The sequence below is a fragment of the Sphingobacterium sp. SGG-5 genome (genome assembly GCF_011043525.1).
GTDB lineage: Bacteria > Bacteroidota > Bacteroidia > Sphingobacteriales > Sphingobacteriaceae > Sphingobacterium.
In genome coordinates this window covers 1-57671 of the sequence record NZ_JAAKGO010000004.1, presented here as the reverse complement: position 1 = coordinate 57671, position 57671 = coordinate 1, and the positions used below count along the sequence as shown (strand labels likewise).

Here is a 57671-nt window from a genome sequence, read left to right as displayed (position 1 = left end):
ACTGACGTACTGCCGCAATACGGCCATAGTTTCTGCCCGCAACAAGATCAATTCTTCCAATCTGGTAAAAACCAAGTTGGATCCAAAAACAGCGTAGTTACCATCACTACCACCATCGCGAACCACATTGATCTTTGCAAAGACCGGTATTTCATTTGTGTAGTTATAAAAAAAATTCTCCCTGTAAAGTGGCTTTTCCGGGTTCGTCCGGTCTATGCCAAACCGTCTGTCCTTCTCTTCTGTATACAGCTTATTGATGGTATCCTTAGAGACATATATGTCTGGGTTAGTCCTGTTGATAAAAGGTGATGCCAGCGTAAGCTGCTCAATATGTCCCGAGGCGGTAGCTTCGCCATAGACGTATGCCGAGCTCAGGCTAAGCACTTGTCCTCTGGTATAATTATTTGAAAATATACCATAATAACCCGTCAGGCCGGGTTCTGAGGCCGAGGAAGGTTTTATATCCGTAGTATATTGAATAGAGGATTGGGTATAGTTGTCGAAAATAAACTCCGTATAACTAGCTACATCAATATATTTGCCTTGATAAGCTGCCAAATGACTAAGAATAGCATACGCCGTTATCTTGTTGAACAAGACCTTTTGCCAGGTACCCGTCATGGATCCATAATACAGCTGGGGATCTACCCCATAGCGAAACGGAAGATCTTCCACAGCTTCGGTCAATTCGTCTTCCGCAAATTTTAATACCAAACGGTAGTCCGTACGGGAAAACTCCGGAAACTTGCCGTTGTCAAAAGAGGAAGTAATCAAAGGTACATCCCCCCATATCCGTACCATGTAGAAATACGTAAAAGCGCGTATGGCCCGGGCTTGTGCAATATCCAGTTTCAGATTTTGCTGCGTATAACGCCTGTCTTGTTGCAAAACTTCCGGTGCACGCTCTATGAAGAGAGACGTGGCATTAATGACCGCATAAAATCTGCGCCAATTGGATAGGTTCTCCAACAGCGTATACGATTTGTTCAGATCATTGTGAATCAGAGCTGTCAATTCTGGCCGGGAATATGCCGCAAAGTCACCCGACCGCAATTCTCCATACATCCAGTGGGCATTATTGTCTACCATAGCAGACCTAAGCAGACCATAAAGACCCAATAAAGCAGCCTTGGTGTCACTGATACTCTGCCAATGCCTTTCCTCCGAAGATACTTGTACGGACGCGACGTCCAGCGCCTTATTGCATGAGGAATGAAGCAAACTCAATACAGCGAAGGCTATTAAGCTATATTTTATACTTATTTTCTTTAACATCATCTCAAAAACTGCTAATATGTTATAAATCCAATTTAAGCCCCAATGTGAATGTCTTGGTCAGCGGCAGGCCGTACCCATCGTATATACCGTTGAAATTGACCAGTTCAGGATCATTGCCCGAAAATTTGGTCACGGTAAATAGATTGTTCGCGGTCAAATAAACGTATGCTCTTCTCACCGTCGGTGCCAGAGATACAATACTCGAAAGTTTAGACAGATCATACCCCATAGACAATGAGCGCAACTTAAGATAGGATGCATCTTCCAGGAATAGATCTTGATCCAATCGGTAAGGTGCCGTGCCGCTCCACACATTATAATAAGGATACTTACTGATGTCAACATCTTGTTGCCACTGAAAGATCTCTCTTATACCATGGATGGAATTCTTCGACTCGTTGTTGATAAAATCATACCGATTTGAAGCACGTTGGTTCAGTGCCTTATGACCTAGAGCATAGGTAAAGGCCAAATGAAGATCGACTCCCTTATAAGTCAATGTATTGTTGAAACCACCAAAAAACTTTGGCGTAAACCGGCCTTTGAAAACCTTATCGTCCTCACTGATCGCCTTGTCCTTGTTTTGGTCTACCCAGTTGGCATCTCCCACAGCAAATGCAACTCCATTATTGGTCAATCCGGAAGGTATCTGCGCAGAAGCAGTATATATTCCCTGATTTTCCAATAACCAAAAATTGTCTACGGCTTCGCCCACCTTCAGCTTATTGGCACCTATCTTCAGCTCTTGCAATCCCTCGGGCAAAGCTGTCACCTTATTGCTATTGACATTGAGATTCAAACCGACAGTCCATCCCAAAGCATTCTCTTTTGCAGGTGATACGATAGCATTGGCTGAAATATCGACACCTTGGTTTCTGACGGTCAGACCATTTTTATATTGCCCGACATAACCAAACTCGGACGGCACCGGAGCCAGCACGATCTGATCCTTGTCATCCGTCTGGTAGAATGCCACCACCGTGGTCAATCTGTTTTTCAAGAAAGAATTATTGATTGCCAACTCCAACTTGTCGCTATAGGCCCATTTCAGGTTGTAACCTGTCCAGCCAAAGGAATAATCACGCGATATTCCCGCAAACCCATAATAAGAAGAAACCGTAGGATCTTCTGTCCAGCCCAAATTGGCTGCATATTGTGGCCCTGTTGCATATCGACTATTGTACACCGGTTTTCCTATCCGGGAATATGCCAGCTTCACATTGAATAGGTTTGCCAAGCCAAAATTCTTATCGATATGCCAACGTGCACTCGCGCCCGGTGTAAATAGCCACCGGCTGTCACGTTGTACAGTAGAAGATCCATCCCAGCGCAACACGGCTTCAAGATCTACAAGATCTTTGATCGCGTAGTCAAATTTGCTGTACAATGAATGTAGGTGAAATTGCTCTTTGTTATTCCAGCGCAATACCCGGAGTCCACCTTTAGGCTGTAGATAATCCGCATAATCCGAATTGCCCTCGACGACATTGAGCTTGATATAATCATTGGGACCATCGTATGCCCTGGCGTAATTATAACGATAGACATCTTCAGAATAGTCCGAACCTATCGTGGCTTTAAACAAATGATCATTCTCGAGTAGTTTATTGTAAGACAATCTATTACTGAACACAAAACGTTGGGTGTATCCGTAGTAAGTAGACATATAATTAATCGTTTCCATCAAGGTACTCGGATAGAACAGGTCACGCACCCCTTCATTATAGTCTACGGAGAATGAAGTCGTAAAGTTCAATTCTTTCAGGATATCCAACGAAAGATTTAGATTTCCCTGAAAGTTTGTGTTCACATTATCGTCCACTACCTCCCGTTTATAGTGATCTATATATTTTTGGTATACTTCTTTATTCGGAGACAGCGGAGTAGACAGGTCCGGTAAATAAGCCATTTCTGCATAGCGGTCTCTCAGGTTCCTATTCCGTCCTCTATCCAATCGCCGCCCATTGAGATAGGTCGAAACTTTAAACCATTCAAAAGGCAACATATTGATATTGATCAGCACATTATAACGCTGTAAGTCCGCATCGTCAGATGAAATAGCATTACGAGTATGACTTCCAAAAAAACCAAAATTGGCTCGATCTGTCCCACCATTCAGCATCATGTCCAAGGAGTACAATGAAGAAGTAGAATAATACAGATCAGACCAATCGGCATTGCCATAATAATTTAAGTTGGTCGAATCAGCCAAGTATCCAGGATATTTCAACACATCATCTATCGTACCGTATTTACTATAGAAATTCTTTCTAAAGAGATCCTCATATTGGGCGTTATACGGAGTCACCACTGGCTTCGTATTAAAACCATAATAGCCATTTACCGAGATCTGTCTCTTTCCCGATCGACCACCGTGTGTCGTAATCCAAATCACACCATTTGAAGCCAGTGGACCTAATTCAGCCAAGCGAATAGGATCCTTTATAATCTCAATGGATTTAATAGCAGAAAGGTCAATCGAAGAGAGATAATCTGTTGCTGGTCCTATGCGGTTATAATCATAGCGCTGTATATCGTAGGCAAAGTTATTCTCTTGACCCATGGGTATCCCGTTTACATAGACAACCGCTTGATTGTTCGTAATATCACGGTTGTTGAATTGGGGCGAAGACAATCCCCTTAAAAGAATATTTTGATAGGTTCCCGGCTCGGCAGTAGGATTCTGCACATAAACACCTGCGGACTGTCCGACCAAATAATCACCAACCGAGAGATAAGGGTTATTTTTAACCGAGGTAAGATCGACGCTGTCTGCGGTAAGCAACAGTCTGTTTAGATTGTTGATTTTTGCTTTCGCTTCATCACTGATTTCCGCTGTCGTATCTTGGAAGATTATCGTTTGATCGAGCTTGGCTCTTCGGGTAAAAGTGGGTTTATTATCACCCTCTCTCGACATTTTAACTGCATAAGTTTCGGAGAACCGCGACGCGTAAGTCAAGGATGGTATGGTCAATACACACAGAACCAATACGTTCCATCCTTCCCTCATCAAACAACGATGAATTATTCGCAAAGAATTGCTCTTAATTAGATTTATAATCATGTGGCTAGATTTAAATGCCTCTATTGGTTAAATAATGTTAAATCAAACGTCAACATTAAACATCAAAACTACAAGTGATTTGAAAAAGAAATCGTTTGCGTAACTTAAATCAATCGATTGCACAACACTGATATCAAGCAACGTTTGTAACATATACAACATCAAACACGACATTTAGTTTTTCATAACACACATAATATCAAGATATTCTTTCCTTATTTTTTTCATAAAGTGGATTTTCAACTAAAAATAGATTTTTGATTATTGAGGTAATTGAGTTTCGATAATTGGTACAAAATGGGTACAGCAAAAACCTTCTTAAACAAATCCACCACCTTTCAACGATTCGGTAATATCACTTATTTTTAGTAAAGCCAAAAAACCTCCCATTTAAAAAAAATTTTTGCAGATTATAAATTAAAATAAGTAGTTTTACTCTATCGTATAGACCTTCCGTTACCGATAAGTATAAACTAAGCAAGAAAGACCATTAGAAATGTCCAGTTATACGAATTTCGAAGATCATGAACTCCTTGCCTCCATAAAGAGCGGCGATGAAGGTGCTTTTACAGAAATTTATAACCGCTATTGGGAATCTTTATACCGGTCTGCCTTCCATGTCTTGAAAGACCGCGATGTATGCATGGATGTATTACAGGAAGTTTTTATCTGGATATGGAATCATCGCACACAATTACAAGTCACCTCACTCAAAAGTTATCTATATGGCGCTGTGAAATATAAAATAGCCAATAGCATACGTGACGGTAAAACACGCGGTAATCTATATCATGCAGCCCATGCGAGCATTCCCGACACCTCCTTTGTAGATTCCTCCGTAGAAGTAGCCGAATTAAAGCTCATTATCCAACAGTTTACCGAAGGCCTACCCGATCGATGTAAAGAGGTGTTTCACTTAAGCAGAAGCCAACAATTGAATAATAAAGAAATAGCAAGTAAGCTGAATATTTCTGAAAAAACCGTGGAAAATCAACTGACAATCGCTCTAAAGCGGTTACGCTTAAAGCTCGGAAGAGATTATTAAAAAAATATTTCTAAATCCTTTGGGGGATAAGTCCTTTTGATGTGCCTCATACGTAGAACGCACAAATATGAAGGATAACGAACTCTCGATTTTAGCGCAAAAAATTAGTGATGGTCGTGCAACAGACGAAGAAATCGCCCGGTATAACCATATCATTAACACGCTAAATCATAAACAGCCCGATTGGAATGAGGAAGAGATGGGGGAAAGGAGTGCCGTAAAAGACGAGCTCTTCGCAAGGATACAGCAACAGATGCACCCGCCTATCCCATCAAGGAGCTTTAGAAAAATCTATTGGGCAGCTTCGGCTGCCGCCGTCGCATTGATGATAATGAGTGCCGTCTGGTATTTCTATCGTACTCCTTCGCTCGATAGTAGGACACCGACGGTAGCGAACACTACTGTCATCGAACCCGGTGGCAACAAAGCCATCTTAACCCTATCCGATGGTTCACGCATTGTCCTCGACAGTTTAAATACCGGGCAGATTCTCACCTATCAGGGGGTGAAATTCACAAAAACAGCCGACGGGCAGTTGATATGCGAACATCTAAACGGCGATATACCGACCGAAAACCTGGATCAGGCTCTCAACACGGTCGAGACTCCGATGGGCGGACAATATCAAGTTGTCTTGCCCGACGGGACCAAGGTTTGGCTGAATGCAGCTTCCTCCATCCGATATCCCCTGGCTTTTAGTGGAAAAGAACGGCAGGTAGAAATAACCGGAGAAGCCTATTTTGAGGTAACCAAAAACAAGCATAAACCTTTTAAAGTCATTGCCAATCGACAAGAAGTCGTCGTGTTGGGTACCCATTTTAATATCAATGCTTATCCCGATGAAACAAGCATCAAAACCACCCTTATCGAAGGCCGTGTGCGTGTAGGTCTCCGGAATAGCTCAACAACTCATATCCTTCGGCCCGGACAGCAGTCTGCCTTAAACGGTGATACGTTTCGCATTCACCCGGTCGATGTGGAAGAAGCTATTGATTGGAAGAATGGATATTTTATTTTCAATAATATGGAAGTGCGGGCGGCCATGCGGAAAATTGCGAAATGGTATAATATCGAGATCGCCTATCAAGGTAATTTTGATGAAATCTATTTTGGCGGTTCGGTATCCCGTTCCAACCCATTGCGGGAAACCTTGGAAATACTGGAAGCTACTGGAAATATGCACTTTAAAGTAGAAGGAAGGAGGATTACAGTCATGCCATAATCAACGTATTCATTGCATGTAATCCGTAAAAAACCTCAGCATGCAGCAACATACTGAGGCAGATGCGGGGATTCATAACATGCTGTCAATCTTGGAAAATTAACTGATTTGTTATTTAGCTTTTTTAGCTACTAAACCCGGCACCCAAATGTATGAAATTTTAACGTATAAATTTTATGATATACTTCGTGTACATAATAAAGTTTTACTAACCATGAAAATATCCCTCATTCTATTGTTATCATTTTTAGCACAGGTCAATGCAGGTACCTTTGCACAGGGGATAACCTTATCTGAAAAAAATGCATCGCTGGAAACGGTTTTGAAAAAAATCAAAAATCAAACCGGATACAATGTATTCTTCATCTACAAGGATATGAAAACAGCGAAGCCCGTCACCGTTGATCTCAAGGACGCTACCTTAGAAAGAGCATTGATGTATTCTTTTAAAGATCAGCCCCTCACCTACACCATTGAGTCGAAGACCATTATCGTCAAGAAAAAAGTGGTAAAGCAGGAGGCGATACGTCAAAACACCATCTCAGGCAAGGTTGTCGACTCCAAAGGTGATCCGATACCGGGAGTCTCCATTAAAGTGAGAGGGACAAACTTAGGAACCGTAACCGATGAAAACGGAGCCTACTCCATTATCATACCGGCCGATCATACCGAACTTATCTTTTCGTTTATCGGCTTTGAAACACAGGTACTGACGGCAACTAGTACCACCTTAAATGTCAAGCTGATGCCCTCGGCTGAAAGTCTGGAAGACGTCGTCGTTGTCGGCTACGGTACACAGAAGAAAATCAACGTAACAGGCTCGGTCAGTTCGGTCAACATGGCAGACATGCCCACCACCGTCCCCAATTTGTCTAATGCCCTGGCCGGAAAAGTTGCGGGTATTGTCTCGGTCCAATCCAGTGGCGAACCGGGGTATGACAACTCTGTATTTACTATCCGGGGGATTGGCACATTTACAGGGAACGTTGCTCCATTGATTATCGTAGACGGCGTACAACGCGACGATGTCAACAGTACCTACGGTGGCGCGTTCAACAACATCGATCCGGAGAATATTGCCAGCATATCTTTGTTGAAAGACGCCTCTTCCACAGCGATGTATGGCGCAAAAGGCGCCAATGGCGTATTGATTATCACGACCAAAAGAGGTATCGCGGGTAAACCCAAAATTTCACTGAAAGCGGAAAGCGGTGTGACCGGTTTTACGCAGACCCCAGAAATGTTGGACGGTGTAAAATACATGCAATTGCTCAACGAAGCACGGGAAAATATGGGTCTTACCCCAAATTATTCAGAAGAACTCATTCAGAAAACAATCAGCGGTCTGGATCCCTACCGATATCCGAATGTCAATTGGATCGACGAAGTCTACAAAGACTATTCCTCGCTGACGAATGCGAATTTGAATATCAATGGCGGTAGTGAAGCCGTACGCTACTACGTCGCCGCTTCTTTTTACAACCAAGGCGGGCCTTATAAGGTGTCCAACCAGAATGGCTTCAACCCCAACTTGAATTACAAGCGCTATGACTTTAAGAGCAACATTGATGTCAATATCACGAAAAGCACCTTGTTGCAACTGAATCTCGGTGCGATGTTGGTAGACGCCCGGTACCCAGGTATCTCTTCGTCCAAATTATGGTATCTATCCTTCGCAACGACACCGGTTGGATTTCCGACCCGATACCCCGACGGTAAATGGGCGGGACCGGTAACGGATGGTGGGAATAACCCCTTGAACGACGTCCAAAATAACGGTTATTCCGATGAATTCCGTCCGGCGGTGCAGTCGGTGTTTACCGTCAAGCAAAATCTGGACAGCTTTACGCAGGGGTTGTCTGCCTATGCCCGCTTTTCGTTCGACAGCTACGGCAACTTCAACAACCAGCGAACAGGTATAACGGACTTGTGGTTAGCGACAGGACGGGATGCGAACGGCGAACTTATCTACAACCAGACCCGATTGGGCGAACAATTTTTGGGATACAGCCAAAGTGCTACCGGCGAGCGGGTGATGTACCTGGAAGGCAATGTGAACTACGACCGTACATTCGGAGACCACCAAGTGGGTGCCATGTTTCTGTACAATATGCGGAACCGCAGAGTCAGTACAGCTGGCGATGTCATCGGATCCATCCCTTACCGCAACCAAAGTTTAGCTGGCCGACTGACATACGGATATAAGGACAAGTACCTCCTCGAAGTCAACGCCGGTTACACCGGATCGGAAAATTTCGAGATCGGCAAAAAATTCGGCCTCTTCCCTTCTGTTTCGGGCGGCTGGGTGATTTCGAATGAAGAATTTTTCAAACCCCTATCTCAGACATTTAGTCTCTTGAAAATACGGGGCTCCTACGGTGTCGTAGGTAACGACAATATCGGTGCCGGTGGGCGGTTTCCTTATCTTACCCAGATCGGCGCGGGCAACACCACCGGTTTTGGTCTAAACGGGACTTGGTACGGCGGACAACGCGAGCAAGTATTTGGTGTGGAAGACTTAACCTGGGAAAAAGCCTATAAAAGTGGTGTCGGATTAGAAATCGGCTTATTCAACAAACTCAACCTGATCATCGATGGCTTCCGCGAGCATCGGAAAGATATCCTGATCCAACGGGCCTCTATTTCTTCCATAGCGGGCTACAGTGGTTCTGCGGTGTATGCGAATATCGGCGAAATGGATAATCAAGGTATCGATGCAAGTATTGAATACAGCGACCAGATCGGACAGGTTGGCTTACGGTTATACGGCAACGTGACCTACAACAAAAATAAAATTGTCTTTCAGGACGAGCCTACACGGAAGTATGCCTATCAACGTGCTACCGGACACCGGTTTGGCGAGTTCACCGGTTATATAGCCGATGGCTTTTTTGTCGATACCGACGATATCGATGCCCGTCCAGAGCAAAAATTTGGTAATGTATTGCCCGGTGATATACGTTACATCAACTTAAATCCAGAAGATGACGATGTCATCGATGCATACGACAATACCTATCTCGGCAAATCCTGGTTTCCGACCTGGTTATTTGGTGTAGGTTTCTCCACGTCCTATAAGAAGTTCGACCTCTCGTTATTCTTTCAGGGTACGGCCGACGTCGGGCTGATGGCGAATGGCATGTCGATCGGTGATATAGGTTGGGGCGCGCTTGGTGTCGGTGTTATTCCATTTTCCGGCATCGGCCAATACCCCAACAACACGCTGGCCGCAGTGGAAGACCGTTGGACCGAAGATAACCCTCGGCAAGACGCCTATTACCCACGTCTGTCTCTGGCCAGCCTTTCCGACAACAATTACCTCGGAAGTACGCACTGGCTGAAGGACGGATCTTATGTACGGTTAAAACAAGCCTCATTGGGCTATACATTTTCGTCCGAGCGGTTAAAGACTGCGGGAGTCTCTGCGCTTTATCTTTATCTATCCGGAAATAATTTATTGACGTTCAGCAAGTTTAAGCTATGGGATCCCGAACTGGGTTCGAACGGAGCGAAGTATCCGATCACCCGGATGGCTACCCTAGGCATACGCGCACAGTTTTAATCACTTTAATCTGGAAAATAATGAAAATATTTCAAAATATAACGTATTTAAGCACGATAGCGGTATGTTGCCTGCTCTTCAGCACAAGTTGCGATTACCTGAACAAAAAGCCGGACAATCTCCTTACCTCGGAGATGCTCTGGGACACCCGGGCCAATGCCGAATCCTACCTGTATCAGATTTATGGATATGTCCAGACGCCGGCCGACGACTATACCGTATTGGGTGCCAGCGACGAAACATCCTGCAGTGTACAAGACGTCAATGTCCGGAAAATGATTTCGGGCAATTGGAATCCACAAAGTGGCTACTGGCAAGAGTATTGGAACGGGTCTTATGCCGCCATACGGCAGTCCTTTGTGTTCGAAGAGAATATCGTCAAGATGCCCGATGACATCATCAGTCAGGAACTAAAAGACCAATATGTTGCTGAGGTACGCTTTTTACGAGGCTGGTTTTACTGGAAGCTGCTGCGGCAATATGGTCCCTTCGTGAAATTGACGGGCACCTTAAGTCTCAACGACGATTACAACAATTATCCCCGCACGCCTTTCGACGAATGTGTCGCCTACATCAACGAATTGATGGATCAGGCGGCTGCCGTTCTGCCACCGATATGGAACTCTTCTGCCAATTACGGTCGACCTACCCGAGGGGCATGTTATGCCGTAAAATCACAGGTGATGCTGTTGGCGGCAAGCCCCTTATGGAATGGGAATCCTGCCTTTGCTAATTTCAAAAACCACGATGGTACCGCATTGGCTCCGTTGCAGTATAACAGCAACAAATGGCGGGATGCTGCCGATGCCGCAAAGGCCGTTATCGACCTTCCCGGCACCAATTACAAACTGTTTACGAACCTGGACGAAGGAGATGCGACATTTGATCCTTATCTATCCGTGAGAAATGTTTTTCTGACCAACTGGAACAACGAGATTATCTTCTCCACCAATATGGCGGGAACTTGGCAATGGGGACTTGAAAAACGAGCAGCACCCGGTCCAGGCGGATTCAACATGCAGAACGCGACACAAAACGTTGTGGACGCGTACTACACACGGGATGGTAAAGACATCGACGACGATCCGACGTATACCGAAATCGGATTTGCCGGTACCGATGATCCGGAAGAATATGGCAAATCCAGAGATGGTGTTAATCGCGGATATATCACCGGCAACTCCAATATGTACGTAAACCGAGAACCACGTTTTTATGCACATATACAGTATAATGGCAAGCCTGTATTGCCGGCCCCCACGTCGGACGACCGGAATCTCTTTTCATCTGCGGGAAACCAGGACGGTAGAGGCCGGGCAGAATTTTATTATTCTGGAAAATCCGGCGTAGGCGTCAATAACAATGGTGATATTACCGGCTATTGTGTGCTCAAAAACGTGAGCCCGGCGTCTAACATCTACTTCGATGATGTCCCCTACCGTCCTTATATACACATCCGGTTGGCTGAAATCTACCTCAACTATGCCGAAGCCTTGAATGAGGCCGACCCCGGCAATCCGGACATTCTAAAGTATATCAATCTCGTGCGCCAACGTGCAGGTATTCCGGATTTGGAAGATGTCTACCCTGCTGTGGTAGGCAATCAGGATGAAATGAGGAAATGGATTATTCGGGAACGACAAGTCGAACTGGCTTTTGAAGGCGATCGCTATTTTACCCTGATCCGACGGCTGATGATGGGCAACCCAGACGTCCAGACTATCTATCGGATGAATACCATTGAAGACGACGGTGGACAAGGATTTGCTTTCACGAACTTTAACAAAAGGATTTTATTGCAAAATCGGTTCTGGCACGACAAGATGTACCTGTTCCCGATTTATCAGGACGATCTGGATAAAAACACCGCACTGGTACCCAATCCAGGATGGTAATCATATCCGATGTTAGGTATATACATTTCTATTAAATTTTAGTATATGAAAAATATAAAAACATACATCTTTTCTTCCCTCCTGCTGCTTACCGGGATGGTAAGCTGTAAAGAAGAAAATACAGGTTATACCAACGATCCTTCGGCTCCTGTGGTCGTGGACGACTTTTTTCCCAAACAAGGCGGCGGCGGTACGGAGATCTTAATCAACGGAAGCAACTTTTCCAGCGACACGTCTGCCATCTCGGTGACAGTCAACGGTATTCCACTTAAAATAATCGGAGCCAGTGGCACACAGATTATGGCTGTTATTCCCAAAAAGTTGGGTGCCGGCAAACTGGAGATATCCATTGGAAACAATACCGGCGTATCCACACAATCTTTCGACTATCGGTTTACCCGGACGGTCTCCACATTAGCGGGTAACGGTACCGCCGGATTTGCCAACGGGCAGGGGGCGGACGCGATGTTCAATTTCGTCGGTGATGGCGGTTGGTACCGTAGTACAGGCATTGCCGTGGACGATGATCTCAACGTCTACGTTGCCGACCCCGGTAATTTCTGTATCCGAAAAATCGATCCTGACGGTAATGTCACTACCTTCGCCGGAAATCCGAATGCTTCGGGCAGTGCAGATGGCAATGGCGTACAGGCTCAATTCAGCTTAGTTTATGGGTTGGCCATCGATAAACAGGGAAATCTATACGTGGCAGATCCCGGCAACTGGAATATACGGAAAATTACACCCAACGGAGACGTGACAACCGTTATATCGACCTATTCCGATCCATGGAGCATAGCCTTAGATCAGGTAGGCAATATATATTATAGCTGTCCAAATGTGGGCAATATCTACAGTGTTAGCCCGCATGAGGCAATTGCAACGGGAATCGACTATCCCGGAGGAATAGCCATCGATCAGGGGGGTAATCTCTATGCTTCCAGTGTGGATCATACGATCAAAAAATATGCAGCTAACACGTGGACAGGAAGTATTATTGCCGGACAGCCATATGTGGCCGGATATGTGAATGGCACAGGCTCAGCAGCACTCTTTTCAGCGCCTTGGGGCCTTGCCACAGATAACGACGGCAATCTCTATGTCGCTGGAAACGGCACTTGGGACGGTGGTCTGAACGCCGATCAAAGTATCCGGATGATCGAAACAGCCACCGGAAAAGTAAGCACCTTCGCTGGAAGCGGAACTGCAGGTTTTGTAAATGCCATTGGCGAATCGGCCGCCTTTAGTGGCCCTGGAGGCGTCTGTGTCGACAAGAACGGAACCGTCTATGTACTGGATAAAAGAAATAATGCTATCCGCAAGATCGTCTCGGAATAGCTTGACAGACAGACTGTCTTAAGAATAATACCGTCATTGCGAGGAAGTATAGCCTGTCCCGATCCTCGGGAACGAAGTCATCTTCACTTGGTTAGCACCCCTCGTAATGACGTGTTTTACACACCAATATGACGCATTAAATGATTAGAAACAAAGGGAACACCATCATGATACACGAAACAATTCTTATGACAAAAAAGATTTTTTATACGAGCCTGGTACTTTTATTATGTTTTAACCAATCTGCTTGCGCCAAGAAAGCCAGCTCCGATCCCGAACCACCCGCTCCCCCGAAGACTGGCGCTACATTATACGTCTCTCCTTCCGGCAACGACAGCAGCAAGGGAACCAAAGAAGCTCCATTTCGTACGATCGGTTTTGCATTAACCAAAGCTAACGCCGGCGACACCGTATGGGCAAGAGGAGGTACTTATCATGAAAAAATTCGTTTCCCCAAATCCGGTCGCTTGGATAAGTTTATAACCTTAAAAGCCTTTCCCGACGAAAATCCCATCATCGACGGTACTGGACTTGTCATATCCAATGAGGCGCTGGTCACCATCAGCCAGGTCAATTATATCCGCTTCGAAGGCTTCGAGGTCAGCAATTACAAAAGCTCTGTGCCCGGAATCGATGTCAACGGTATCGTCCTCAACAGCGGTTCCAGCAACATCCAAGTTGTCAATAATAAAGTACATCATATTGAAAGCAATGTCACTCCTGAAAACGGTCGAAGTGGACACGGTATCCTGGTATTGGGAAATACCGATGTACCTATGCGTAATATTTTGATCGAAGGAAATGAAATCCACGATTGTAATACGGGTTATAGTGAAAACCTGACCATCAATGGCTATGTCGATGGTTTTATTATCCGTGGGAACAAAGTCTATAACGGCGAAAATATCGGCATTGTGGCAGCTGGGGGCTATGCCGCCAATACGGTCCCGGCCTACAATTATGCACGTAACGGACTCATTACCGAGAATGAAGTCTTTGCGATTGACGGAACGACCGGGCCTATTCCTGCTTATGCAGAATTTAATGGCGCTATTGGTATTTACGTAGATGGGGCACAGCGTATTACAGTGGAAAGGAATAAGGTCTATAATAGCGGTCGTGGGATTGGCATCGTCAGTGAAACTGACGGCTTTCCGACCCAGGATTGCATTGTGCGTAATAATCTGGTGTATAACAATGCGCTGACAGGAATTTACCTCGGTGGCTATGTCAATTATACCGGAGCAGGCACACGAAACTGTTACGTGGTCAACAACACTTTATACCAAAACAACCTTACGAATGGCTATTTCGGAGAAATCGAGGGCGAAATCCGGCTCACGGAAAATTGTATCGATAATGTCATTCAGAACAATATCATCTATGCCAGAGCCAATAGCGTCTTTGTCCATAAGTATCCGGATACCGGAGGATCGGGGAACCGTATCGACAACAACCTGTACTATAGCGATGGTACCGCCCAATGGATATGGGAGGACAATACATTTTCGGATTTTGATGACTGGAAAGCAGGCATGGATGGTGACGCTTCGTCTACCAACGGCTTAGACCCATTGTTCATGAATAAAGCGAACTATAATTTACATATAGAGGCTTCTTCGCCTGCAAAAAACACCGGCGCGGTCATCTCAGCTGATATCAATGGTACAGTAGACAAAGACGGGAATCCGCGCATCATAAGTGATAAAATAGATAAAGGGGCTTATCAACTGCAATAATCCAAAATTTTATGTAAATTTCCCTTATAAAAGAACGCTCAATGGTTGGAATAATTACGATTATCTTGTTTATTGTACTGGTACTTGTGCGGACGTTCATGCTACGGAAACAAGGTATCGAAGCCATGGAATTTGGTAAGAAAGACAAAAAGGACTTCCTTATTTTGCCCTTTGCCCTCTTTTATTTTTACCTCATTGTAGCCCACACTTTTCATTTACCGACGATTAAAGGTCAAGAGCTTTTTCAGATCGAAGGGCTCTTCTGGTGGTTAGGTGCATTAGCCTGTCTAACCGCATTCCTCTTTTTCCTGTGGACCATGATATCATTTCAAAAAAGTTTTCGCGTTGGCTTGATTGAGAACACCGACCAAGGATTAATTACAACGGGTGCTTTTGCCGTCAGCCGAAATCCTATTTATGTATCTTTTGCAATTATGCTTATTGGACAGTTTTTGATGTATCCAAGTTGGATACTACTGCTATATGTTTTCATTGCTACTTCAAGATTTCATCAACAGGTATTAAAGGAGGAAAAATTTCTGGTACAACAATACGGTGAAGAATTTAATGCGTACTGTAAGAAAGTGAGGCGATATTTTTGAGGTTAAATTTATCCTAATAAGAAAATAAAATCTTCCAAAAAGTATCAAAAATCAACTTTTCAAATTCGCTTAGGTCGTTTAGAAAAGTCGCCTAAGCGACTTTCAAAACTCGGTTAGGCGCTTTTTTATTTGGGTTAACCCGTTTAAAAATCGGGTTAACCCATTTTTAGCCTTTTTTAGGGCAAAAAAAAGCCGATGCCCAAAGGACACCGGCTAATTCAACTGTTGCTAAAGAAATTATTGATCGTTTTTCTTAAAAGTTAACAACGTCAATGCATCCTTTATCCGCTTGCCTGGACTGAAAAGAAGACGTTTGCGCTGGATATTGTAAGCAGACACTTCTTCTTCCGTATCGCTGCCTTTACTGTTGTATCCTAAGCGGAAAGACCCCATATTACCCAATCGGACGATATAGCCCAGAGCGATGTATCGAGTTATTTCACGGATCAAGCTCTGTAATACGGCATAGACATCAGATTCGTTAATGGATGAAGCGTAGGAAATATCCGACGCCAAATCTTCTAATAATACTTCACCAGTGTGCACAGGACGTGCATAAAACTTTTTAGGTCCTTCCGGATCCATTGGGTTTGCGATTTCAATCACATTGAATTTCATTGCCATGATTTTTAAATTTTAAATGTTTCAAAATGTATTTATTACTCCGTGTCAAGAGCGGTACCTTTCCCTTGACATGACAAACATAGATATGAATTTTAAATGCTCTGTCGGAATTGGCGGCTTTGGCGAATTTGTCGCTTTTGTCGGAAAATTAGCAATGATAAGAAAATTATTTACACTCAAGAGAAATAAAAATCCGACAGAAATCCCTTGTAGGAGGAGAATACAAGCATGAAACTGGAAAGGAGAAAAGAATAAAGAGCGTGCAGAAATAAAAAACCGTGACGGTTTTGGTTTACTACCGTCACGGTAAGATAAGATGTCTGGGTGTTGTTACTGACTACCCGGAGTCAGTTTTGGACAAAGTTACAACTCCATAAACCGTGTAATTTCCGCTACCGGTACCCCCATATATTCTGAGGCATGACGAACGGTAACAAGCTGTCGCTTTTCTAATCCAAACATATCACGGATCTTATTCAATAGACGTTGACACGAACGTTCACTCTGCCCTGTCATGCGTTGCAGATCCGTAGTATAAACAACCAATCGTGGTATATTTACCATAATTAGCGTCAAATATAATAATTTTTACTAAAAGACCAATTGATTAACGAAATTTATTTACATAATTAAACTTAAACAACAGGCAGTCTGCATTCCATACGTTGTATAGCACAAATTACAGCAAATCAAAGATATCTCCCACCCCTAAAATCTTGCGGGAGGTAAAACCTTCCGCAAACTGAACCTGTATATTCCGTCCAAGTTCGCGTGCGCGTGCGCGGGTGGATTCCATAAAACCGGGATTGGAAATATAGGTCTGCGGTCCATCGTCGTCGTTCGACGCATTAAACTGCGTAGTGTAAGCCAATATTGCGCGTTCTTTAACATCCCAAAAGGGAGTAATATCCATTATAATATCCGGCTGTATATATTTATCCTGAATAAGTTGCAGTTGCAGCCTCGGCCGAAAGGCCTCTTGCTCTGCCCCACTTTCGTCGTAGGTAACAATACGCCGCAAACCGGATAAGAAAACCGAATCATATACCAGCTTGCTGGCACGGCCGTGGTCGGGATGCCTATCGTCCAACGCATTGGTAATGATGATTTCCGGTCTGTATTTACGGATCGCTTGGATAACAATCCGTTGGGTGTCTTCATCGTTACGGAAGAAGCCGTCTTTAAGTCCCAGGTTTTCGCGTGCCGCTATTCCGAGGATCTCCGAAGCAGCCTGAGCTTCTGCAGCCCGCGTATCTGCGGTACCTCGTGTTCCCAATTCGCCACGCGTCAGGTCGACGACCGCGACCTTTTTACCTTCAGCTACATATTTTGCAATTGTACCTCCCGCACCCAGCTCCGAATCGTCGGGGTGCACCGTCATTACCAATAAATCAAATTGTATATCAGACATGTTTAACTTTAAAATAAAACCTATTGATACGGTTTGTTGATCGGTCGGATGACCTCATATTCCCGTATAATATTTTCGATCATAAAATCTTCCTGCGGATCGTATGTCGACTTCAGGTTATGGCCAAAGAGACGGGCAACACCTTGGTAAACGAAAGCCGTTATACCACCTTTCATATCTTTCACCAGATCGTAACTCGTATGGCCGGTCTGTCGCTCAATGAGCTTAATCAATATTTTGCCCTGCGATACCGAAAGGTTTTTCACCTCGGTATTGATCTTTTCCTTGATCTCGGCCTCACAGGCCTTGACCAACCGGCGCTCTTCCCGCCGAGACGAAGCCAGTGCGAGTTCCCTGTGCAGCTGATCGTAACGCTTCTGTGCATATATCGCATACGGCAACACACGCAATACATTTCTTTTCAGCCGAAAGTACTGCAGCCGCTCGTCTTTACTCTTCCATTCCCGTACCGCCCGGACGACAACTTCTTCAATCAGAAACCAAGGCACAATCTCCCCATCGTCCAATGTGGTCGTCGGGTAGAAAGCCACCACATCCGGTTCGCCCGCGCCGTAATGCGGCATCGTCAGCGGTGGATGTATAGCCCCCTCCTGCCCCCATCCATTCACGGAAAACAGCACCATCATCAGCAACCCCATTATCGATTTTCCACTACACATCACATTTTTTAACTTATGCCTGCTTCTGAAAAGAATTTATTTTGTGTATATTTATCTTATAAAGATAGACAAAGATCTATCATATATTCATCTAACTAGTAAAGTTAAAGAAATTTTACAAAAAAACGAAATTTAGATCGGGTTCTTATGGGAGACTATGTGATTGATATAGAGGCAGAAAGCAAGGAAATACGAAAAAGATACCGGGCATTGTTGCGGGCGTGTAAACCGACGTTGCAGCGGGGTGACAAACAGGAAATCAGGAAAGCTTTTGACCTTGCATTGGAGAGCCATAAGGATATGCGGCGGAAATCGGGCGAACCTTATATCTATCATCCGATTGCAGTAGCACAGATTGCTGCGGAAGAGATCGGTTTGGGAACAACGTCTATTGTCTGTGCGCTATTGCATGATGTGGTGGAAGATACCCAGATTACACTGGAAGAAATTGAAGCCCGCTTTGGAAAGAAAGTAACGAAGATCATCGACGGCCTGACAAAAATATCGGGTGTCTTCGACCCCAATAGTTCGCTACAGGCGGAGAATTTTCGGAAAATGTTGCTGACATTGGCGGATGACGTACGTGTAATCCTCATTAAACTAGCCGACCGCCTGCACAATATGCGGACTATGGAGTTTATGGCCCGCCATAAGCAACTTAAAATTGCGTCCGAAACGAGTTACCTCTATGCGCCGCTGGCGCACCGCTTGGGATTGTATGCGATAAAATCGGAGCTGGAGGATCTCTCCATGAAATACACAGATCCGGACACGTACAAATTCATTGCCAAGAAGCTGAACGAAAAGAAGACGGAACGGGAAAAATTCGTGGCTGATTTTATTGCGCCCGTACAGGAGATTTTGGAGGAACAGGGTATCAAAGCGTCAATTTTCGGCAGACCGAAGTCTATCCATTCGATATGGAACAAGATGCGCAAGAAGTCCATTCCGTTTGAAGAGGTCTACGACCTGTTTGCGATCCGTATCGTCATCGATACAGTGGACGAGAAAGAGAAAACGGAGTGCTGGAAGGTATATTCTATCGTAACAGACCTATACCGTCCAAATCCGGACCGTCTACGCGACTGGATATCTACGCCGAAAGCAAATGGTTACGAGTCCTTACATACGACGGTGATGGGTCCGAGGGGACAATGGGTGGAAGTGCAGATCCGGACCAAACGTATGAACGAAATTGCGGAAAAAGGGTTTGCAGCACATTGGAAGTACAAGGAATCGAATTCAGACAACGGGCTGGATCAGTGGATACAGAAAGTGCGGGACATCCTGGGCAATCCGGAGCAGAATGCGCTTGATTTTCTGGATGACTTCAAAATGAATCTCTTCTCGGATGAGATATTCATCTTCACGCCGAAAGGAACGCTTATACAGCTGCCGAACGGGGCGACAGCATTGGATTTTGCCTTTGAAATACACTCGGATATTGGGGCGACATGTATTGGCGCGAAGGTGAACCATAAGCTTGTACCGCTTAGCCATCCTTTACAGAATGGTGATCAGGTGGAGATCATTACATCGAACAAGCAGACGCCGAAGGAAGACTGGCTGAGTTTTGTCGTGACGGCAAAAGCTAAGTCGAAGATCCGCTCCTCACTGAAGGAGGAAAAACGCCGCGTGGCGGAAGAAGGGAAAGAAATCCTCGAACGTAAGCTGAAGTCACTGAAAATCACGTACAATACGGATAATATCAATAAGATCGCAAACTACTTTAAATATCCCAGTTCGCAGGAGCTCTTTTTTAATGTCGCCAAGGGTGTAATCGACATGAAGAATTTACGGGAGTATGCAGCGAGTGAGAAAGTACCGGAAAATACCAACAACAACTTTTCATCGCATGTGACGGGGCTGGTGGAAAAGCTGAACAAAAAGGATAGCGACACGATCTTGATCGGCGATGATCTTCAAAAGATCGATTACACGCTTGCACCTTGTTGTAATCCTATACCCGGTGATGATATTTTTGGTTTTCTTACGGTCAATGACGGTATAAAAATCCACCGCACCTCCTGTCCAAATGCGTCGAAACTGATGGCCAACTATGGTTACCGTATATTAAAAGCAAAATGGGCTTCGTCGCAACCGGAAACGTCATTCTTGACGGGTATACGGATTATCGGTATTGACGATGTGGGTTTGATCAACAAACTGACGACGGTCATTTCGCAGGAGTTTAAAGTGAATATCCGTTCGCTGGCGATATTCAGCAACGAGGGTATCTTCGAAGGCAATATTATGGTGCATGTGAATAATATCAAGCAACTGGAGAATCTGATCAATCACTTGAAGGTTGTACCGGGTATCACCAGTGTATCACGGTATGAGTCGGAGAATTAAGTTCCCTTAGGCCGGGAGGGCCCTTCTTTTTGCTTGACCAAAAAGAAGCAAAAAGTCAAGGCTTGGATACTGTTACGCTAAAAATAGTTCAAAGTCCGGAATGTATTTGAGCCGTTCCGCTTCGCTGCACTTCTTAAATCCATTCTTATCGGACTTCTTCTATTTTTTACGCTACAGTATCCTAGGCCGCTTTTCTTTAGACGGGTTAGTATTGAGGTTAAATAGTTACACGGTTATGGAAGTTATGAGATTCCAGAAGTTATAGGATGATAAGGATGTGAGACATGAGATTTGAGAGAAGACAAGCAGAACCCGCACAAATTCCTAAAATGTCGCCTTGTCCAGATGCGATTTGTAGGAGAAAGCATTAGCTTAGTAGCATCTGGGCACAGCGACGAGGCTTGGGCACTTGGCCGATACCAAGTGCCATGCCCGTCTGGCATAGAGGACAACCCCGTCCGGCATAGAGGACAAAAAATATGACTACGAAATAACAATAGAAATTGGTAAGTTTGCTGTAAGCAAAAGGATAACATGAATCAAGCTGAAAATTACGAAACGGTCAAAAAGATCTTCGAAGCATACTTAGAAAACAAAAATCTAAGGAAAACGCCGGAGCGCTATGCTATTCTGGAAGAGATTTATTCGAGAAATGATCACTTTGATGTGGAGTCACTCTATATCCACATGAAAAACAAAAAATACCGGGTAAGCCGTGCCACGGTCTATAATACGTTAGAGCTACTGGTATCGTGTGACTTAGTGACGAAGCATCAGTTTGGCCGGAATATGGCTCAATTCGAAAAATCGTATGGGTATAAGCAACACGACCATGTGATCTGTATTGAATGCAACAAAGTCGTCGAGTTTTGCGACCCCCGCATTCACCAGATACAGACGATGATCGGTGACCTCTTGAAATTTGACATCAAGCACCATTCCCTTAATCTATATGGAATCTGCCAACATTGCCAGATACAAAAATCCAGTGAAGAAAAAGCAAAATTGAAAAAAGAAGTAATTTCAAATTAATTCCCATTACAATATTTTAAATACTAAATTTGTTCGGAAAATAGCCGCATCTATTTTCCGAACATTTATTTTTTAATCATTTTCAACAACAAACAAAAAGCTATGCAAGTAGATGTGCTACTGGGCCTACAATGGGGCGATGAGGGTAAAGGAAAGATCGTCGATGTACTCTGTCCTCAATACGATTTGATCGCACGCTTCCAGGGAGGTCCGAATGCCGGACATACCTTAGAATTTGACAACAAGAAATTTGTTTTAAATACAATTCCATCGGGAATTTTCAACCCGAAAACCTTAAACCTTATCGGGAATGGTGTCGTCATTGACCCCATCATCATCAAACGGGAGCTCGACAACCTGAGGGCTGCGGGGTTTGATCCGGTGGGTGCAGGGAAACTGGTATTAGCACGTAAAGCACACCTGATATTGCCGACGCATCAGTTGTTAGACGCCGCTTCCGAATCGAAAATGGGATCGAGCAAGATCGGATCGACCCTAAAAGGTATCGGCCCGACGTATATGGATAAGACAGGACGTAACGGCTTGCGTGTAGGTGATACAACCCTACCGGATTTTAAGGAGCGTTATGAAAAACTGAAAGAGAAACACCTCAACATACTGGCACATTATGGAGAAATTCCGGACTTTAAGGAACGGGAAGAAGCTTTCCTTGCGGCCATAGAGTTTATTAAAACCATTCCGCATGTGGATTCGGAACATCTGGTCAATCAGTACCTAAAAGACGGCAAGAAAGTTTTGGCAGAAGGTGCACAGGGTACATTGCTGGATATTGATTTTGGTTCATATCCTTTTGTGACGTCTTCTAATACGACAACAGCAGGTGCGTGTACCGGTCTGGGTATTGCACCGAATAAAATCGGAAAAGTATTCGGAATTTTTAAAGCCTATTGTACCCGTGTGGGCGGAGGACCGTTCCCGACCGAACTGGAGGATGAAACCGGCGAAAAGCTACGTCAATTGGGCCACGAATTTGGCGCAACAACAGGACGGGCACGTCGTACCGGATGGATCGACCTTCCTGCCTTGAAATATGCGATCATGTTGAATGGTGTGACGGAATTGATCATGATGAAGGCGGACGTACTCGATACGTTTGACAAGATATATGCATGTACGCATTATAAATACGACGGTGAGGTGATCGACTATATGCCGTACGATATCAATACTATCAAACCGGAGCCAATCCTCGAGGAACTGGAAGGTTGGAAGCAAGATCTGACCGGTATTCGTAACCCCGAAGAGGTGCCGACTGCGTTAAAAAACTATATTGCTTACTTAGAAAAGATATTGGAAGTACCTATCCGGTTTTTATCTGTAGGACCGGATCGTACCCAAACGATTGAGTTGCATGCATAAAAATGCGGCTACGGCCCTATTGGAAGTTGAACGATCGGTATTTGAGCAACGGGCATTGACCTGGGCACAGCAGTTTGAACAAGTCTGCTTTCTTCATTCCAACGGCTATGCCGATGAATATGGTTCGATAGATACGCTGTTAGCCGTTGGCGCCGCAGCAATTTTTACCCATACGGGGCCGCATACATTTGACAAGCTTAACGACTTTAAAGCCCGACATCCACAACGCTGGATGTTTGGCTTTTTTAGTTACGATCTTAAAAATGAAATCGAGGAGTTATCCACCTCCTTCCCCAACATACTGGAGTTCCCCGACGCCCATTTCTTTGTTCCCCAAATCGTCATCCGGATTGCAAAAGAGACCGTAAACATCCATACATCGGATACTTTAGATGCGCATGCGGTGTTTGCTCAGATCATGCGTACGGACACTACTCCTTCCGCGACGGTATCACCGCTGCAAATTCAGAAGAGAATGTCCAAAGCGGACTATATGTATGCCTTTGAACAGTTAAAAAATCATATCCAACGGGGCGATATTTATGAAGTCAACCTTTGTCAGGAGTTTTATGCCGAAGATGCCGTGATTGAACCGGTATCCACGTATCTGGCGCTGAATAAAATATCGCCTACCCCATTTTCGACATTCTTTAAGCATGGCGACCAATACATCCTATCGGCATCGCCAGAACGTTTTTTAGCGAAACGGGGCGAAACGCTAATATCACAACCGATCAAAGGGACGGCACCGCGCGGTCGCTCGCAGGCGGAAGACGAAGCGATACGAGAGGCCCTGCGCACAAATCCCAAGGAAGTCGCCGAGAATGTGATGATCGTCGACCTAGTGCGTAACGACATGACACGCAGTGCGAAACCCGGAACGGTCGCCGCGGAGCGTAAGCTGGAGGTGAAAAGCTATCGGCAGGTACATCAGCTGGTATCGACGATCACGTGCACCAAAAGTCCCGAAATTGGTGATATCGAAGCCCTCAAAAATATATTTCCGCCGGGATCGATGACAGGTGCCCCGAAAATAAGTGCGATGGCATTATGTGACCAGTATGAACATAGCCGTCGGGGTATTTATGCAGGTGCCGTGGGTTATTTCGCACCGGATGGTGACTTCGACTTTAACGTGGTGATACGGACGATCTTATACAACCGGGCAAAAGCTTATCTCTCCTTTCATACTGGCGGAGCGATCACCATTGACGCCCAAGTCGAAAAAGAGTACGAAGAATGCCTGTTGAAAGCCAGTGCTATCTTAAAGACGCTCGGCACCACGTTACCTTAGTAAGGTCACCCCCGTATACTTTCTGTTATCTTTTGAATATTCAAACTATTCGCCATTGCACTGAAGATACGGTAATATGTCCCTTTCTTTTGATATAACGTATCGTGTGTACCATCCTCCACTACCCTGCCCTTTTCCATGACTATAATATGTGACGCATCGATAATCTGAGAGATGGAATGAGACACAATCACAACAGTACGCCCAACTTTTATCGCATCCAGACTTTTCTTGATCTGTTCCGTCGCGATAGCGTCTAAGTTGGCCGTTGGTTCATCCAAAAAGATAATCGGCGGATTTTTCAGAAACATCCGTGCAATGGCAATCCGCTGCTGCTGTCCGCCGGATAATAAATGGGCTTCAGAATCGTAGCCATTGGGCAATTCCGTAATCTGTTCGTGGATAAATGCCTTTTTAGCCGAGTCGATAATCTCCTCTTCGGTGGCCTCCACCCGTCCATATCGGATATTTTCGCGGATAGAACCTTTGAAAATATGATTTCTTTGCAGCACAAGACCGACGTTACGTCGCAAAAAATCCGTATCGTATTCCCGGAGATCTATCCCATCCAGCAAGATCTGACCCGAAGAAGGATGGTAGAATTTGTCCAGAAGATTGATAATCGTACTCTTTCCTGCCCCACTCAATCCGACCAGGGCCGTAATCTGGTTGGGCTTAACCGTCATCGAAATCCGATGCAACGCTTTTACGCCGTTAGGGTATTCAAAGTCGACATCTTGCATGCGTATCTCTCCCCGAAGCGTAGTCGGAATATATCCGCCACTTTGCTCATGAGCATCGTCGGCTTCCAGAATATCGAAAAAGCTCTCGGAGTAGATAAGGGCGTCATTGACTTCGTCATAAATCCGGTGCAGCTGCCGGATCGGTGCCGAGACGTTATTAAATAACATGATGTGAAACATGATAGCACCTAATGTCATCTGATCGTTCAGTACAAAGTATGCGGTGAGAATAATCACAATGACCACACCAATCTGTTCGATGAAACTTTTGATACTATAGAAGATAAAACCAGTCTTCCGGGTCTGCATCTGGTTTTCGGTCATGTCATACTGGATACTCCGATGCCGCTCGGCCTCAATATCCTCCCGTACGAAAGATTTAATCACCATGATGGAATCGATCAGATTGATAATCTGGTTGCTTTTATTCTCCCGATAGCTCCGCATGCGTCTGCGGAAGCCGGACAATTTCGTAGCCTGTAACTGAGAAACATAAAAATAAACCGGGACAATAAACAGACCAACGAGCCCGACATAAAAATTGGCCAGAAACATACATATCAAGGCGACAATGGCATTGGCAAACAAAGGTAAAATGTCGATAAAGAAATTCTGCACCAGACGTGTCAGCGAACTGATGCTAGCATCGATCCGGGTCTGTAGCTTGCCGGACTCATTCTCCGCAGAGGTATAGAAAGCCATACGGTAAGTCAGTATCCTGTCGACGATCGCCTGAGAAAAATCCCGGGCAATCATAATCCGTAACTTTTCGCCGTAAAACTTCTGGCCGAATTGTATACAGGCATAAACCACCTCTTTCGCCAATAAGATAGCCGAAATAAAACCAAGGATATAGAGGCCGCGTACCAAAGGGGTACCTTCAACAAGGAGGTCGCTGATGGTATCTACAGTATATTTTAAAATATAGGCATTGACCTGCACGGCCAGGGATCCGATCACAGTAAGGATCAGCGTATAAAAAATCAGGTTTTTATACGGCTTCGTGAAAGGTAATATTTTTACAAATAGTTGTGAAAGAGTCACTTACTTACATATAATAGCTTCAATCCCCATGGATTCGAACATTTCCCGAAAAGAAGAAGGGATATCGTCGCTAATCACCACATCAATCTTGGAAAAATCCACAATCTTCCCGAAACTTTTACGCCCAAACTTGCTCGAATCGGCCAGTATAATCACCTGTTGTGCGACGTCAATCATCTTCTGATTCAACATCGCTTCCTGCGCACTGGTGGTGGAAATACCAAAATCCAGATCGATACCGTCTACACCTAAAAACAACTTCGAGCAGAAAAAGTTGCCTAATATCGTATTGGCGTAAGGTCCTGTAACCGAAGTAGAAGATCGACGCACAGACCCTCCCAATTGGATCACCTCCACATTCGGGTGCTTCACCAACTCCATTGTAACATTCAATGCTGAAGTAACAACTGTTAGATCACCCAGCGGACTCATTTCCCGAGCCAGAAACTGCGTCGTAGTGCCCGATCCGATAATGATCGAATCGTTGGGAACAATCAACTTCGAGGCCGCGCGGGCGATGAGCTGCTTTTCCTCTTCGTGTATCTTTTCCTTTTCGAATACGGGGCGATCGGTCTGATATGGATTTTGACTAGTAGCTCCTCCATGTGTCCGATAGACTAAACCCGAGTCTTCCAAAAACTGTAAATCTTTTCGGATTGTTACAGAAGAAACTTCCAATTCTTCACACAAATCCAAGACGGATACATGCCCGTTTTTCTTGATTTGCTTGATAATATACTGGTGCCGCTCGACATTATTCATATCCCGAATGTAAAAAACTTATTCAACATAGTAACTATTTTTTTCAGTTAGTTTCGTTTTTCTTCGATTTTATCTATATTTACCATGTAAATAAAACAAAAACATATAAAACAAAATGAAACCAAACAGAAATGAAGCTCTTAGTGCTATAGAAAAAAGTTGGGATATTGCTATTATCGGAGGGGGGGCAACCGGGGTCGGTATTGCGGCAGATGCAGCGTCAAGGGGATATAAAACCCTTTTGTTGGAAAAGTATGATTTCGCAAAAGGAACCTCCAGCAAAAGCACAAAGCTCGTACATGGCGGCGTTCGTTACTTGGCCAACGGCGATGTCAAACTGGTCTATTCTGCGTTGCGGGAGAGAGGGTTGATTTTCAAGAATGCACCGCATGTTTCTTTTGTTCAGAGTTTTGTTATCCCCTCTTACAGCCTATTTGGTAAGCTGAAATTTCTTATCGGGCTAAAGGTGTACGACTGGATGGCGGGCAAACTCCGTATCGGAAAATCAACGCTTCTCAGTAAAAAGGAAGTAGTAGAAAAACTTCCGAAGGTAAAAACCAAAGATCTTATCGGCGGAGTACAGTATTATGATGGTCAATTTGACGATGCACGGTTGGCGATCAATTTAGCACAAACGGCAATGGAACATGGCGCGACCGTATTAAACTATGCGGAAGTAGTCCGGATCGAAAAAGACGCCAACCAAAAAGTCAACGGACTAACATTCGTGGATCGGGAAACGGGAGTAAGTTATACTGTCAGCGCAAAAGCGGTTATCAATGCCACAGGTATTTTTGTAGATGATATTCTGAAGCTCGACACACCGTCCCATCGGAATCTGGTACGCCCCAGCCAAGGTACGCACCTGGTGGTAGATAAGAAATTCTTGGGCAATGAGGACGCCCTCATGATTCCCGAGACAAGCGATGGCCGTGTTTTGTTTGGTGTTCCATGGCATGGAAAAGTATTGCTCGGCACCACGGATACGCCACTCAATGCGCATGAAATCGAACCGAAACCATTGGATCAAGAGATTGATTTTATCTTAAAGACAGCAGATCAATATCTGGAAAATGCACCGACTAAGAAAGATATCTTAAGCATCTTTGCAGGATTGCGACCTTTAGCCGCTCCTACCGAAGGCGACGCCAACAGCACCAAGGAAATCTCACGGGATCATAAATTGATAAGCAGTGCTTCAAATCTGATCACCATTACGGGAGGGAAATGGACGACCTACCGTAAAATGGCGGAAGAGACGGTTGATATGGCCATCAAAATCGGCCATCTTCCTGTTAAGGAGTGCCGCACCACGGATCTACCTATACATGGTTTCACAAAAGAAAAACATACCGGACATTGGCAGGTATACGGCAGTGATGTTCAAGAGATTATGCAACTAACAGAAAGTAATCCTGAACTTAAGGAAAAGCTCCACGATAGGTATGATTTCATCGCTGCTGAGGTGGTATGGGCATGTCAGCAAGAGATGGCTTTACGGGTAGAAGACTTCCTGGCACGACGCATACGATTCATTTTGTTAGATGCGCAGGCTTCTTTAGAGGCCGCCCCTAAAGTGGCACGTATCATGGCGCAATGTCTCGGAAAATCGGATGAATGGATAGAAAACGAAATCAATAGTTACAAACAATTAGTTCGTAATTATGTAATATAATACATAACGATTATAAACCAAAAGCATGATAAAGGAATACATATTAGCATTAGATCAGGGCACGACCAGCTCCCGGGCGATACTGTTTGATCAGCGAGGGGAAGCTGTCAATATTGCACAGAAAGAATTTAAACAGATTTATCCCCAGTCGGGATGGGTGGAACATGACGCAGAGGAAATCTGGTCGACACAACTGGCGGTGATGACGGAAGTAGTGGCTAAAGCGAAGGTAAAACTTGATTCGATAAAAGCGATCGGCATAACCAATCAACGCGAGACGACGGTTGTGTGGAACCGAAAAACAGGTAAACCGATCTGTAACGCGATCGTTTGGCAGGATAGACGGACGGCGGATTATTGCCAGTCAATCAGCTCGCAGGGACATGATAGGATTATTCAAGAAAAAACTGGGTTGTTGATCGATGCTTACTTTTCGGCTTCGAAAATCAACTGGATGCTCAAACACGTGAAGGGTGCCCGCGCTTTAGCGGAGAAGGGGGAACTGGCGTTTGGAACAGTAGATTCCTGGTTGGTGTACAACCTGACGAACGGTGAAAAACATATTACAGATGTTACGAACGCCTCGCGGACCTTGCTCTTCAATATAACAACACTGGATTGGGACGACGAATTGCTTGACATATTTGAAATACCACGGTCTATGTTGCCGACAGTGTGTAGCAGCTCGGAGGTCTATGGCGAAACCAGCCAAGAACTGATCAGCCATCGTATCCCCATCGCGGGCATCGCGGGGGACCAACAATCGGCCTTATTTGGGCAACTGTGTACCGCAAAAGGAATGGTTAAAAACACGTACGGCACAGGTTGCTTCCTGTTGATGAACATCGGCAACAAGCCTATTGTGTCAAAGAATAAGCTGGTGACAACCGTTGCTTGGAAAATTGGGAAGGAAGTGAATTACGCCCTCGAAGGAAGTATATTCATTGGTGGTGCCGTAGTACAATGGCTTCGGGATGAACTGGGAATCATCAAACGGTCGGGTGATATCGAAAAACTGGCCACCAGCGTAGAAGATACCAACGGGGTATATCTTGTGCCTGCTTTTTCGGGATTGGGTGCACCGCACTGGAACCCGCAAGCCCGGGGCACGATCGTGGGCTTATCGCGTGGTGCAAATGATGCGCATATCGCCCGGGCTTCGCTCGAAAGCATTGCTTACCAGACGTACGACATCCTGAAAGCTATGGAAAGTGATGCCAACACAAAGATTAAGGAGTTGCGTGTTGACGGTGGTGCGACGCAGAATAATTTCCTCATGCAATTTCAAGCAGATATCGTCAAATCGCAAGTGATCAGACCTTACATCACCGAAACGACAGCTATGGGGGCTGCATTCTTGGCGGGATTGGCAGTCGGCTTCTGGAAGGACATCAAAGAATTGCAGGCGCTGTGGAAGGAGGATAAAGTCTTTATACCGAGTAAAAATCGAGACTTTAGCCCTCAACTGAAAGAATGGAAACGAGCCACGGAGACCGCTAAATTCTGGGCTGATTATGAGAATAATGAGCAGTATTAATAGACAATTCGTAATTCATAATTCGTAATTCATAATTCGTAATTCATAATTCGTAATTCATATGACTCCTTTTGTCGCAGAAATTTTAGGCACTGGCTCGATGATCCTTTTAGGAGGTGGCGTAGTCGCCAATGTCGTTCTTGAAGGAACCAAGGGTAATAACTCAGGGTGGATGGTTATCACCACGGCCTGGGCATTTGCTGTATTTGTGGGGGTGACCATAGCAGGGCCCTATAGTGGAGCGCATCTCAATTGTGCTGTTACACTCGCAAACCTCGTGTTGGAGAAAATAGATATGTCAACCGCTTTGGTGTACATGGCGGGACAGTTCATCGGCGCCATGGGGGGTGCCTTTTTGGTATGGCTCATGTACAAAGACCATTTTGACCGGACCGACGATCCGGGAACCAAACAAGCTGTCTTTTGTACCGCACCGGCTATCAAAAACCTCCCTATAAATTTGGTTTCTGAAATTGTAGGCACCTTTGTCCTGATTTTCACTATCCTGCATTTTACCGGAGCTTCATTACCGGATTCGTCACCCATCGGCCTAGGGTCTATCGGGGCACTTCCTGTCGCACTTTTAGTCTGGGTCATCGGTCTATCTTTAGGAGGAACAACCGGCTATGCGATTAATCCCGCGCGAGATTTAGGTCCGCGGATTATGCACACTTTGCTGCCAATTAAGAATAAGGCTGATTTTAATGCGTCTTATGCGTGGGTTCCCGTGGTAGGGCCGTTGATAGGCGCTGTCGTTGCTTCTTTACTTTATTTGATTATATATTAGAAAGTTAACACAACCTTAACCTTAGAACACAATACTATGGTTAATTTCATTGCGTGAAAACAATTCGTAAAATGAGATCACACTTGACGGATAATATACTGATAAAGAGAATGAAAGAGGGAGATACGCTATCTTTCGAAGTTCTTTTCGAGCGTTATGCTGAACGTCTACATGATTTTGCTTTAAAATATGTCCAACATCCCCAGGTAGCTGAAGAATTGATGATGGATGTCATGCTATGGTTATGGGAACATCGAGCACAAGCCGACGATATAGAGAAAGTGGCGCCATACCTATCTAAGGCAATCAAAAACAAAGTCTTTGATCATTTGCGCAAAGCCGTAATAAAGACAGTCCCTTTGGAATCTCTTCCTGAAAATGGTAGTTATATCAAGGACAACAGCCACGCTGGAACAACCGTCGAGATAGCGGAGTTAGAAGAACAATACCACAAAACACTTCATTCTCTTCCCACTCAATGCAAGAAAGTATTTGAATTGAGCCGTATACAAGAACTTACCCACGCTGAAATATCCTCTCACCTAAATATATCAAAAAAAACGGTAGAAGGGCATATTACCAATGCGTTAAAAATGATGCGTAGGAGCCTACCTCCGACGACATAAGCTACCAATTTCGTTTTGCAAAATACCACACAATTTTATCCTTCCCTATTCATCAGGAAAAGCGCACAAAATATTACTACTGATACACAATAACTTACACCCATTTTTAGATTTTTGTGAAAATAAAGCAAGGGTAACAGCCAATTATTACGCCATAGTATATAGAAGTAACCATATAAATATCTATTGCAAAACCTCACATTTCGCTCTAATGAAAAAAAAAGCCCAACTTATTAACATGAAAGCCACATTTTTTAGAATCTTATGCCTTATGGCAATTGTATTACTATGGAATGCTTGCAGCAAGGATTCCCCGGTAGGTAACAATTCAGATCTCGGCCCAGATCCCGATCCATACCCAGAAGCACCCAACACGATTATTGCGCTGTACAACCTTCGCAGCCTGTATACGGGTGAAGATGTGACCTTGACAAAGGAAAACATGTCGGGTACACACCAATTGGCTGTAGTCGTAACTTCGGACCACTCCGCCGGTAACCTACCAGACGGATGGTTGGTCGCACAAGACAGAAGACATCAGAATATGCTCCGTGGGATTACAATTCCATTGGAAGCTGGGGAAGCAGCAAAGTATGTGCCGGGAGATTCACTGGTAATCGACGTCGAGGGTGGTATTCTTACCCGAATAAATAACCATCTGCAATTAACTAACATTCAGCCTGAGAATATTGTAAAAATTGCATCCAGAAGACATATTTCTGAGAATCGATTGAGTATTGAAGCCATCGCGGCCGACCCGAATACTTACGAGAGTACGTTCATCACAACGGAAACAGCATTAGGGTTCACACCCGCAGCAGTACGTGGGGATAATTTGTCTGGCAACAAAGCACTTGTGAGCGGTACTGCACAGCTAACGCTTTCCACTCGTATGGATTCTCCGCTTGCAGATCTTGCAGCACCGCTTACGGCCCGCTTCTCTGGAATTATCTCCAACACTACAAACGGTCCGGTGTTATATCTACGTGCAGAGACAGATATGGCTGTTGTTACTGATTTCCCTCCTCTAAATCCTCATCCAGATGCTGCTGCATTTGTCATATCGGGCTGGATGGCAAACCCTTCTGGAAATGACACGGAAGAGATCAATGGAGAGCGCCTAAGCCATGAATATATACAGTTTTTAGCTTTGCGAGACATTGATTTCTCTCAGGAAAACTTTGCAGTTATCACCTGCAATAATGCCGGTCAGACAAACGGAACTCCGCCTGCGGAGGGTTGGGTAACAGGAGGTAGTCGTACATATAAATTTAATCTAACTTCAGGCAGTGTTGCTAAAGGCCAGTATTTTTACCTAAATGGGAATAGCAGGAAGGTTAACGGTAGCACAAGTATCAACACTATCCCTGAAGAGAAGTCGATTGTAACACACGATTATTTTAGCCAGTCAGGGTACGATGGTGTTGGAAATGCTACAGGGGGGTTATTAGCCAATTCAGGATTGACATTTGGTGTGGCAGCATTCAAAGGCACAGACGTAAACCATGACACGGAACCAATGGATGTAGTATTCTTAAGAAATCCTGATAAGACCTATACTTTATTCGGTCAAGTGAACGGCGCGGATAGAGGTTTCAGAGTGACCAATACAGACTATTATGTCGTCACAGATGTTATTAAATTCATCAACCAGTACAACAGTGTTGATGATGCGAATTATATTAATGTTTCCTCGGTAGGAGGTGCGGGATCTTCTGTATCAAATACCGGTGACAATAATTTCCTAGAATTCCGTGGCGAATACGATATTTATACCGCAACATGGAAAGAGGCGCGCTCACGTAACCTTATTTCATTGTCCACAACTTCGACAATTACTGACATCGAAACAGCAAACTCGACAAAAATGACACCTGCACCTTAACATAGGCACGGGTGTCGTTCTTTTTACGTCTTAATAAATAAGAATCGACTATAATGAGCGAACCACGGATCGACAAAGAATTGATTAAAAAATATTTAGCCGGTAATGCCGATAAATCGGAAAAAGATCTTGTCGAGTATTTCATTCAGCAAAAAGGAGCTATAGACATGTTTGAAAAAGTGTGGGAAGAGCAGTATCAAGACATGAACATACAACCATCTGATAAGATATCTGATCCTGTACGTATGGAAAAATGGAAAGCTGTCATTCGTGAAAAAATAGACCAGAAACCGGGCACACGACCTGTCGGGAAACTGCGCTTTTTTACCTTTGGGCAAGTTGCCATATGGGCTATACTTCTCTTGGGTAGTGTATTATGGGGCGTTTCCAAGTTTATGGACAAACCCAACCCAAGCAAGGTGGAAACCGAATGGACAACATATACTACATCTAACGGAAAAAGGGCAATTATACGACTTTCGGACAGTACCGTCATCTATCTCGGGGCGGAAAGTAGCTTGACGTATCCGACACGATTTGCAGCGCATGAGCGTAAGGTAAGACTCGAAGGCGAAGCTTTTTTTGAGGTTGCGAGAGATACAAACAGACCTTTTTTGGTAATTAGCGAAGATGTAGTCACACAAGTACTCGGTACATCATTTAAAGTGGAGTCTTTTAACGGGAGCCCTACCCTGGTATCCGTTAGCTCGGGAAAGGTACGGGTATCACAACGATTGGAAAATCAAGAACTGCGCCTGCTGGCTGACCTAACAAAGGGACAACAAGTGGCATGGGATAGGCAAAAGGATATTGCCAACACAAGTATATCCACCCCAATATCTGCCGATACCTTCATGAGTGGAAAGCTCATTTTTGAAGACCGACCATTAGCCGAAATAGTCGAAGCGTTAAAACGAAACTACAATCTGGAGATCAAGATACAACGTCCTTCATTAGCAAAAAGGCCTATTCGCATCATCTTAGAAAAAAATCTAACACGTCGACAAATAATGGATGTAATAGCCGCTGCGGGTGGATTTAAGTATGCGTTGGACAAAAATAATGGTAATATAACGATTTTTTAACTGCAAAACAGATATGGACTATAACAATGAGAACACATTAGAAAAAGAAGGACATTTCCTGAAACAGGCAATCTCTTTCAAAAAAAATCAAATCTCACAATCAGTAACCGGAGGAGCTCTGGTGACAGGGGATTTCTATGTCAACAAAGTATTCGACATTAACACATTTCCTATTTTGGAAAATTAAGGACAGAATTATGAATTTACAACCTTTTAATATGATCCAAAAATTACGTATTTATCATCTTAACATGACACGAGTGGTGGTGTTATTGGTATTAACCGTATTTCATTCCAATGTTTCAGCAGGACAGGTTTTAGATAAAAAAATCAACCTAAGTTTTGAACAATCTAGTGTACGGGAAAGTCTTCTGCAATTGGAGAGATTGAGCAACATACCTTTTACCTACGCAGCGGACGTAGTTAATACACAGGCTAAACGTGTAACATTGTCTCACCGTGAAGTGAGTGTCAAAGATGCGTTAAAGCAAATCTTGGAAGGTACTAATCTACAGTACCGTATGGTCTCTGGTTATGTAGTCATCGAAAGACAGCCTCAACCCGTGTCCATAAAAGGAACGGTAAGGGATGGTTCTGGAAACCCCGTTCGAGGAGCTACGGTTTCTGTAAAAAGCAGACCTTCGGTAAGAACGTCTACTAACGATGCCGGTAGTTATACACTTCAGGCGCAACCGAACGACATGTTAACATTCTCGTCTATCGGTTTCCAGACCATGGATATTGCTATCGACGGCAGAACTACGGTAGATGTGGTGATGCGTGAGGTTACAGCTGAGGTGGAGGAAGTCATCGTGACAGCGTTGGGTTTAGAACGCCAGACGAGATCTCTTGGTTATGCCGCCACGGAGGTTAAAGGAGAGCAAATTGCTGAAACCATGCCAAACAATTGGTCTGAAGCGTTATCAGGTCGTGTAGCCGGTGTCAACTTGGTGAGGTCGGGAGCAGGTCCGGCAGGATCCAATAAGATTATCTTGCGTGGCGAAAATAATCTGACAATGGATAATGAAGCACTGATCGTCATCGACGGTGTGGTCATTAACAACAGTAGCGGTATACAAGTAGGGTCTGGACACGGTGCTTATCTGGGAGGCGACTCACCATCCGACTTTGGAACAGGTATCAGCGATATCAACCCCGAAGACATAGAGACGTTGACTGTCCTGAAGGGAGCAAATGCGACCGCACTATACGGTCAAAGGGGGGCTAACGGAGCTATTGTCATTACCACCAAATCTGGGCGTGCCCGGAAAGGGATCGGCGTGACATTCAATTCCAATACCGCCATCGAACAGATCAACAGATGGCCTGATTATCAGTATGAGTACGGACAAGGTGTCGAAGGACAGCGTTTCTATTCGTTTCTGGCAGGTAATGGTCTTCCGAGTACCCGGAGTACCAGTTCTGCCTGGGGGCCAAAATTTGATGGTCAATATTTCTATCAATACGATCCTGTAACGCAGACGAGAGCGACCGAACCGACGTTGTGGCAAGCCTATCCCGATGCACGTAAAGAGTTTTACAACACAGGTATAACAGCTACAAACTCCATCAGCCTTGATGGTGGAAACGACAAAACCAGAATGCGGTTTTCGTTCACCGATCTACGCAATTCCTGGATCATCCCGAATACCGGTTACAAACGGAAAAATGTGTCTCTTACTGCAGGGCATAATGTCACCGAAAAGCTAAAAATTAATGCACGGATTAATTTCAGGCAAAATGGCAGTGACAATTTACCTTCAACTGGATACAACAACCAATCTTTGATGTATTGGAATAGCTTTTGGTTGCCGAATGCTCCGTTAAGCTGGCTCAAAAATTATTGGCTTAAAGGACAGGAAGATATTGCGCAGAGTTATCCTTTCAGTAGCTATCCCGACAATCCTTATTTAATTGTCTATGAAATGCTCAATAAAAACAAACGGAACGGGTTGACAGGAAATATCGAAGCAAGCTACAAATTCTCAGACAACTGGGATGTCATGGCTCGTACCACACTGGATATTAATGCCGAACGCCGCAGTCAACAACGCCCTTGGGATACGGAAAAATTCCGAAAAGGAATGTACCGCACCCAACAGATCAACAACTCGGAGACAACTTCAGAAATCATGGTCAACTACAAGAAGACCATTAACAATGATGTCAAGTTCCGAGTCACCGTAGGCGGAAGTACTTTGCGCAACGAGGCCAGCCAAGAGCGGAATTACGCCGATTCTCTTGCCTATCCCGGTATTTACAACCTCGGTAATGCAGCAGGAATCATTGTTACCAATCCCTACAGATCCGAATTGGTATTGAATAGTTTATATACTATGGGTGGTGTATCGTATAAAGATTATCTATACGCCGACTATTCTTATCGTATGGATTGGAATAGCGCTTTGGCTTCGCCTTTCAGCAAGGGTAAACCGTTTTCCTATGCTTCGCTCAATTTGAGCTTTATACTATCGGATGCCGTTACATTACCCACATACTTCTCCCTTGCAAAAGTACGTGCTTCTGTCGCCGGTGTCGGTAGTGGGGGAATGAGGCCTTATCTAACATCTCTCAACTATACTGTGGAGCCGACTTTTCCGGGTGGCAGGGCCAATCCGACATTGGTCCCCAATCTTATGCTTAAACCCTTAAATACCGCAAGTTATGAAATTGGTGCCGACCTGAACTTGTTTAGAAACAGATGGTCTTTGAATGCGACATACTACCATGCGAACACCACCAATCAGCATCTACAGGCTGTCGTTGACCGATCTTCAGGTGCAAGCCAGGTGCTGGTAAATGCAGGGAATATACAAAACAGTGGTTTTGAATTCGAGTCCCAAATAACACCTATCCGAAAAGCTGATGGTTTGGAATGGAATATTAACGCGACATTCAGTACGAATAAAAACAAAGTGGTAGAACTGACAGATGAAATGTCGGAAATGACGCTGCAAAACGGTCCGGGAAGCCGCGGTGCAGTCATTGCCAAAGTCGGTGGCCGCATGGATGCCTTATATGGGCGAGGTTATCTACGGGCTCCCGATGGACAGATTGTCTACAACGCAGGACTTCCGGTTCTGACGGATGAGATGATGTATATCGGGCAAACTAACCCCAAATGGCGTGCGGGCATCAACAACGAATTCCGATATAAGCAATTCCGTATAGGCTTCTTGTTTGATGCGCAATTTGGTGCTGTGGGTTATTCACTTACATCATCTGTATTGGCAGAACACGGAAAACTTAAGAATACATTGCCTGGTCGCTACAACGGCATTATTGGAAATGGTGTCATAGACAACGGAGACGGTACATACAGACCAAATGATGTCATCGCAACGAATGTCTGGGATTATTATTATGCGCACATGGGTCGTGATAATGTCGAAGGAACCTCCTACTCTACCGATTTTCTTAAATTGAGAGAATTAAGGTTTGACTATCAATTGAAACCGGAGTTTTTGTCGCAACTTGGTCTGCAACGTGCCACAATCGGAGTCTTTGGCCGTAATCTTTACACTTGGTCAAGCTGGCCAATATTTGATCCTGAATTCGGAACATTAGGCAACGGGGATATCACCCGCGGTTTTGAGTTAGGACAGTTTCCTGCAACACGCACCATAGGATTCAATTTAACAGTAGGTTTATAAACGACAGCACAATGAAAAAGAACTTAATATCTAAAACTATATTAATATTGGGGTTCTCGGCTATGCTGAGTTCCTGCAACAAGGATTTTGACAAAATAAATACGAATCCCAACACCAGTCCACGGGTGACACCTGAAAACCTACTGGCCCCAGCTCTCACTAAAGTCGTCGGATACAATATGAGCCGAAGCCAACGCATCACCAACGAACTGATGCAGGTTACGGTCAATATGGGAGATGGCGAAGGCCGGATATTCCGGTACGATATCCGAATCAACGAAGCCGACTACCTGTGGAACAACTGGTATCTACAGTTGCGTAACTTTCGGGACATCTATGAATTTGCAGATGAACTAAACCAAAATAGTTACAAAGGGGTCGCGCAAATCTGCGAAGCATGGATATTTTCCCTTTTGACAGATACGTATGGAGACATACCTTATTCGGAGGCGTTACAAGGCAGAGACCAAAACAATTTTACCCCAGTGTTTGATAAGCAGCAGGACATTTACCCCTCGCTGTTCGCAAAATTGGAAGAGGCAAATGAGCTGTTGAAGAATGCGTCAAATTCCAGTATCTCCGCACAGTCTGATCCTGTGTTCGGAGGTGACTTAGACAAATGGCGCCGATTCGGAAACTCTCTCTATTTGCGATTAGCATTGCGCGTAGCCCATAAAACGGAGCTAAACTCTTCCAGCATCATTACTAAAATAGTAGATCTGGAACCAACGGAATACCCGATTATGCGGAACAACGATGATTCCGCCATATTGCGATGGACGGGACAAGCGCCCTATGTGTCACCTTTTGCTACGTGGAGACCGGGCGATTGGAACAGTCCTGCTATGTCGAGTTTCTTTATTGACAATTTGGCGGATAGAAGTGACCCCCGACTCCAAAAATGGGCCACCGCTGTATTGGGAGATTATTCCGGTATTCCAAGTGGATATCCTGTAGGTCAGCCGCCTGTCGTCGGCTCAAGACCGAACCCCAGTCTCATGTCCGAGCCCCTGCTTGGCAATATAATGAATTATGCGGAACTCCAGTTTATCCTCGCTGAGGCCGCAGTCAAAGGTTGGGTATTCGCACAACCTGCACAGGTATATTATGAAGCGGGAATAACCGCAGCCATTACACAATGGGGGCTCAATGTACCAACTAATCCGGATTATATGAATACTGCCCTTACGGTGTGGTATGAGACGGATACAGAATGGGATAAAATGGAAAGAATTCATATACAAAAGTATTACGCTTTATATTTCACCGATCTGCAATCATGGTTCGAATATAGACGAACTGGCCACCCGCAGCTGCCTATTCGCTCGGGGCACTTAAATGACGGTAGAATGCCGAGAAGACTCAATTATCCTGTATATGTATCTTCTACCAACAGGGAAAATTACCGAAACGCTGTACAAGAACAAGGCCCTGATAACGTCAACACATATGTATGGTGGCAACGCCCGTAATGGTTAAACTTTAAAAATTATGCAATGAAAAAGCAATATTTATTTCTACTATTCTTACCGTTGTTTACTCTTTTCATACAATCATGTGAGGAGAGGGACTTTGCCGACGGTACATTAAGCCCCTATATGGTCTTACAGGACCTACGTATGATTCACAAAGGAAGTGATATATCTCTGACCAAAGACCTCATGTCTGGAGCAGAAAAACTGAGGGGTGTAGTCATATCTGACCACAGTGCTGGCAATGCCCCTGAAGGAATGATCGTCATCCAACAAGATAGAAATTCAATTATACATGGTATCGCCTTAAATGTTGGATCTATTGCCTCGAATTATAACCCAGGAGATGAGATTATCGTACATATTGCGGATAAAATGTTAAGAAGAAACGGCTTCTTGTACATTGACGATATACAGCAATCAGATATCGAAAAAATAGCAGAAGGGGTACAAGCACAGACCCGTACGCTTACCGGAAATGTAGCGTACCAACGTCCGGAAGAATATGAAGGCACATTAGTCCGGATTTTTAATGTGCAAATCACGCCAGAACCATTACCTGGAGAAACATTTGACGGAACAAAGCAATTTTTTGCAGGATCCGACATTTTAAATATCCACACCTCGCCTACAGCTTCCTTTGCGTCAATGGAGGTACCTTCTTATGTGAATGTTTCGGGTATATTAATGCGTGAACCGAATCAACCAGAAAGATTGGTAGTATGGCCACGATACGACAACAATTTGGTGGATGTGACGGATACACCTGATGCGTCGCACCTCGGTCCTAATCCCATCATTATTACCGGGCTATGTGTAGACCCTTGGAGTAGTGATGCGAACCATGAATACATCCAACTAAAAGCCAACGTAGATCTTAACTTTGCGGAAGTATCGTTTTCTGTAGTGACCACCAATAATGCAACCAACAATACGCCGAATGCCCAACAAGCTCCCGGTGCAGGTTGGGCTACTGGAGGCCAACGTACCTTCAAGTTTAATTTGACAGAAGGCGTGGTACGCAAGGGCGAATACTTCTATGTAGGAAGTGGCCATAAACTGATCAACGGAGCTAACTCGACTAGTATCGCTGACGCAAATTGGATTCGTTCGTTTATGTACAGCAGCGAAGGGGGAGATGGTTTTGGCGATGCAGGTAGTCCTACAGGTAACAACATCATGGGCAATAGTGGACGCGTGTCAGGTGTTGGTGTATTTGTCGGTACCAATATTGCAGAAAACACCGTACCGATCGATGCGGTATTCTATGGGAACACCACTTATGTAAACAGTTTGGTTGACATAGAAGGCAGCTTAGCTACAAAAGGCTACCGTATCCCGAACAATGACCATTACAGCATGGAAACGGAAGTCAATGGAATCCTAACTCCTACTCCATTTGTCCGTATGGGTCCAGGTATGAATGACTTTAAATTTGAACACCATGGTTATAGTTCTATACCTGACAACACGGGCTTTTTCTTCAAACTGGGCGGTGAATTTAATATGACAACCAGAGAGTGGATTACCCCCCGACAACAAACTGTCGAATTGCTTTTGCCGGATTCGCAGCTGAGCCAGATAGAAGAAGGCACGGGCACTACTGTACAGGTTGACTAACAATAAATATGGTAATTAATGAATAAATACCATTCTGCTGCAACAGTTTACCGTTGCAGCAGAATGGTATTCCAAATAAAATAAACAATACCCACTGATGAAATATAGACATCTATTTTTATACATTTTTGCCCTACTTCTTTTCTCTTCAGGTGTGTCCTGTAGCAAGAGCACATCACCTGACGTCGGGGATTCTACTCCTCCGCCGAAAGAAGAACCAGCTACACTACGGATTACCGATATCTCCATACCGACGATCTATGATCGCAATCTGACAACAGAAGTGAAGATCAAAGGGAAGGGATTTAAAACCGGTGATATCATCGTATTTAACTCGATTGACAACCCTTCGGTATCGGTCAATACCACACCTACCAGTATAGAAGCAGATTATATTACCGTACGCGTTCCCAGCGGTGTGCCAGACGGCAGCCGTTACCGCCTGATAGCTCGTCGGGGTAATGAATCCCAGGTATTGGGCGCGACGGTGTTCAACACGGTATTGCGCACAGATATACCCGACCAGCAAGGTAAGTCCATAAAAGGTGTGGTTCACGTAGGCGGTGTGGGGTTAGCGGATGTAGTGGTTTCTGACGGGTATGATGTCACGAAAACAGACCATGACGGGGTATATTACCTGAGTTCCAACAAACGTACCGGTTATGTATTCGTCTCCATTCCGGGGAACTATGAAATAAAGGAACGTAATGGAAACCTCCCCAAATTTTATAAGTACTTGCATGGAACGCCTGAGATAGTAGAAACCGTTGATTTTGAATTGACCGCTACCAACAATGAAAACCACGTCGTTCTGAGTATGGCCGACTTTCATCTGGCAAACCGTAATGACGACCTTGCACAATATCGAACCGGATTTCTAACTGACATCAACGGCGTAATCGCTTCGTACAAAGCCGCGGGAAAGAAAGTATATGGATTGACTCTTGGGGATTTAACCTGGGACCTTTATTGGTACAGCAGAAACTTTTCAATACCACAGTATGTCACGGAAATCAACAGGGTCGATGACATCCATATATTCAATGTCATAGGCAACCACGACAACGACCCCTATTTTACCAATGATTGGTTATCCGAAAACCCATTCCGTAATATATTGGGACCTACATATTACTCGTTTAACTTGGGAAAGGTTCATTATATCGTACTGGACGATACCGAATGGATCAATACAGGAGGTGGTTCTGGCGTAATCGGCGATCGGAACTACAAAGGCAAGGTCACCGACGACCAAATGGCCTGGCTGGCTAAAGATTTAGCCACAGTAGAGTCATCCACCCCGATCGTGTTAGCAACACACATCCAGCTGAACAATGCTCCGCCTTCCAATGGCAGTACACCGGGATATCGCTTAGACAACGGACCAGAACTGGTCAGTGCCTTGAGTCGCTTCAACGAAGTCCACGTGCTGACAGGCCACACCCATGTCAATTATAAAGTAGAGCGCAATAGTGGAAAAATTATGGAACACAATACCGCAGCCGTATGTGGTACCTGGTGGTGGACCGGGACAAGTGGCGGTGCTGGTAACCAGATTGCGCCCGATGGCAGCCCGACCGGCTATGGCGTATGGGAAATGAATGGCACCGATATCAAATGGTTTTATAAATCCATCGGTCATGAAAAAGATTATCAATTCAGATCCTATGATCTCAATAGCGTGTTAGTCTCCAAGACCGCCCATGCCCCTAACGCGAATTCTACTTACACCGCTATGATTCCAAGCTATTCATTCGGCTTTGATTCGCCAAACACGAATAATGAAGTGCTGATCAATGTCTGGGGATACGACCCGCAATGGACAGTGTCCGTGACCGAAGAGGGGAAACCGACGCCACTTACCGTGACACGCTTAAACTCTCGAGATCCATTGCATATCATATCGTACGCCATGAAAAGATTGAATGTAAATGCGACCCCAACATTCGACTCGAACAATACATCTCATATGTTCAAAGTGAAAGCGTCGGCACCAAATACTACATTAAACATTCAAGTAACGGATCGCTTCGGTCGCGTTTACACAGAAACTATGACCAGGCCAAAGGCTTTTACTTATTCGATGAAATAATGAAAAAAACAATAGTGCTTAATTATTTGGGTAAGAAATAGAATTGTTACTATTTCTTATCCAAATAATATGTTATTTTTAAATAGCTTTGATAAGCGCAGACCTTTAATTAAAAATAGTATCACAAACAATGTCATTTATTAAAAAATCAGCTTTCCCCCTACTCCTTGTCTGTATCGGGATTTCATCATGTAATCTTTTCAAACCGACTATGACACAGAATGCTACGTTTCCGGAGTTTTCTTATGAGGGCCATCGTGGCGCACGGGGTTTGTATCCCGAGAACTCAATTGGTGCCATGAAACTCGCTATTGACCTCCCCAAGGTGACTACCTTAGAAATGGATTGCCATATTACCAAAGACAAAAAGGTCGTCGTCTACCACGATGATAACCTGAATCCAAAATTTGTGACCTATACCAATGGTAACGAACTGAAAGGAAAGGACAACAAAGGTCTGATCTATAGCTATACCTGGGAGCAGCTAGGTCAATTTGATCTGGGGCTAAAAGGCAATGTCGATTTCCCGGAACAAAAAAAGGTGTCTACCCATATTGCGTTATTGGCGGACCTCATCGATGAAGCAGAGGCGTATACGAAGAAGAAACGCAAAACGCCCATGTTTTATAATATAGAGACCAAGAGCAGTGAAAAGAAAGACCATAAGGCCCATCCGGGACCACAGGAGTTTTCAGACTTAGTGTTACAGGTCGTATTGGAAAAAGGTATTGCCGAACGGACGGTCATCCAATCTTTCGACAAAAGAACGATACAGTATATCAACAAGACTTACCCGCAGATAAAAACATCTTATCTCATTGGTGGAGGAAATAAGAAATCCCTCGAGCAGCTCGTCGAGGAACTGGGCTTTACGCCGTTTATCATCAGTCCGTATTACAAACTGGTCAATGAAAAATTTGTGGATGATGCGAGGAAGCTGGGCATGAAGGTTGTGCCGTGGACGGTCAATACGAAAGAAGAAATTCAAGCGCTGGAAGCTTTGAAAGTTGACGGAATTATCAGTGACTATCCTAATTTATTTTAACACCATTCTATGCTCCATTTATTTAAACCCGCAGCACATAAACCACAGTTACCGGCCGACCGGATTGATCCAGAATATAAGAAACTCCGTCTACAGGTCTTTATCGGCATATTCATTGGTTATGCAGCGTATTATTTTGTGCGGAAGAATTTTTCCTTTGCCGTCAAGGACCTGCAGGATGCACTGGGCTACAGCAAGGCCGAACTGGGCTTTGCCATGTCGGCGATCTCTATCGCCTACGGCCTAAGTAAATTTTTAATGGGTAATGTTTCTGATCGAAGCAATGCCCGGTATTTTCTGGCTACGGGATTAATACTCTCGTCGCTGACCATGGTTTTCATGGGCTTCTCTCCTTTTGCGACCTCTTCTATCGCCATTATGTTCGTCCTCCTATTCATCAATGGATGGGTGCAAGGCATGGGATGGCCGGCCTGTGGCCGTGTGGTGGTGCACTGGTATTCGATCAAGGAACGGGGTACAACCATGTCTATCTGGAATCTGGCTCATAATGTAGGGGGATTTCTGGTCGGTCCCCTGACGATATTGGGTGTAGAATTATTCATGGGCTGGGAGGCGCGTCTTTATTTTCCCGGACTGATCGCTATTGTGGTCGCCCTGATATCCATCCTGTTGGTCAGAGACACCCCACAATCCTGTGGACTCCCTCCTATTGAGGAATACCACAATGATTACCCGAAGACATACGATAAATCACAGGAAAAGGAATTTAGCGCAAAGGATATTTTCTTTAAATACGTATTCAACAACAAGATGTTGTGGTTTATCGCTATCGCCAATGCATTTGTCTATCTTGTCCGAAACGGCATCATCAATTGGGCACCAACCTATTTGCAGGAGGCCAAGCATTTTACAGCTTCGGAGGCAACCTGGTCGGCTTCAGTTTATGAGCTCGCCGCGATACCGGGCACGATACTGTGCGGGATAATGAGCGACAAGTTATTTAAAGGCCGTCGGGCACCGGTGACGATCATCTATATGGTACTGACCTTCGCGGCTGTTTTTGTGTATTGGGTTACTCCCGGAACTACAGCATGGCTGGTCAACCTTTCGTTGTGGACCATTGGCTTCCTGATCTATGGGCCAGTGATGCTGATCGGGGTACAAGCACTCGATCTTGTCCCAAAGAAAGCAGCTGGTACAGCGGCGGGGCTAACCGGGCTGTTCGGCTATTTTATCGGCGACTTATTGGCCAATGCCGCGCTTGGTGCTATGGTCGACCACAGCGGCTGGAACGCCAGCTTTGAAGCGGTACTCTTCGCCTGTGTCATGGCCGTACTATTTACAGCCTTTACCTGGAAAAGGGAGAAAGACTTACTACAGTTGAGGTAATACAACAACGAGGCAACACGATCAAAAAAGGAGCTAAAATTATTTTGGCTCCTTTTTTGTACTTTTATACTTACCAAATGGAGTCACATCGATGAAAAAATATCTATTCAGATTATTGAACAAGCTCAATAAAGCCTTTCTACCGAAGTACAGCAAGCTGGATCCGTCGAAGCTGAGTAAGTTGCAACAAGCCGTCGTAGCCTACCGCTATTATGTGCTGATCAACGCGTTGGATTAACAGCTAACTTTACGCCTGATCGGATAAAACCTTAATACTTGTGACCGGAAAGGATACATTTGTTGCATCCAGCTTATCCTGAATGTTTTCAGCAATCTCGTTTCTCGTCGCCCAGAAGTTCTCCCTTTTGGCCCATGCCCGTGCAATCAGCACCACGCCCCCATCCTTCAGTTCGCCCACAACGACCTCTGCTTGGGGCTTATCCAATACACGGCTATCGGCCTCAAATATAGCCAAGATCGTCTCCCGGGCTACTTTCATATTCACATCGTAGGACACCAAAAAAGAAAACTGCATCCGCCGTGACGTAATCTTCGTATAATTCTTGATGACCGAGTTGGCCAACGTTCCATTCGGACTAAACACCCGAATACCGTCGTCATCGATCAAGGTGGTATAGAGAATATCGATACGCTCTACGGTGCCTCCCGACCCATTGTTACTGCTGATGTAATCGCCGACTTCAAAAGGCCGGAACAAGAGAATCAACACGCCACCTGCAAAATTGGAGAGACTCCCCTGCAGGGCCAGACCCACGGCTAAGCCGAAGGCCGACAAAGCAGCAATGAAAGAAGTTGTCTGTATACCCATCGTATTCGCCGCCGTGAGAATCAGCAATACATATAAAACAAATCGTATGATACTGCTGATGAACGAACGGATAGAGATATCGACATCCCGCCTTTCAAAACGTCGCTCAATGAGTTTTAAGACAAACCGTATTACATACCGCCCCACCACAAGCAACAACAGGCCGATGGCGATACTGGGTATTTTTAGAACAAGAAGGTCAATTAATTTTTCAATACTGGTTTCAAATTTTTCCATATAATATATAAGCCTCTTTCTATACAAAAGTATAATTTTATTAAATAACTTTATCCTATGATTTACCTCGATAATAACGCCACCACCCGACTGGACGACGATGTATTGGAAGCGATGCTTCCTTATCTCCGGGAAGTGTACGGTAATGCCTCCAGCATACAGCATAAGTTGGGAAGAAAAGCCCATCAGGCCATCGAAAAAGCGCGGTTGGAGATCGCCGATCGGTTACAGGCTCAACCGCAGGATATCTTCTTTACGAGTGGTGCGACTGAAGCTATCAATACCGTTATCAAAGGTGTATATGACCGTTATCGCCGCAAAGGGAAACATATCATCACCTGTCAGACCGAACATAAAGCGGTGTTGACGACCTGTGAACACGTCGAACGTCAAGGTGCGGAAATCACCTATCTCGCTGTCAATGCGGAAGGACAGATCAATCTGGACGAACTGTCCGATGCTATCCGGACAGACACGATCCTGGTGACGTTAATGGCCGCCAACAACGAGACGGGTGTCTTATTCCCTATCGATCAGATTGCCGAATTGTGTACAAGTAGAGATGTCTTGTTTTTTTGCGACACCACACAGTATATCGGTAAAATACCGATAGATCTTTCCCAATGCCCGATTGATATGCTCTGTCTAAGCGGTCATAAAATGCACGGCCCGAAGGGAATAGGCGCCTTATATATACGTCGGAAAAGGAAACCTATACAACTGACACCGTTGCTCCATGGCGGCAAGCAGGAAAATGGACTGCGGGGCGGAACATACCCGGTAGCGAATATCGTGGGATTGGGAGAAGCTATCCGTCTTTCGACAGATCATACTGCGTCCATAGGTGCATTAAGAGATTATTTTGAACAATCGCTACAAGGGGAAATCGAAGATGTACACATACATGCTTCACGCAGCCCACGGCTGCCCAACACCAGCAATGTGCTTTTTAAGCATGTCCGAGCTGCGGAGTTGATGACCAAAATGCCAGATATCGCCGTATCTTCAGGTTCGGCCTGTGTGTCGGGCGACCGGGATCCTTCGCATGTGTTGAAGGCGATGGGATTGTCGGATGAAGATGCGCTATGCAGTTTACGTTTCAGCTTTTCCAAGTTCAACACAAAAGAAGAGGTCGAACGGACGGTGAGCGAACTGAGACAGGCGGTACTGAAAATCAGAGCGCAATCTCCCGTTTGGCAGATGTATAAAGCCGGCCTGCTGGATTAAAATGACATTTCATATACCGATACGTCTTATATATATGGAAAATAATTCCGAAATTTGTATCGGAAACTGACAGAAAGATAAGGTATGGTAACGATTACAGATAAAGCGAGGGAACGTGTTCTCCAAATCATGCAGGCAGAGCAATATGACGACACTTATTTTGTACGTGTAGCGGTCGAAAGCGGCGGATGTTCAGGGCTATCTTATAAGCTTCATTTCGACAACGAAGAGAAGAAAGGTGATCAGTTTTGCGAAGATAACGGCATTAAGATTTGTCTTGACATTAAATCCTATCTCTACCTTGCGGGTACGGAGCTCGATTATTCAGACGGACTCAACGGAAAAGGGTTCGAATTTCATAATCCCAACGCCTCCCGAACCTGTGCCTGCGGCGAAAGTTTTTCTGTATAAATAGGTCTATTTCAGCACGATTCATTTCGCAGGTTTACGCTCGTCAAACCTGCTCTATTTTATTTTTCACATATATGGTTAATAATTCGTTTTCCTTGTCATTTTGATTACATTTGCATAATTATTTTACAAATTTTATATCAGAAGCCAATATTATAAGATAAGCTTAACTTTGGGCGATGGACATGGGACGTAACTTATTGAAACGAGAACAAGCTATTACATTTGTTAAAGATACATTCTCGACAAAATTGAGACAAGCGCTAAATCTAATACCTGTATCATCACCATTGGTGGTATTGGATGGCACCGGCATCAACGACGATTTAAATGGAATAGAACGCCCTGTCGCATTCCCCATCAAATCATTAGACGAACAAAGAGCTGTAGTTGTGCATTCGCTTGCTAAGTGGAAACGTGTGCGTCTGCGAGAACTGGACCTGGAAGAAGGAGAAGGTATCGTGACCGACATGCGGGCTTTGCGGCCGGATGAAGACTACTCGCCGATTCATTCGATATATGTGGATCAATGGGATTGGGAGAAGGTCATCTCACCGACAGATCGTAATCTACGTTACCTCAAAGAAACGGTAAAAAAGATATATGCGGTATTGGTCGAGACCGAGCAAGCTGTAGAACAACAATATCCGGAGAAAAAAGCAGTACTACCCTCGGAAATTAAATTTATATCTTCAGAAGAGTTACTGCAACGTTATCCGACCTTTACGCCCAAAGAACGGGAGAATGCTATTGCCAAGGAATACGGAGCGGTATTTCTGTATGGCATCGGCGGCGAACTTTCAAACGGCTTTATACACGACGGACGAGCAGCTGACTATGACGATTGGAGTACGGAAAATGAAGATGGCTATAAAGGTCTGAATGGGGATATTTTAATCTGGAACCCTGTGCTGCATGCCGCGTTTGAATTGTCGTCCATGGGCATTCGTGTTGATAAGGAGTCTCTTCAAAGACAATTGGTCATCCGTCATTGTGCCGAACGAGCAGAATTGGCTTTCCATCAGATGTTGCTGAATGATGAACTGCCACAATCCATCGGTGGCGGAATCGGACAATCCCGGGTATGCATGTTTATGCTGAAGCTATCCCATATCGGGGAGGTCCAGGTCAGCATCTGGGACGAAAACAAAAAGAGCAACTTGCAAAAGGATAATATCTATTTGTTGTAGCCTATTTATTTCAACAGTTTTACATCGTATAAATCCTTCCGTCTATCTTTCAGATTCTTGACGGTTCCGTACTCGTGCAGATCCCGCAAAGCATAGAGGTCAACGTCGGCAATCAATACCATCTCGGTATTGGGTGTGGCTTCAGCCTTGATCGCATTGTTCGGAAAAGCAAAATCCGAAGGCGTAAATACCGCCGATTGAGAATATTGTATATCCATATTATTCACCCGGGGTAAGTTACCTACGGATCCTGCAATAGCCACATAACATTCATTTTCGATAGCACGTGCCTGCGCACAATGGCGAACACGCATATAGCCGTTCTGCGTATCTGTCATGAACGGTACAAATAAAATCTGCATACCCTGTTCGGCCAGAATACGGCTCAATTCTGGGAATTCTACATCGTAGCAGATCAACAGTCCGACCTTTCCGCAATCAGTATCGAAGACTTTTACTTCACTCCCGCCTACCATACCGTAGTACCGCATCTCGTTGGGCGTAATGTGTATCTTTCGGAACGAATCGATCTGTCCATTCCGGTGACAAAGGTAAGAGACATTATATAACTTTCCCCGCTCAAAAAGCGGCATGGAGCCGGATATAATATTGACATTATAAGAGACCGCGAACTCCTGTATCTTCGCTGTAATCTCCTTCGTATGCTCAGCGAGCTTCTCCATCGCCATACGCTCGGGCAGGTCGTTGAAAGGGCTGATTAAGGGTGTATTGAAAAATTCAGGGAAGACTGCAAAATCAGCTCCGTAATCACTTACGGCATCCACAAAGAATTCGACCTGATCGTAAAACTCATCGATATCTTTAAATAGACGCATCTGCCATTGCACGAGTCCGAGACGAATCGTTTGCTTCGTGGCCGATATCGATCGTGTCTCCGATTCATAATAGATATTATTCCATTCCAACAGGGTGGCAAACTCCTTCGACTCGGTATCGCCGGGCAGGTAATGCTTCAGGATCTTTTTGACATGAAAATCATTCGACAGCTGGAACGTCAATGTCGGATCGTAGATCTCTTTCCGTTTTACTTTCTCGATATACACCTTGGGCGACATATCGGCGGCAAAGCTGAAGTAATTCGGGATACGCCCTCCTGCCAAGATACTCCGCAGGTTCATCTGTTCGCAAAGCTCCTTACGCGAATCATACAGACGGCGCCCTAAGCGCAACGATCGGTAATCGGGATGTACGAACACTTCAATCCCATAGAGTATATCGCCGTCATAATCATGCTTCGTGAACTTACCATCATCAATTATTTCGTAATAACTGTCATAGACGTTGTTCTTTTTCGAATCAAGGATGATAGAAAGTGCACAGGCCACGACACGCCCATCGACTTCCACACACAGTTGCCCTTCGGGAAACAGATCGATGAGATCGACGATATTTTCCCGCGACCAGATTTCTCCCAAGCCTTGATAAGCCTGTTTCATGGAGTTTTTCAGATCGTTGTAATCCTTTTTTGAAAGCTGCCGAACATTAATATCCATTGCCTATCCCTTTATATTCCCGTGTTATATTTACGCTTCTCCCGCAGGACCACCAAAATTGAGTGGAAACGGAATATCCTTGGAAGTCGCTATGGTACCATTCTGTCCTTCAAATTTACTAATATTGTCCTGTAACGCACCCAACAGCCGTTTTGCATGCTCAGGCGTCAACACAATACGGGACTTTACCTTCGCCTTCGGCACCCCCGGCATAATACGGATAAAGTCTAAAACAAACTCCGTGTTGGAATGTGTGATAATCGCCAGGTTGGAATAAATGCCTTCGGCGATATCTTCACTCAGCTCTATACTTAACTCTTGATTTTCGGGATTATTTTGATTGCTCATAATAGTGATTTACTTATTTATTAAAAGTTCTGAAATCTTGCCCATCTTGCAGCGATAATACCATTTCGTATATCAGACGGATCACGTTATCCACATCTTCTTTATGGATCATTTCGACGGTGGTGTGCATATAACGAAGGGGCAAAGAAATCAGTGCCGACGGTACGCCTCCATTGGAATAAGCAAAGGCATCGGTATCTGTACCAGTATACCGCGAAGAGGCTTGCCGTTGGAATGGAATATTATTTTTCTGTGCGACTTCGATCAACTGCCGGTTGAGGTTGATCTGTACAGCCGGCGCATAAGAAACGACCGGTCCCTTCCCACAGGCCAGATCACCTTGGGTGACTTTATTGATCATCGGTGTCTGTGTATCGTGCGTAACGTCGGTGATGATCGCTACATGCGGTTTGATGTAATCCGCTATCATCTCTGCTCCTCGTAATCCAATTTCCTCTTGTACCGAGTTCACAATATAAAGACCAAAAGGTAGTTTTTTCTTGTGCTCTTTCAGCAGCCGCGCAACCTCAGCGATCATGAAACCACCGGCTCTATTGTCCAGCGCACGGCCGACATAATACCGATCGTTTAAGATCATAAACTCATCTTCGTAGGTGACTACAGAGCCGACATGTATACCCAACGCTTCGACTTCCTCTTTGGATGTACAGCCACAATCCAAAAATATATTTTTTAATGTCGGTGTTTCTTCTTTTTCATTGGAACGTGTATGGATCGCCGGCCACCCAAATACAGCTTTGACAATCCCCTTATCGGTATGGATATTGACACGCTTCGACGGCGCAATCTGATGGTCTGACCCGCCATTTCGTATGACGTAGATCAATCCATCCTTCGTGATATAATTAACAAACCAGGAAATTTCGTCGGCATGCGCCTCAATCACCACCCTATACTTCGCTTTGGGGTTGATAACCCCGACCGCTGTTCCATAATTATCAATATACGTATCGTCTACGTAGGGTTTCAGATAATCCAGCCACATCCGCTGTCCTTGCCATTCAAAGCCTGTAGGCGATGGGTTATTAATATATTTTTCAAAAAATGTCAGTGATTCCGGTGTGACTACGGGTTTGTGTATGCGTTCTTTACTACTTTTCTTTGCCATATTAAAATATACTTTCCGACAAATTAGAAATAATTATGGTATTCCAAAAATTATTCTTCCATTACTTCCAATTCTACAGGAAACAGGGTTTTATGCGCTACATTTATATTGCATATAAAACTTTATTTATCTAAGTTTACAGCACAAAACGCAATCTATGGATCTTATTTTTAACGTTATTCACTGGGCGGGCAAGGAAGAACTTTTCTCTATCGGTTCCTTTGGCGTACGCTATTATTCGCTTTGCTGGCTCCTCGCTTTCGCTGTATCTTATTACCTGATGTTGAAGGTTTTTAAACGGGAAGGAAAGACTCAGGAAGACCTCGACCGGTTTAGTATTTATATGTTCTTAGGTACATTAATCGGTGCACGGTTAGGACACTGTCTGTTTTACGAGTTCGATTATTACATGCAGCATCCTTTGGAAATGATACTTCCATTTCGCAAAATCGACGGTGCCTGGAAACTAACAGGTTTTATGGGGTTGGCTTCTCACGGTGCTGCGGTGGGTATCTTGGTCGGATTATATCTTTACGCCAAAAAAGCGAAGACCGATTTTTTGTGGATTGCCGATCGTCTTATTCTTGTTGTTCCTTTAGCTGGAGCTTTTGTGCGCCTGGGCAATTTCTTCAACTCCGAAATCATCGGAAAAGTCGCCGATCCGGATTTACCGTGGGCCATCGTATTTACCAAGGTCGATCAGCTACCCCGACATCCTGGTCAGCTCTATGAAGCAGTTGGGTATGTAATTTTGTTTATTATACTATGGTCGTTCTACCGTAAGAATAAATCACCGAAACCAGGACTTCTTTTCGGTATATTTTTGATAGGCTTATTTGGCATCCGTTTTGTAATAGAGTTCTTCAAGGAAAATCAGGAGGCTTTTGAAAACGATATGTTCATCAATATGGGGCAGTTGTTAAGTGTCCCCTTCATTCTTGCAGGTATCTATCTGGTGTTCCGAAAAGTCAAAGGTACACCAGTAGAGGCGAAAAAATGAAGTCCAACACAACTGTAATATTACTCATTTTAGGATTATTATCGGCTATAGGTCCATTCTCCATAGACATGTACCTCCCAGCCTTCGAAACTATCGCGCGGGATTTTAATTCGCCGATAGCCCATGTACAGTTGTCTTTAACCAGTTACTTTGTCGGTATTGCCATCGGCCAGATGGTATATGGTCCGTTACTGGACAAATATGGTCGTAAAAAACCGCTCATGATCGGGCTGGTCATTTATTCGATCGCTTCCATCTGTTGTGTCTTTGCCCAAGATGTCGACCAACTGATCGCCCTTCGCTTTGTACAGGCACTGGGAAGTTGCGCCGGTATGGTCGCTGCACGCGCGATGGTACAGGATTATTACGACACCCGGGAGGCTGCTCGTGTTTTCAGTCTCCTGATGTTGGTCATCGCCATCTCCCCCATTTTAGCCCCTAGTGCCGGAGCACTTTTGCTGAAATATTTCGATTGGCACTATATCTTTATTTCTCTTTTTGTTATTGCTTTTATCATTCTGGTTTGCACCAAGTTCTTGCTTCCCGAATCCTATGCCGGCAACCGGTCACTGTCGCTTCGCCCACGATTCGTGCTTAGCAATTTCTGGGGCGTCTTTGTCAATAAAGTTTTCTTGTCTTACTGTATGATCGGTTCCATCGCCTCCGCTGGGCTATATGCGTATTTAGCAGGTTCTTCGTATGTGATGCAGGAATATTATGGTCTGACTCAAAGTGAATATGGTTTAGCCTTCGCATTTGTCGCTTCTGCCTTAATAATCGCTACGCAATTAAATCGCTGGCTTTTGAAACGCTGGAGCAGCAGGCAGATCAGCAAGATTGCCAACATCTGGCAATCCATTATCGGCATATTGATGGTGATCTCCTACGCCACCGATACGCTGACGCTGACCGTACTATTGTTGTTGATATTCTTCTATTTATTTGGACAGGGTTTTATTTTCCCGAACACCTCGGCGCTGGCGCTCTCCCCTTTCAAGGCCGCCGCAGGAAGTGCTTCTGCACTGCTTGGAAGTATACAGATGGGCTTCGGCGCATTGACCTCGGCATTGGTGAGTTATCTTCACAACAATACCGCCATGCCGATGGTCGCTGTCATGTGTGGTTGCGCCACCGTAGCCTTGGTGCTACACCTTATGGTGACCAATAGTATGCGGAAATTAGCTATTTAACGACAGTTATAAAAAACTCGCTATGCCCAGTCGGTAGCTATCCAAACCAAAACCAAGGATAACCCCTTTGCAGTTTTTGGACAAATAAGAATGATGGCGGAACGATTCCCGCTGATGCACATTGGAGATATGCACCTCTACAACAGGCGTATTTATGGCAGCGATAGCATCTGCAATAGCTACAGACGTATGTGTATACGCCCCCGCATTGAGAACAATACCATCAAAGTCGAATCCCACTTCGTGTAGTTTATCAATAATCACTCCTTCGACATTACTTTGAAAATAGTGCAAGTCGAGCGATGGGTATTTTGCCTTCAGCTCTTTGAAGTATTGTTCAAAAGACAGCTCGCCATAGATACTCTTCTCCCTTGTTCCCAAGAGGTTAAGATTTGGTCCGTTTATTATTAAAATTCTTTTCATCGTCAATACACAAACTTAGAAAAAATGCTTCGCATTCACGAACAGAATACTAAATGAGTTTTTGTACCCTCTTAAAAATCGCAATAAAAATTGCGGAACGAAGAGCGCAAGCCAAAGGTTACCAAACCCGATTTCTGTGTATTCTCACCCTCAATACGGCGATAACGTTGTGTATATCCCACTTCCAGCCGAAGGTTGTACTTCGGGTTAAGCACATACGCCGCTCGCGCATCGGCATAATACAGATCGTTCGCTACCCCCTGCCCGATCTTGTTGCCGTACGTATTCGGTGCCGTTCGGTACGACTTAAAGATATTCCCTCCCATATTCAGGTCTTCACCGACAGGATCCGTACCGAAGCCACTCCATGTTCCCTGTAAAGAAAAGTCCATTCTGTCCCACGAATAATTCGCTATACCCACCACTTCACGGAAGTTTGCCCCCCGCGGATGTGCCAGTGGCTCGCCGTAATTGCTGTAATTTGAGATAGAGACAAAATGCTGATAGGTATACGGTCGTACCAGGTTATACTCGCCCAAAAAGTTCAGGTTTTGTATCCCAAAAGCATCATAGCCTTTGATACCCAGCTGTGCGCCCCATTTGTTGTGCTTATAGCCATTGTTAGCGAAAAATTCCTTTGCTGTAAATTCACCTAATAAAAATTGTCCGTAGGCTGTAACGTTTCGAAAGGTTTTATACTTCGCATTCAAGCCTAAAAACATCTTGTCAGGCGACGATGAATTGTTTGATTCAACCGGACGTAGGAATATAGCCGGATTACTGTAGTTAAAGTCAAAGTTGCGGTACCCCGCCTGATTATGGTTGGCCCATATCACCGCTTGAAAAAGTCCCACCGAAAGCCGGTTCGTTGCATTATAGTCCAGGTATTGAAAGGCCCCCCACTTGATACCATCTCCATATCGACCAGTCTCCAGGTCCTCGTCTACACGCGGGTTTTTCTGATCTAACATATAGGCCCACATCGACGTATATTGTACGTTACCGATATTTCCGGTGAATTTCAGATGTGTATAGTTGGACGAAATATCCGATAGTAACACCGAACGATAGCCGTCGCCAATATGATTTTTATCGTAGGCCAAGGTAACCTGAAAATAATCACTGAAATCGTAAGATAGACTTGCTGTAGCATACATCCAGTCTTTTTTACCGTTCGCCAGATTTTCTACCGTTCCCTGACCGGGGACAACCTGGTTGTCGGTAATATAATCGCCGATATAACGTGGAAATATCGCCTGATTTTCAAAGAAATTGGTGTAAAACGTAAACTTATCTTTGATGGTCAATCCCGCTTGTACGCCCCGTGTATTGATCCACGTAGACTGCCGCTCTTTATCGATCAGGTCTCTTCCGAGTACAAAATCGGGCAGAAAATCGAGATAAAACGTATGGTCGTCTTTCTTTACGTCTACGAGATGTTCATTAAACAGTTTGCGCACGACCCAGCTTCTGGACTCCACGGGATGTATCGAATGCAGGGAATCAAACCGTGAAAGCAGGTCATCTTTAAAAAGAAAGGGCTTGGAGGCGGTATGCAATCTTGTCTCCGGACTATATAATAGGCTGTTATACTTTTGATAGTGTTGATACGAATAGGTCTGATTTTTTATCTGTGCCATGACAGTCGACCCGATGGATAACGCCAAGGTCAAACTTATAATTGCTATGCAATTATTCATAATCGTGGATAACATCATGCAAGGTAATATTTTTTATTAGCTTTTATGCGGTTATACTAACGAATATTGTGCCAAGATTAAACCTTTGGACAGTGTGTAATTCAAAGAATATGTGTAAATTTGTAGTTCATAATCATTGGGGTCGACCGGAATAGACAGGATAGCGATGGTTATGTAAGCATGCAGTGCGTTGTTAGTAGAGCACTTTAATCTGAACTTTCAACTTTATAACTGGCGAAAATAACTACGCCTTAGCTGCCTAAGTTAGACTTAGCATAGCTATTTGTCCCGTTAGATCCTGTTCTTTGGTCTAACATCAGGGGCATCGAACAATAGAACTGGCCGATGTGATGTTGCTAAGCATTCGGTGAGATACAGCAACTACGGAGAACGGTATAGGTACGCGACTCACCTTCCCTCTCCCGACAATTAAAGAGAAGCTAAGCATGTAGAAAGCGTAAATCATACTATGTTTGGACGAGGGTTCGAATCCCTCCGACTCCACGAATAAAAGCTCAACGGAAGTTGGGCTTTTATTTTTTAGGAGGGATGAGAACCCGACAAGAGGGTTTGAAC

General features: G+C 44.6%; 44 protein-coding genes and 1 other RNA gene (1 of these 45 running past the window's edge). 31 read left to right on the top strand and 14 right to left on the bottom strand.

Annotated features, from left to right (window positions below; all coding sequences use genetic code 11):
- Positions 1 to 1278 carry the 5' portion of a RagB/SusD family nutrient uptake outer membrane protein gene (locus G5B30_RS06720; RefSeq protein WP_165319213.1) on the bottom strand. 282 nt of this gene lie to the left of the window's left edge, so only the first 1278 of its 1560 coding nucleotides appear in the window; its start codon is at positions 1276 to 1278; its stop codon lies off the left edge, out of view.
- A gap of 19 nt (positions 1279 to 1297) precedes the next feature.
- On the bottom strand, positions 1298 to 4288 hold the full coding sequence (locus G5B30_RS06715; protein ID WP_165319212.1) for a SusC/RagA family TonB-linked outer membrane protein: 2991 nt from the start codon (positions 4286 to 4288) through the stop codon (positions 1298 to 1300).
- 550 nt (positions 4289 to 4838) lie between these two features.
- Here G5B30_RS06715 and G5B30_RS06710 point away from each other — a divergent pair.
- From G5B30_RS06710 to G5B30_RS06680, 7 genes are all read left to right on the top strand, one after another.
- A complete protein-coding gene (locus G5B30_RS06710; RefSeq protein ID WP_165319211.1) occupies positions 4839 to 5387 on the top strand; it encodes an RNA polymerase sigma factor in 549 nt (182 codons plus the stop codon).
- Positions 5388 to 5454: 67 nt separating this feature from the next.
- Entirely contained in the window at positions 5455 to 6609 is a 1155-nt protein-coding gene (locus tag G5B30_RS06705; RefSeq protein ID WP_165319210.1) for a FecR family protein, read from the top strand.
- 214 nt (positions 6610 to 6823) lie between these two features.
- On the top strand, positions 6824 to 10171 hold the full coding sequence (locus G5B30_RS06700) for a TonB-dependent receptor (protein ID WP_165319209.1): 3348 nt from the start codon (positions 6824 to 6826) through the stop codon (positions 10169 to 10171).
- A 20-nt stretch (positions 10172 to 10191) separates the two neighbouring features.
- A complete protein-coding gene (locus G5B30_RS06695) occupies positions 10192 to 12066 on the top strand; it encodes a RagB/SusD family nutrient uptake outer membrane protein (protein ID WP_165319208.1) in 1875 nt (624 codons plus the stop codon).
- A gap of 45 nt (positions 12067 to 12111) precedes the next feature.
- Positions 12112 to 13404, top strand: coding sequence for an IPT/TIG domain-containing protein (locus G5B30_RS06690; protein ID WP_165319207.1), 1293 nt, complete (start codon positions 12112 to 12114; stop codon positions 13402 to 13404).
- A 167-nt stretch (positions 13405 to 13571) separates the two neighbouring features.
- The gene (locus G5B30_RS06685; RefSeq protein WP_165319206.1) at positions 13572 to 15143 is read left to right on the top strand and encodes a right-handed parallel beta-helix repeat-containing protein; all 1572 of its coding nucleotides are present in this window, start codon (positions 13572 to 13574) and stop codon (positions 15141 to 15143) included.
- A 41-nt stretch (positions 15144 to 15184) separates the two neighbouring features.
- Positions 15185 to 15745, top strand: coding sequence for a methyltransferase family protein (locus G5B30_RS06680; RefSeq protein WP_165319205.1), 561 nt, complete (start codon positions 15185 to 15187; stop codon positions 15743 to 15745).
- 237 nt (positions 15746 to 15982) lie between these two features.
- On the opposite strand, the gene G5B30_RS06675 is transcribed toward G5B30_RS06680, so the two are convergent.
- The 4 genes from G5B30_RS06675 to G5B30_RS06660 form a co-directional block, all read right to left on the bottom strand.
- Positions 15983 to 16369, bottom strand: a complete 387-nt coding sequence (locus G5B30_RS06675) for an HU family DNA-binding protein (protein ID WP_165319204.1) — start codon at positions 16367 to 16369, stop codon at positions 15983 to 15985.
- Positions 16370 to 16732: 363 nt separating this feature from the next.
- The gene (locus G5B30_RS06670; RefSeq protein ID WP_165319203.1) at positions 16733 to 16933 is read right to left on the bottom strand and encodes a hypothetical protein; all 201 of its coding nucleotides are present in this window, start codon (positions 16931 to 16933) and stop codon (positions 16733 to 16735) included.
- 115 nt (positions 16934 to 17048) lie between these two features.
- Complete coding sequence (bshB1, locus tag G5B30_RS06665; RefSeq protein WP_165319558.1) at positions 17049 to 17771, bottom strand: bacillithiol biosynthesis deacetylase BshB1; 723 nt, start codon at positions 17769 to 17771, stop codon at positions 17049 to 17051.
- 29 nt (positions 17772 to 17800) lie between these two features.
- Positions 17801 to 18460: a DUF4294 domain-containing protein gene (locus G5B30_RS06660; RefSeq protein WP_240903127.1), complete on the bottom strand. Its 660-nt coding sequence runs from the start codon at positions 18458 to 18460 to the stop codon at positions 17801 to 17803.
- 147 nt (positions 18461 to 18607) lie between these two features.
- Here G5B30_RS06660 and G5B30_RS06655 point away from each other — a divergent pair, with 147 nt between their 5' ends.
- From G5B30_RS06655 to G5B30_RS06640, 4 genes are all read left to right on the top strand, one after another.
- Positions 18608 to 20815: a RelA/SpoT family protein gene (locus G5B30_RS06655; RefSeq protein WP_165319202.1), complete on the top strand. Its 2208-nt coding sequence runs from the start codon at positions 18608 to 18610 to the stop codon at positions 20813 to 20815.
- Positions 20816 to 21349: 534 nt separating this feature from the next.
- Positions 21350 to 21847, top strand: coding sequence for a Fur family transcriptional regulator (locus G5B30_RS06650; protein ID WP_165319201.1), 498 nt, complete (start codon positions 21350 to 21352; stop codon positions 21845 to 21847).
- Between the two features lie 102 nt (positions 21848 to 21949).
- Positions 21950 to 23227 carry an adenylosuccinate synthase gene (locus G5B30_RS06645; protein WP_165319200.1) on the top strand — a complete coding sequence of 426 codons (1278 nt, stop codon included), beginning with the start codon at positions 21950 to 21952 and terminating at the stop codon, positions 23225 to 23227.
- Positions 23220 to 24521 carry an anthranilate synthase component I family protein gene (locus G5B30_RS06640; RefSeq protein ID WP_165319199.1) on the top strand — a complete coding sequence of 434 codons (1302 nt, stop codon included), beginning with the start codon at positions 23220 to 23222 and terminating at the stop codon, positions 24519 to 24521. Before G5B30_RS06645 ends, G5B30_RS06640 begins: the two co-directional genes overlap by 8 nt.
- Positions 24522 to 24526: 5 nt before the next feature.
- Here the strand turns inward: G5B30_RS06640 and G5B30_RS06635 are convergent, their stop codons facing one another.
- A complete protein-coding gene (locus G5B30_RS06635) occupies positions 24527 to 26308 on the bottom strand; it encodes an ABC transporter ATP-binding protein (RefSeq protein WP_165319198.1) in 1782 nt (593 codons plus the stop codon).
- Positions 26309 to 27070 (bottom strand): transcriptional repressor AgaR, encoded by a 762-nt coding sequence (agaR, locus tag G5B30_RS06630; protein ID WP_165319197.1) that lies wholly within the window; start codon positions 27068 to 27070, stop codon positions 26309 to 26311.
- Between the two features lie 115 nt (positions 27071 to 27185).
- Here agaR and G5B30_RS06625 point away from each other — a divergent pair, with 115 nt between their 5' ends.
- From G5B30_RS06625 to G5B30_RS06560, 14 genes are all read left to right on the top strand, one after another.
- Positions 27186 to 28745 (top strand): glycerol-3-phosphate dehydrogenase/oxidase, encoded by a 1560-nt coding sequence (locus G5B30_RS06625; protein ID WP_165319196.1) that lies wholly within the window; start codon positions 27186 to 27188, stop codon positions 28743 to 28745.
- A gap of 25 nt (positions 28746 to 28770) precedes the next feature.
- A complete protein-coding gene (gene glpK, locus G5B30_RS06620; protein WP_165319195.1) occupies positions 28771 to 30282 on the top strand; it encodes a glycerol kinase GlpK in 1512 nt (503 codons plus the stop codon).
- A 61-nt stretch (positions 30283 to 30343) separates the two neighbouring features.
- The gene (locus tag G5B30_RS06615; RefSeq protein WP_165319194.1) at positions 30344 to 31069 is read left to right on the top strand and encodes an MIP/aquaporin family protein; all 726 of its coding nucleotides are present in this window, start codon (positions 30344 to 30346) and stop codon (positions 31067 to 31069) included.
- A 71-nt stretch (positions 31070 to 31140) separates the two neighbouring features.
- On the top strand, positions 31141 to 31695 hold the full coding sequence (locus tag G5B30_RS06610) for an RNA polymerase sigma-70 factor (RefSeq protein WP_165319193.1): 555 nt from the start codon (positions 31141 to 31143) through the stop codon (positions 31693 to 31695).
- A gap of 271 nt (positions 31696 to 31966) precedes the next feature.
- The gene (locus G5B30_RS06605; protein WP_165319192.1) at positions 31967 to 33580 is read left to right on the top strand and encodes a DUF5689 domain-containing protein; all 1614 of its coding nucleotides are present in this window, start codon (positions 31967 to 31969) and stop codon (positions 33578 to 33580) included.
- Positions 33581 to 33633: 53 nt separating this feature from the next.
- Positions 33634 to 34665 carry a FecR family protein gene (locus G5B30_RS06600; protein ID WP_165319191.1) on the top strand — a complete coding sequence of 344 codons (1032 nt, stop codon included), beginning with the start codon at positions 33634 to 33636 and terminating at the stop codon, positions 34663 to 34665.
- Between the two features lie 13 nt (positions 34666 to 34678).
- Positions 34679 to 34852 (top strand): hypothetical protein, encoded by a 174-nt coding sequence (locus tag G5B30_RS06595; RefSeq protein WP_165319190.1) that lies wholly within the window; start codon positions 34679 to 34681, stop codon positions 34850 to 34852.
- A gap of 10 nt (positions 34853 to 34862) precedes the next feature.
- Entirely contained in the window at positions 34863 to 38318 is a 3456-nt protein-coding gene (locus tag G5B30_RS06590) for a SusC/RagA family TonB-linked outer membrane protein (protein ID WP_165319189.1), read from the top strand.
- 11 nt (positions 38319 to 38329) lie between these two features.
- Positions 38330 to 39790: a SusD/RagB family nutrient-binding outer membrane lipoprotein gene (locus G5B30_RS06585; protein ID WP_165319188.1), complete on the top strand. Its 1461-nt coding sequence runs from the start codon at positions 38330 to 38332 to the stop codon at positions 39788 to 39790.
- A 24-nt stretch (positions 39791 to 39814) separates the two neighbouring features.
- Positions 39815 to 41410 carry a DUF5689 domain-containing protein gene (locus G5B30_RS06580; protein ID WP_165319187.1) on the top strand — a complete coding sequence of 532 codons (1596 nt, stop codon included), beginning with the start codon at positions 39815 to 39817 and terminating at the stop codon, positions 41408 to 41410.
- A 97-nt stretch (positions 41411 to 41507) separates the two neighbouring features.
- Positions 41508 to 43502, top strand: coding sequence for a calcineurin-like phosphoesterase C-terminal domain-containing protein (locus G5B30_RS06575; protein ID WP_165319186.1), 1995 nt, complete (start codon positions 41508 to 41510; stop codon positions 43500 to 43502).
- Positions 43503 to 43632: 130 nt separating this feature from the next.
- Entirely contained in the window at positions 43633 to 44547 is a 915-nt protein-coding gene (locus G5B30_RS06570; RefSeq protein WP_165319185.1) for a glycerophosphodiester phosphodiesterase family protein, read from the top strand.
- 9 nt (positions 44548 to 44556) lie between these two features.
- On the top strand, positions 44557 to 45897 hold the full coding sequence (gene glpT / locus G5B30_RS06565) for a glycerol-3-phosphate transporter (RefSeq protein ID WP_165319184.1): 1341 nt from the start codon (positions 44557 to 44559) through the stop codon (positions 45895 to 45897).
- Between the two features lie 91 nt (positions 45898 to 45988).
- On the top strand, positions 45989 to 46135 hold the full coding sequence (locus G5B30_RS06560) for a hypothetical protein (protein WP_165319183.1): 147 nt from the start codon (positions 45989 to 45991) through the stop codon (positions 46133 to 46135).
- Between the two features lie 9 nt (positions 46136 to 46144).
- Here the strand turns inward: G5B30_RS06560 and G5B30_RS06555 are convergent, their stop codons facing one another.
- A complete protein-coding gene (locus tag G5B30_RS06555) occupies positions 46145 to 46963 on the bottom strand; it encodes a mechanosensitive ion channel family protein (RefSeq protein ID WP_240903126.1) in 819 nt (272 codons plus the stop codon).
- A gap of 57 nt (positions 46964 to 47020) precedes the next feature.
- Between G5B30_RS06555 and G5B30_RS06550 the strand changes: the two genes are divergently transcribed.
- The 3 genes from G5B30_RS06550 to asnA all read left to right on the top strand — a co-directional run bounded on the left by G5B30_RS06550 (position 47021) and on the right by asnA (position 49791).
- The gene (locus G5B30_RS06550) at positions 47021 to 48190 is read left to right on the top strand and encodes a cysteine desulfurase family protein (RefSeq protein WP_165319182.1); all 1170 of its coding nucleotides are present in this window, start codon (positions 47021 to 47023) and stop codon (positions 48188 to 48190) included.
- An 84-nt stretch (positions 48191 to 48274) separates the two neighbouring features.
- Positions 48275 to 48601, top strand: coding sequence for a HesB/IscA family protein (locus G5B30_RS06545; protein ID WP_165319181.1), 327 nt, complete (start codon positions 48275 to 48277; stop codon positions 48599 to 48601).
- Positions 48602 to 48786: 185 nt separating this feature from the next.
- A complete protein-coding gene (gene asnA / locus G5B30_RS06540; RefSeq protein ID WP_206367040.1) occupies positions 48787 to 49791 on the top strand; it encodes an aspartate--ammonia ligase in 1005 nt (334 codons plus the stop codon).
- 5 nt (positions 49792 to 49796) lie between these two features.
- On the opposite strand, the gene G5B30_RS06535 is transcribed toward asnA, so the two are convergent.
- The 3 genes from G5B30_RS06535 to G5B30_RS06525 are packed head-to-tail and all read right to left on the bottom strand — an operon-like array spanning position 49797 to position 52782.
- Positions 49797 to 51305, bottom strand: coding sequence for a carbon-nitrogen hydrolase family protein (locus G5B30_RS06535; RefSeq protein ID WP_165319179.1), 1509 nt, complete (start codon positions 51303 to 51305; stop codon positions 49797 to 49799).
- A 30-nt stretch (positions 51306 to 51335) separates the two neighbouring features.
- Complete coding sequence (locus G5B30_RS06530) at positions 51336 to 51653, bottom strand: DUF3467 domain-containing protein (RefSeq protein ID WP_165319178.1); 318 nt, start codon at positions 51651 to 51653, stop codon at positions 51336 to 51338.
- A 13-nt stretch (positions 51654 to 51666) separates the two neighbouring features.
- Complete coding sequence (locus G5B30_RS06525; RefSeq protein WP_165319177.1) at positions 51667 to 52782, bottom strand: M42 family metallopeptidase; 1116 nt, start codon at positions 52780 to 52782, stop codon at positions 51667 to 51669.
- A gap of 157 nt (positions 52783 to 52939) precedes the next feature.
- On the opposite strand from G5B30_RS06525, the gene lgt reads away from it, so the two are divergent.
- Together lgt and G5B30_RS06515 are read left to right on the top strand one after the other, a co-directional pair.
- Positions 52940 to 53782: a prolipoprotein diacylglyceryl transferase gene (gene lgt, locus G5B30_RS06520; protein ID WP_165319176.1), complete on the top strand. Its 843-nt coding sequence runs from the start codon at positions 52940 to 52942 to the stop codon at positions 53780 to 53782.
- Positions 53779 to 54972: a multidrug effflux MFS transporter gene (locus G5B30_RS06515; RefSeq protein WP_165319175.1), complete on the top strand. Its 1194-nt coding sequence runs from the start codon at positions 53779 to 53781 to the stop codon at positions 54970 to 54972. Before lgt ends, G5B30_RS06515 begins: the two co-directional genes overlap by 4 nt.
- 6 nt (positions 54973 to 54978) lie before the next feature.
- On the opposite strand, the gene aroQ is transcribed toward G5B30_RS06515, so the two are convergent.
- Both aroQ and G5B30_RS06505 read right to left on the bottom strand, forming a co-directional pair.
- On the bottom strand, positions 54979 to 55395 hold the full coding sequence (gene aroQ, locus G5B30_RS06510) for a type II 3-dehydroquinate dehydratase (protein WP_165319174.1): 417 nt from the start codon (positions 55393 to 55395) through the stop codon (positions 54979 to 54981).
- A gap of 71 nt (positions 55396 to 55466) precedes the next feature.
- Positions 55467 to 57095 carry a gliding motility protein RemB gene (locus G5B30_RS06505; protein ID WP_240903125.1) on the bottom strand — a complete coding sequence of 543 codons (1629 nt, stop codon included), beginning with the start codon at positions 57093 to 57095 and terminating at the stop codon, positions 55467 to 55469.
- A 138-nt stretch (positions 57096 to 57233) separates the two neighbouring features.
- Here G5B30_RS06505 and ssrA point away from each other — a divergent pair.
- Positions 57234 to 57602, top strand: a transfer-messenger RNA (tmRNA) gene (ssrA, locus tag G5B30_RS06500).
- Positions 57603 to 57671 lie beyond the last annotated feature (69 nt).

What these genes read in the sequence shown, in the direction of transcription:
- G5B30_RS06715 (WP_165319212.1), bottom strand. Translation starts at nt 4,288, where the DNA reads ATGAGGGAAGGATGGAACGTATTGGTTCTGTGTGTATTGACCATACCA.
- G5B30_RS06710 (WP_165319211.1), top strand. Translation starts at nt 4,839, where the DNA reads ATGTCCAGTTATACGAATTTCGAAGATCATGAACTCCTTGCCTCCATA.
- G5B30_RS06705 (WP_165319210.1), top strand. Translation starts at nt 5,455, where the DNA reads ATGAAGGATAACGAACTCTCGATTTTAGCGCAAAAAATTAGTGATGGT.
- G5B30_RS06700 (WP_165319209.1), top strand. Translation starts at nt 6,824, where the DNA reads ATGAAAATATCCCTCATTCTATTGTTATCATTTTTAGCACAGGTCAAT.
- G5B30_RS06695 (WP_165319208.1), top strand. Translation starts at nt 10,192, where the DNA reads ATGAAAATATTTCAAAATATAACGTATTTAAGCACGATAGCGGTATGT.
- G5B30_RS06690 (WP_165319207.1), top strand. Translation starts at nt 12,112, where the DNA reads ATGAAAAATATAAAAACATACATCTTTTCTTCCCTCCTGCTGCTTACC.
- G5B30_RS06685 (WP_165319206.1), top strand. Translation starts at nt 13,572, where the DNA reads ATGATACACGAAACAATTCTTATGACAAAAAAGATTTTTTATACGAGC.
- G5B30_RS06680 (WP_165319205.1), top strand. Translation starts at nt 15,185, where the DNA reads ATGGTTGGAATAATTACGATTATCTTGTTTATTGTACTGGTACTTGTG.
- G5B30_RS06675 (WP_165319204.1), bottom strand. Translation starts at nt 16,369, where the DNA reads ATGGCAATGAAATTCAATGTGATTGAAATCGCAAACCCAATGGATCCG.
- G5B30_RS06670 (WP_165319203.1), bottom strand. Translation starts at nt 16,933, where the DNA reads ATGGTAAATATACCACGATTGGTTGTTTATACTACGGATCTGCAACGC.
- G5B30_RS06660 (WP_240903127.1), bottom strand. Translation starts at nt 18,460, where the DNA reads ATGTGTAGTGGAAAATCGATAATGGGGTTGCTGATGATGGTGCTGTTT.
- G5B30_RS06655 (WP_165319202.1), top strand. Translation starts at nt 18,608, where the DNA reads ATGGGAGACTATGTGATTGATATAGAGGCAGAAAGCAAGGAAATACGA.
- G5B30_RS06650 (WP_165319201.1), top strand. Translation starts at nt 21,350, where the DNA reads ATGAATCAAGCTGAAAATTACGAAACGGTCAAAAAGATCTTCGAAGCA.
- G5B30_RS06645 (WP_165319200.1), top strand. Translation starts at nt 21,950, where the DNA reads ATGCAAGTAGATGTGCTACTGGGCCTACAATGGGGCGATGAGGGTAAA.
- G5B30_RS06640 (WP_165319199.1), top strand. Translation starts at nt 23,220, where the DNA reads ATGCATAAAAATGCGGCTACGGCCCTATTGGAAGTTGAACGATCGGTA.
- agaR (WP_165319197.1), bottom strand. Translation starts at nt 27,070, where the DNA reads ATGAATAATGTCGAGCGGCACCAGTATATTATCAAGCAAATCAAGAAA.
- G5B30_RS06625 (WP_165319196.1), top strand. Translation starts at nt 27,186, where the DNA reads ATGAAACCAAACAGAAATGAAGCTCTTAGTGCTATAGAAAAAAGTTGG.
- glpK (WP_165319195.1), top strand. Translation starts at nt 28,771, where the DNA reads ATGATAAAGGAATACATATTAGCATTAGATCAGGGCACGACCAGCTCC.
- G5B30_RS06615 (WP_165319194.1), top strand. Translation starts at nt 30,344, where the DNA reads ATGACTCCTTTTGTCGCAGAAATTTTAGGCACTGGCTCGATGATCCTT.
- G5B30_RS06610 (WP_165319193.1), top strand. Translation starts at nt 31,141, where the DNA reads ATGAGATCACACTTGACGGATAATATACTGATAAAGAGAATGAAAGAG.
- G5B30_RS06605 (WP_165319192.1), top strand. Translation starts at nt 31,967, where the DNA reads ATGGCAATTGTATTACTATGGAATGCTTGCAGCAAGGATTCCCCGGTA.
- G5B30_RS06600 (WP_165319191.1), top strand. Translation starts at nt 33,634, where the DNA reads ATGAGCGAACCACGGATCGACAAAGAATTGATTAAAAAATATTTAGCC.
- G5B30_RS06595 (WP_165319190.1), top strand. Translation starts at nt 34,679, where the DNA reads ATGGACTATAACAATGAGAACACATTAGAAAAAGAAGGACATTTCCTG.
- G5B30_RS06590 (WP_165319189.1), top strand. Translation starts at nt 34,863, where the DNA reads ATGAATTTACAACCTTTTAATATGATCCAAAAATTACGTATTTATCAT.
- G5B30_RS06585 (WP_165319188.1), top strand. Translation starts at nt 38,330, where the DNA reads ATGAAAAAGAACTTAATATCTAAAACTATATTAATATTGGGGTTCTCG.
- G5B30_RS06580 (WP_165319187.1), top strand. Translation starts at nt 39,815, where the DNA reads ATGAAAAAGCAATATTTATTTCTACTATTCTTACCGTTGTTTACTCTT.
- G5B30_RS06575 (WP_165319186.1), top strand. Translation starts at nt 41,508, where the DNA reads ATGAAATATAGACATCTATTTTTATACATTTTTGCCCTACTTCTTTTC.
- G5B30_RS06570 (WP_165319185.1), top strand. Translation starts at nt 43,633, where the DNA reads ATGTCATTTATTAAAAAATCAGCTTTCCCCCTACTCCTTGTCTGTATC.
- glpT (WP_165319184.1), top strand. Translation starts at nt 44,557, where the DNA reads ATGCTCCATTTATTTAAACCCGCAGCACATAAACCACAGTTACCGGCC.
- G5B30_RS06560 (WP_165319183.1), top strand. Translation starts at nt 45,989, where the DNA reads ATGAAAAAATATCTATTCAGATTATTGAACAAGCTCAATAAAGCCTTT.
- G5B30_RS06555 (WP_240903126.1), bottom strand. Translation starts at nt 46,963, where the DNA reads ATGGAAAAATTTGAAACCAGTATTGAAAAATTAATTGACCTTCTTGTT.
- G5B30_RS06550 (WP_165319182.1), top strand. Translation starts at nt 47,021, where the DNA reads ATGATTTACCTCGATAATAACGCCACCACCCGACTGGACGACGATGTA.
- G5B30_RS06545 (WP_165319181.1), top strand. Translation starts at nt 48,275, where the DNA reads ATGGTAACGATTACAGATAAAGCGAGGGAACGTGTTCTCCAAATCATG.
- asnA (WP_206367040.1), top strand. Translation starts at nt 48,787, where the DNA reads ATGGGACGTAACTTATTGAAACGAGAACAAGCTATTACATTTGTTAAA.
- G5B30_RS06535 (WP_165319179.1), bottom strand. Translation starts at nt 51,305, where the DNA reads ATGGATATTAATGTTCGGCAGCTTTCAAAAAAGGATTACAACGATCTG.
- G5B30_RS06530 (WP_165319178.1), bottom strand. Translation starts at nt 51,653, where the DNA reads ATGAGCAATCAAAATAATCCCGAAAATCAAGAGTTAAGTATAGAGCTG.
- G5B30_RS06525 (WP_165319177.1), bottom strand. Translation starts at nt 52,782, where the DNA reads ATGGCAAAGAAAAGTAGTAAAGAACGCATACACAAACCCGTAGTCACA.
- lgt (WP_165319176.1), top strand. Translation starts at nt 52,940, where the DNA reads ATGGATCTTATTTTTAACGTTATTCACTGGGCGGGCAAGGAAGAACTT.
- G5B30_RS06515 (WP_165319175.1), top strand. Translation starts at nt 53,779, where the DNA reads ATGAAGTCCAACACAACTGTAATATTACTCATTTTAGGATTATTATCG.
- aroQ (WP_165319174.1), bottom strand. Translation starts at nt 55,395, where the DNA reads ATGAAAAGAATTTTAATAATAAACGGACCAAATCTTAACCTCTTGGGA.
- G5B30_RS06505 (WP_240903125.1), bottom strand. Translation starts at nt 57,095, where the DNA reads ATGAATAATTGCATAGCAATTATAAGTTTGACCTTGGCGTTATCCATC.